This is a genomic window from Pseudomonas sp. Bc-h, assembly GCF_002080045.1.
Taxonomy (GTDB): Bacteria; Pseudomonadota; Gammaproteobacteria; order Pseudomonadales; family Pseudomonadaceae; genus Aquipseudomonas.
On sequence record NZ_MUIN01000011.1, the window covers coordinates 57,033 to 113,942 of the forward strand.

General features: G+C 60.5%; 52 protein-coding genes and 4 tRNA genes (1 of these 56 cut by a window edge). 33 read left to right on the forward strand and 23 right to left on the reverse strand.

Annotated elements, in window-relative coordinates:
- The 4 genes from BWR59_RS20560 to BWR59_RS20575 all read left to right on the forward strand — a co-directional run.
- Positions 1-433, forward strand: partial view of a cysteine dioxygenase gene (locus BWR59_RS20560; protein WP_081567479.1) — the 3' portion only. 176 nt of this gene lie to the left of the window's left edge; the window shows 433 of its 609 coding nt (coding positions 177-609); the start codon falls outside the window, past its left edge; its stop codon occupies positions 431-433.
- Positions 430-2,010: a rhodanese-related sulfurtransferase gene (locus BWR59_RS20565; protein ID WP_081567480.1), complete on the forward strand. Its 1,581-nt coding sequence runs from the start codon at positions 430-432 to the stop codon at positions 2,008-2,010. The genes BWR59_RS20560 and BWR59_RS20565 overlap by 4 nt, the downstream gene beginning before the upstream one ends.
- Positions 2,011-2,174: 164 nt before the next feature.
- Positions 2,175-3,185, forward strand: coding sequence for an ABC transporter substrate-binding protein (locus tag BWR59_RS20570; RefSeq protein WP_081567481.1), 1,011 nt, complete (start codon positions 2,175-2,177; stop codon positions 3,183-3,185).
- 142 nt (positions 3,186-3,327) lie between these two features.
- Complete coding sequence (locus BWR59_RS20575; protein WP_081567482.1) at positions 3,328-7,419, forward strand: DEAD/DEAH box helicase; 4,092 nt, start codon at positions 3,328-3,330, stop codon at positions 7,417-7,419.
- Positions 7,420-7,602: 183 nt separating this feature from the next.
- Here BWR59_RS20575 and BWR59_RS20580 read toward each other — a convergent pair.
- From BWR59_RS20580 to BWR59_RS20595, 4 genes are all read right to left on the reverse strand, one after another.
- Positions 7,603-7,678 (reverse strand) — tRNA-Gly (locus tag BWR59_RS20580).
- 4 nt (positions 7,679-7,682) lie between these two features.
- A tRNA-Glu gene (locus BWR59_RS20585) sits at positions 7,683-7,758 on the reverse strand.
- 113 nt (positions 7,759-7,871) lie between these two features.
- Positions 7,872-7,947: transfer RNA gene (locus BWR59_RS20590), tRNA-Gly, on the reverse strand.
- Positions 7,948-7,949: 2 nt separating this feature from the next.
- Positions 7,950-8,025, reverse strand: a tRNA-Glu gene (locus BWR59_RS20595).
- Between the two features lie 266 nt (positions 8,026-8,291).
- Here BWR59_RS20595 and BWR59_RS20600 point away from each other — a divergent pair.
- Complete coding sequence (locus BWR59_RS20600) at positions 8,292-9,065, forward strand: hypothetical protein (RefSeq protein WP_081567483.1); 774 nt, start codon at positions 8,292-8,294, stop codon at positions 9,063-9,065.
- Between the two features lie 155 nt (positions 9,066-9,220).
- Here the strand turns inward: BWR59_RS20600 and BWR59_RS20605 are convergent, their stop codons facing one another.
- On the reverse strand, positions 9,221-9,703 hold the full coding sequence (locus BWR59_RS20605) for a GAF domain-containing protein (RefSeq protein ID WP_081567484.1): 483 nt from the start codon (positions 9,701-9,703) through the stop codon (positions 9,221-9,223).
- Positions 9,700-10,593 carry an ATP-binding protein gene (locus BWR59_RS20610; protein WP_081567485.1) on the reverse strand — a complete coding sequence of 298 codons (894 nt, stop codon included), beginning with the start codon at positions 10,591-10,593 and terminating at the stop codon, positions 9,700-9,702. The genes BWR59_RS20605 and BWR59_RS20610 overlap by 4 nt, the downstream gene beginning before the upstream one ends.
- 102 nt (positions 10,594-10,695) lie before the next feature.
- On the opposite strand from BWR59_RS20610, the gene BWR59_RS20615 reads away from it, so the two are divergent.
- A complete protein-coding gene (locus tag BWR59_RS20615) occupies positions 10,696-13,020 on the forward strand; it encodes a response regulator (protein WP_081567486.1) in 2,325 nt (774 codons plus the stop codon).
- Positions 13,021-13,106: 86 nt separating this feature from the next.
- Here the strand turns inward: BWR59_RS20615 and BWR59_RS20620 are convergent, their stop codons facing one another.
- Both BWR59_RS20620 and msrB read right to left on the reverse strand, forming a co-directional pair.
- The gene (locus BWR59_RS20620) at positions 13,107-13,592 is read right to left on the reverse strand and encodes a glutathione peroxidase (protein WP_081567487.1); all 486 of its coding nucleotides are present in this window, start codon (positions 13,590-13,592) and stop codon (positions 13,107-13,109) included.
- A 104-nt stretch (positions 13,593-13,696) separates the two neighbouring features.
- On the reverse strand, positions 13,697-14,095 hold the full coding sequence (gene msrB, locus BWR59_RS20625; protein WP_081567488.1) for a peptide-methionine (R)-S-oxide reductase MsrB: 399 nt from the start codon (positions 14,093-14,095) through the stop codon (positions 13,697-13,699).
- A gap of 188 nt (positions 14,096-14,283) precedes the next feature.
- Here msrB and BWR59_RS20630 point away from each other — a divergent pair, with 188 nt between their 5' ends.
- Both BWR59_RS20630 and htpX read left to right on the forward strand, forming a co-directional pair.
- The gene (locus BWR59_RS20630) at positions 14,284-15,495 is read left to right on the forward strand and encodes a pyridoxal phosphate-dependent aminotransferase (RefSeq protein WP_081567489.1); all 1,212 of its coding nucleotides are present in this window, start codon (positions 14,284-14,286) and stop codon (positions 15,493-15,495) included.
- A gap of 261 nt (positions 15,496-15,756) precedes the next feature.
- Entirely contained in the window at positions 15,757-16,644 is an 888-nt protein-coding gene (gene htpX, locus BWR59_RS20635) for a protease HtpX (RefSeq protein ID WP_081567490.1), read from the forward strand.
- Positions 16,645-16,698: 54 nt separating this feature from the next.
- On the opposite strand, the gene BWR59_RS20640 is transcribed toward htpX, so the two are convergent.
- Entirely contained in the window at positions 16,699-17,355 is a 657-nt protein-coding gene (locus tag BWR59_RS20640; RefSeq protein WP_081567491.1) for a thiopurine S-methyltransferase, read from the reverse strand.
- Positions 17,356-17,460: 105 nt separating this feature from the next.
- On the opposite strand from BWR59_RS20640, the gene BWR59_RS20645 reads away from it, so the two are divergent.
- Positions 17,461-18,228: a class III extradiol ring-cleavage dioxygenase gene (locus BWR59_RS20645; protein WP_081567492.1), complete on the forward strand. Its 768-nt coding sequence runs from the start codon at positions 17,461-17,463 to the stop codon at positions 18,226-18,228.
- Positions 18,229-18,405: 177 nt separating this feature from the next.
- Here the strand turns inward: BWR59_RS20645 and BWR59_RS20650 are convergent, their stop codons facing one another.
- Positions 18,406-20,082 (reverse strand): DEAD/DEAH box helicase, encoded by a 1,677-nt coding sequence (locus BWR59_RS20650; protein ID WP_081567493.1) that lies wholly within the window; start codon positions 20,080-20,082, stop codon positions 18,406-18,408.
- Between the two features lie 417 nt (positions 20,083-20,499).
- Here BWR59_RS20650 and BWR59_RS20655 point away from each other — a divergent pair, with 417 nt between their 5' ends.
- Positions 20,500-21,291: a crotonase/enoyl-CoA hydratase family protein gene (locus BWR59_RS20655; protein WP_081567494.1), complete on the forward strand. Its 792-nt coding sequence runs from the start codon at positions 20,500-20,502 to the stop codon at positions 21,289-21,291.
- Between the two features lie 22 nt (positions 21,292-21,313).
- On the opposite strand, the gene BWR59_RS20660 is transcribed toward BWR59_RS20655, so the two are convergent.
- Positions 21,314-22,069, reverse strand: coding sequence for a spermidine synthase (locus BWR59_RS20660; protein WP_081567495.1), 756 nt, complete (start codon positions 22,067-22,069; stop codon positions 21,314-21,316).
- 195 nt (positions 22,070-22,264) lie between these two features.
- Between BWR59_RS20660 and BWR59_RS20665 the strand changes: the two genes are divergently transcribed.
- The gene (locus BWR59_RS20665) at positions 22,265-23,611 is read left to right on the forward strand and encodes a 3-deoxy-7-phosphoheptulonate synthase class II (RefSeq protein WP_081567496.1); all 1,347 of its coding nucleotides are present in this window, start codon (positions 22,265-22,267) and stop codon (positions 23,609-23,611) included.
- On the opposite strand, the gene BWR59_RS20670 is transcribed toward BWR59_RS20665, so the two are convergent.
- Both BWR59_RS20670 and BWR59_RS20675 read right to left on the reverse strand, forming a co-directional pair.
- A complete protein-coding gene (locus tag BWR59_RS20670) occupies positions 23,601-24,842 on the reverse strand; it encodes a winged helix-turn-helix domain-containing protein (RefSeq protein ID WP_081567497.1) in 1,242 nt (413 codons plus the stop codon). The genes BWR59_RS20665 and BWR59_RS20670 overlap by 11 nt on opposite strands.
- Positions 24,843-24,994: 152 nt before the next feature.
- Positions 24,995-25,228 (reverse strand): DUF1127 domain-containing protein, encoded by a 234-nt coding sequence (locus BWR59_RS20675; protein ID WP_081567938.1) that lies wholly within the window; start codon positions 25,226-25,228, stop codon positions 24,995-24,997.
- Positions 25,229-25,326: 98 nt separating this feature from the next.
- On the opposite strand from BWR59_RS20675, the gene BWR59_RS20680 reads away from it, so the two are divergent.
- Positions 25,327-26,181: a LysR substrate-binding domain-containing protein gene (locus BWR59_RS20680; protein WP_218191254.1), complete on the forward strand. Its 855-nt coding sequence runs from the start codon at positions 25,327-25,329 to the stop codon at positions 26,179-26,181.
- A 6-nt stretch (positions 26,182-26,187) separates the two neighbouring features.
- Here BWR59_RS20680 and BWR59_RS20685 read toward each other — a convergent pair whose 3' ends face one another.
- Positions 26,188-26,934 carry a sulfite exporter TauE/SafE family protein gene (locus BWR59_RS20685; RefSeq protein WP_081567939.1) on the reverse strand — a complete coding sequence of 249 codons (747 nt, stop codon included), beginning with the start codon at positions 26,932-26,934 and terminating at the stop codon, positions 26,188-26,190.
- Between the two features lie 239 nt (positions 26,935-27,173).
- On the opposite strand from BWR59_RS20685, the gene BWR59_RS20690 reads away from it, so the two are divergent.
- The 3 genes from BWR59_RS20690 (at position 27,174) to BWR59_RS20700 (ending at position 29,477) form a co-directional block, all read left to right on the forward strand.
- Positions 27,174-27,647, forward strand: a complete 474-nt coding sequence (locus BWR59_RS20690; protein WP_143490898.1) for a MarR family transcriptional regulator — start codon at positions 27,174-27,176, stop codon at positions 27,645-27,647.
- Positions 27,648-28,011: 364 nt separating this feature from the next.
- Positions 28,012-28,431 carry an organic hydroperoxide resistance protein gene (locus tag BWR59_RS20695; RefSeq protein WP_081567500.1) on the forward strand — a complete coding sequence of 140 codons (420 nt, stop codon included), beginning with the start codon at positions 28,012-28,014 and terminating at the stop codon, positions 28,429-28,431.
- A 26-nt stretch (positions 28,432-28,457) separates the two neighbouring features.
- Entirely contained in the window at positions 28,458-29,477 is a 1,020-nt protein-coding gene (locus tag BWR59_RS20700) for an alpha/beta hydrolase (RefSeq protein ID WP_081567501.1), read from the forward strand.
- 117 nt (positions 29,478-29,594) lie between these two features.
- Here BWR59_RS20700 and BWR59_RS20705 read toward each other — a convergent pair whose 3' ends face one another.
- Entirely contained in the window at positions 29,595-30,164 is a 570-nt protein-coding gene (locus BWR59_RS20705; RefSeq protein ID WP_081567502.1) for an elongation factor P, read from the reverse strand.
- Positions 30,165-30,251: 87 nt separating this feature from the next.
- On the reverse strand, positions 30,252-31,400 hold the full coding sequence (earP, locus tag BWR59_RS20710) for an elongation factor P maturation arginine rhamnosyltransferase EarP (RefSeq protein WP_081567503.1): 1,149 nt from the start codon (positions 31,398-31,400) through the stop codon (positions 30,252-30,254).
- 113 nt (positions 31,401-31,513) lie between these two features.
- On the opposite strand from earP, the gene BWR59_RS20715 reads away from it, so the two are divergent.
- From BWR59_RS20715 to BWR59_RS20775, 13 genes are all read left to right on the forward strand, one after another.
- A complete protein-coding gene (locus tag BWR59_RS20715) occupies positions 31,514-31,909 on the forward strand; it encodes a hypothetical protein (RefSeq protein WP_081567504.1) in 396 nt (131 codons plus the stop codon).
- 26 nt (positions 31,910-31,935) lie between these two features.
- Positions 31,936-32,418, forward strand: coding sequence for a GreA/GreB family elongation factor (locus BWR59_RS20720; protein WP_081567505.1), 483 nt, complete (start codon positions 31,936-31,938; stop codon positions 32,416-32,418).
- 122 nt (positions 32,419-32,540) lie between these two features.
- Positions 32,541-32,747: a hypothetical protein gene (locus BWR59_RS20725; protein ID WP_081567506.1), complete on the forward strand. Its 207-nt coding sequence runs from the start codon at positions 32,541-32,543 to the stop codon at positions 32,745-32,747.
- Positions 32,748-32,928: 181 nt separating this feature from the next.
- Positions 32,929-33,486, forward strand: a complete 558-nt coding sequence (locus tag BWR59_RS20730; protein ID WP_081567507.1) for a DUF1003 domain-containing protein — start codon at positions 32,929-32,931, stop codon at positions 33,484-33,486.
- A 295-nt stretch (positions 33,487-33,781) separates the two neighbouring features.
- Positions 33,782-34,321 (forward strand): PaaI family thioesterase, encoded by a 540-nt coding sequence (locus BWR59_RS20735; protein ID WP_081567508.1) that lies wholly within the window; start codon positions 33,782-33,784, stop codon positions 34,319-34,321.
- A gap of 222 nt (positions 34,322-34,543) precedes the next feature.
- Positions 34,544-35,347, forward strand: coding sequence for a 2,5-didehydrogluconate reductase DkgB (gene dkgB / locus BWR59_RS20740; RefSeq protein ID WP_081567509.1), 804 nt, complete (start codon positions 34,544-34,546; stop codon positions 35,345-35,347).
- 439 nt (positions 35,348-35,786) lie between these two features.
- Positions 35,787-36,524, forward strand: coding sequence for an FCD domain-containing protein (locus BWR59_RS20745; protein ID WP_081567940.1), 738 nt, complete (start codon positions 35,787-35,789; stop codon positions 36,522-36,524).
- A complete protein-coding gene (locus BWR59_RS20750) occupies positions 36,521-37,528 on the forward strand; it encodes an ABC transporter ATP-binding protein (protein ID WP_081567510.1) in 1,008 nt (335 codons plus the stop codon). The genes BWR59_RS20745 and BWR59_RS20750 overlap by 4 nt, the downstream gene beginning before the upstream one ends.
- Complete coding sequence (locus BWR59_RS20755; RefSeq protein ID WP_081567511.1) at positions 37,525-38,646, forward strand: oligopeptide/dipeptide ABC transporter ATP-binding protein; 1,122 nt, start codon at positions 37,525-37,527, stop codon at positions 38,644-38,646. The genes BWR59_RS20750 and BWR59_RS20755 overlap by 4 nt, the downstream gene beginning before the upstream one ends.
- Positions 38,643-40,142 (forward strand): ABC transporter substrate-binding protein, encoded by a 1,500-nt coding sequence (locus BWR59_RS20760; RefSeq protein WP_081567512.1) that lies wholly within the window; start codon positions 38,643-38,645, stop codon positions 40,140-40,142. The genes BWR59_RS20755 and BWR59_RS20760 overlap by 4 nt, the downstream gene beginning before the upstream one ends.
- Positions 40,143-40,185: 43 nt before the next feature.
- Positions 40,186-41,130: an ABC transporter permease gene (locus tag BWR59_RS20765; RefSeq protein ID WP_081567513.1), complete on the forward strand. Its 945-nt coding sequence runs from the start codon at positions 40,186-40,188 to the stop codon at positions 41,128-41,130.
- Positions 41,130-42,014, forward strand: coding sequence for an ABC transporter permease (locus BWR59_RS20770; RefSeq protein ID WP_081567514.1), 885 nt, complete (start codon positions 41,130-41,132; stop codon positions 42,012-42,014). The genes BWR59_RS20765 and BWR59_RS20770 overlap by 1 nt, the downstream gene beginning before the upstream one ends.
- A gap of 45 nt (positions 42,015-42,059) precedes the next feature.
- Positions 42,060-43,655 (forward strand): gamma-glutamyltransferase family protein, encoded by a 1,596-nt coding sequence (locus tag BWR59_RS20775; RefSeq protein WP_081567515.1) that lies wholly within the window; start codon positions 42,060-42,062, stop codon positions 43,653-43,655.
- Here the strand turns inward: BWR59_RS20775 and BWR59_RS20780 are convergent, their stop codons facing one another.
- From BWR59_RS20780 to BWR59_RS20790, 3 genes are all read right to left on the reverse strand, one after another.
- Positions 43,656-44,243 (reverse strand): TetR/AcrR family transcriptional regulator, encoded by a 588-nt coding sequence (locus BWR59_RS20780; RefSeq protein WP_081567516.1) that lies wholly within the window; start codon positions 44,241-44,243, stop codon positions 43,656-43,658.
- 39 nt (positions 44,244-44,282) lie between these two features.
- The gene (locus BWR59_RS20785; RefSeq protein WP_081567517.1) at positions 44,283-45,035 is read right to left on the reverse strand and encodes a 3-oxoacyl-ACP reductase family protein; all 753 of its coding nucleotides are present in this window, start codon (positions 45,033-45,035) and stop codon (positions 44,283-44,285) included.
- Between the two features lie 155 nt (positions 45,036-45,190).
- Positions 45,191-46,396: an NAD(P)/FAD-dependent oxidoreductase gene (locus tag BWR59_RS20790; protein WP_081567518.1), complete on the reverse strand. Its 1,206-nt coding sequence runs from the start codon at positions 46,394-46,396 to the stop codon at positions 45,191-45,193.
- Positions 46,397-46,749: 353 nt separating this feature from the next.
- On the opposite strand from BWR59_RS20790, the gene BWR59_RS20795 reads away from it, so the two are divergent.
- Positions 46,750-47,304 (forward strand): Rrf2 family transcriptional regulator, encoded by a 555-nt coding sequence (locus tag BWR59_RS20795; protein WP_081567519.1) that lies wholly within the window; start codon positions 46,750-46,752, stop codon positions 47,302-47,304.
- A 155-nt stretch (positions 47,305-47,459) separates the two neighbouring features.
- On the opposite strand, the gene BWR59_RS32450 is transcribed toward BWR59_RS20795, so the two are convergent.
- The 3 genes from BWR59_RS32450 to BWR59_RS20810 form a co-directional block, all read right to left on the reverse strand.
- Positions 47,460-47,828 (reverse strand): DUF202 domain-containing protein, encoded by a 369-nt coding sequence (locus BWR59_RS32450; protein ID WP_168184515.1) that lies wholly within the window; start codon positions 47,826-47,828, stop codon positions 47,460-47,462.
- On the reverse strand, positions 47,825-48,244 hold the full coding sequence (locus BWR59_RS20805) for a DUF202 domain-containing protein (RefSeq protein WP_081567520.1): 420 nt from the start codon (positions 48,242-48,244) through the stop codon (positions 47,825-47,827). Before BWR59_RS20805 ends, BWR59_RS32450 begins: the two co-directional genes overlap by 4 nt.
- A gap of 205 nt (positions 48,245-48,449) precedes the next feature.
- Positions 48,450-49,763 (reverse strand): L-fuconate dehydratase, encoded by a 1,314-nt coding sequence (locus BWR59_RS20810; protein WP_081567942.1) that lies wholly within the window; start codon positions 49,761-49,763, stop codon positions 48,450-48,452.
- A gap of 210 nt (positions 49,764-49,973) precedes the next feature.
- Here BWR59_RS20810 and BWR59_RS20815 point away from each other — a divergent pair, with 210 nt between their 5' ends.
- The 4 genes from BWR59_RS20815 (at position 49,974) to BWR59_RS20830 (ending at position 55,955) form a co-directional block, all read left to right on the forward strand.
- Positions 49,974-50,909: a LysR family transcriptional regulator gene (locus tag BWR59_RS20815; RefSeq protein WP_081567521.1), complete on the forward strand. Its 936-nt coding sequence runs from the start codon at positions 49,974-49,976 to the stop codon at positions 50,907-50,909.
- Between the two features lie 210 nt (positions 50,910-51,119).
- Positions 51,120-52,673 (forward strand): altronate dehydratase family protein, encoded by a 1,554-nt coding sequence (locus BWR59_RS20820; RefSeq protein WP_081567522.1) that lies wholly within the window; start codon positions 51,120-51,122, stop codon positions 52,671-52,673.
- Between the two features lie 88 nt (positions 52,674-52,761).
- Positions 52,762-54,096, forward strand: coding sequence for an MFS transporter (locus BWR59_RS20825; protein ID WP_081567523.1), 1,335 nt, complete (start codon positions 52,762-52,764; stop codon positions 54,094-54,096).
- Between the two features lie 365 nt (positions 54,097-54,461).
- Positions 54,462-55,955 (forward strand): diguanylate cyclase, encoded by a 1,494-nt coding sequence (locus tag BWR59_RS20830; RefSeq protein WP_081567524.1) that lies wholly within the window; start codon positions 54,462-54,464, stop codon positions 55,953-55,955.
- Here the strand turns inward: BWR59_RS20830 and BWR59_RS20835 are convergent.
- On the reverse strand, positions 55,952-56,734 hold the full coding sequence (locus BWR59_RS20835) for a DeoR/GlpR family DNA-binding transcription regulator (RefSeq protein ID WP_081567525.1): 783 nt from the start codon (positions 56,732-56,734) through the stop codon (positions 55,952-55,954). The genes BWR59_RS20830 and BWR59_RS20835 overlap by 4 nt on opposite strands.
- Positions 56,735-56,910: the final 176 nt, after the last annotated feature.

Here is a 56,910-nt window from a genome sequence, read left to right on the forward strand (position 1 = left end):
TTACCAGCAATTTCTGCTGCATGCCGATTCACGGCAGCGCTTTTCGGTTGTCAGTTTTGTCTGGGGGCCGGGTCAGAGCACGCCGATTCACGACCACCGAGTCTGGGGTCTGATCGGCATGTTGCGCGGCGCCGAATACTCGCAAGGCTTTGCACGCACCGAACAAGGTCGACTGGAAAAGGAAGGCTCCGCGATTCGCCTCGAACCCGGTCATGTCGAAGCCCTGTCACCACGCAGCAACGATATTCACCAGGTCAGCAATGCCTTCAGTGACCAGGTGTCAATCAGCATTCATGTCTACGGCGCCAACATCGGCGCGGTGAAGCGCGCCGTCTACCAACCCGACGGCAGCGAGAAACTGTTTATTTCCGGCTATTCGAACGCCTATCTCCCGAACATCTGGGACCTGTCCAAAGAGAACCAAGCCCAATGACCACACGCACACGATCGTTTGCCGACATTCGCACTGCCCTGCTCGCCCGCGAGGAAGTGGCGCTGGTAGACGTGCGCGAAGAAGCGCCCTTCGCCGAAGCTCACCCTTTGTTCGCTGCCAACATCCCCCTGTCGAAACTGGAACTGGAGGTGTTTTCACGGATCCCGCGCCGCGACACCGCGATCACCCTCTATGACAATGGCGAGGGGTTGGCGCACATCGCTTTCGAGCGCCTGTCGTCTCTGGGCTACAGCGACGTGAAGCTGCTCGAAGGTGGCTTGCAGGGTTGGCGCGACGCTGGGGGCGAGTTGTTCATCGACGTCAACGTCCCGAGCAAGGCCTTTGGCGAACTGGTCGAGCATCACCGCCATACTCCGTCGCTGGCAGCGGAGGACGTGAAGCAACTGCTCGACAGCAAGGCCGACGTGGTGGTGCTCGATGCCCGCCGTTTCGACGAATACCAGACCATGAGCATTCCCACCGGCGTCAGCGTGCCGGGCGCCGAACTGGTGTTGCGTGCGCGGGAACTGGCGCCTGACCCCAAGACCCGAATCATCGTCAATTGCGCCGGGCGCACGCGCAGCATCATCGGCACCCAATCACTGGTCAACGCCGGTCTGCCGAACCCGATTTCCGCGCTGCGCAACGGCACGATCGGCTGGCTGCTCGCCGGGCAGACGCTGGACCACGGCCAGGCACGACGCTTCCCCGTTGTCAGCGACAAAACCCTGGAAACTGCCCGCGCGGACGCACGCAAGGTCGCCGACAGCGCCAGGGTCAAGCGCGCCACTCGCGCGGACTTGCAAGCCTGGCAGACGGACAGCAAACGCACGACTTATCTGTTCGATGTGCGCACACCTGAAGAATTTGAAGCCGGTCATTTGCCGGGGGCGCGGTCAACACCGGGCGGGCAATTGGTCCAGGAAACCGATCACTACGCCAGCGTGCGCGGTGCACGGATCGCCTTGGTGGATGACGACGGCGTGCGCGCCAACATGTCAGCGTCCTGGCTCGCCCAACTCGGCTGGGAAGTGTTCGTGATCGACGATCTCAAGCCGCGAGACTTCACCGAAACCGGGCCCTGGAATGCCCCTGCGCCGACACCCTGGCAAGTGGAGGAAATCAGCGCCGAGACCCTGCGCCAATGGCAGCAGCATGGCGGCGTGGCCGTGCTGGATTTCACCGCCAGCGCCAACTATGTAAAGCAGCATATTCCGGGAGCCTGGTGGACGTTGCGCGCGGACCTGTCCAACGCGCTGCGCAAAATCCCCGCCGCCGAGCGCTACGTGCTGACCTGTGGCAGCAGCAAACTGGCGCGTCTGGCGGCGCCCGAAGTCGAGGCCCTGACCGGCAAACCGGTTTTCCTGCTCAACGACGGCACCGCCAGTTGGGTAGCCGCAGGGTTTGAACTGGAAACCGGCGAAACCCACCTCGCCTCTCCGCGCATCGACCGCTATCGGCGCCCTTACGAGGGCACCGATGCGCCAAGGGAAGCGATGCAGGCCTATCTCGATTGGGAGTTTGGTCTGGTCGAACAACTTGGGCGCGACGGGACCCACGGGTTTTACGTGATCTGAATGGATGCACCCGGTAGCCGCACGGCTTGCCGGTGGCAGCGATCTTGAGCACGCCACCGCCGGCAAACCGGACTGCTACCGATTGAGACACCCTGCCATTGATTGCCGACCCCTTCTCCAGGCGGAGGCCTTGCCCCTTTTCCTTTGCCTGGAGACATATCTGCATGCCCGCACTTTATTCGAATCTTTCACGTACAAAACGCCTGCTGCTCGGCACGCTGTTCTTCCTTTCGCTCGGCCAATACAGCCTGGCAGCAGAACCACTGCAACCCTTGCTCGTCGCCAACCAGAAATCTGCGCTGAAGGTGCTGCTGGACGTCTCCGGCGAACTGAAAGACGTGCCCTACGAAATCAAATTCTCGGAGTTCCCGTCCGCCTCACCCTTGGGTGAAGCGCTCAACGCAGGCGCGGTCGATGTCGGCGCGCTGGGCGATGCGCCTTACGTGTTTGCGCTGGGCGCTGGCGCTTCGTTGAAGGTGATCAGCATCACGCACGTAAACGGCCGTTACACCACAGCGCTGATCGTCCATGATGACTCACCGGTCAAATCCGTGGCCGACCTCAAGGGCAAACGCATCGTCACCGGTCGCGGTTCTATCGGACATTACCTGGCGATTCGTGCCCTCAACGAAGCCGGCCTGAAAACCAGTGACGTCCATTTCGTCTACCTGTTGCCGAGCGAATCGCGGCTGATCCTCGATAATGGCGATGCCGATGCCTGGGCCACCTGGGCGCCGTACACCACGGTCGCCACCCAGAGCGGCGCGCGTATTCTGCCAAACGGCCCGGACCTGTTGACCAACCACTCCTACGTCGCCGCCACCAGCAAAGCCATCGCTGAAAAACGCGTACAACTGGATGACTTCGTCGTGCGCCTGGATCGCGCCTATCGCTGGGTCAACGCCCATCCCAATGAATATGCAGCCGCTCAGACCAAAGTCACCGGCCTGTCGCTGGACGTGCATCTGGCGATCAACAAGGACACGAAAATGGAGCGCGTGAGCATCGATGACAGCGTGATCAAAGGCCTGCAGAACACCGCCGACATCTATGAGCGCGAAGGCATCCTGAATAAACACGTTGATGTTTCGTACGGCTTCGATCCGGATTTCAATGCTATTCGCCTGGCCGCCGAACAAGCCGCAGAGCATGGCGCGTCCCAGGCATCGCGCTGAGCGAGGCTCGTTGATCGGCTCAGGACGAAGGGCCGAAGCACGAGGGAAGGTCGACAAGCCAGGCAGTCTCGTGAAAAATGCGGCCTTCGCCGCGCGATGAGATTCCCTTGTCTTGTGCTGGCGCCCCGTGAAGAGGTCCCGAATGCCCGTCCAGCCCCCTATTTTCGACTCCCTGCCGGATAACTGTCTGGGGGTCTTGTATGGGTTGGTGACATCGTTCCCAGGCAAAGGCAAAACGTCGCTGCTCAAACTCCTGCGCACGATGGGCGTGCCTGACTCGCACGGTGAAACGGTCGACAACGAGACGCTGACCGAGATGCTCGAGTGGTTGAAGCAGGCGGATTGGGTGGTGCTTGAAAAGCGCCCCGAGGCGCAGTATCTCAGCGTCGCGCCGGCGCGGCGAAATCAGGTCTTGCTGAGTCTGTTGAGATCGTCTGACCGTGAGCAATGGCTGCACGAAATAAAAGATGGGTTGCCCCCCCTCAGCGCGTGGCAGACACCTGCCCGATCACGAATATTGCAAGACCTGTGGCTGTACCTGCTCAGTGACGATACGGGTGCAGTGGCGTACTCGCTGCAACAGGCATCGTACATTTTCATCCACTCGGACTCCCCCGCCTCGCATCCCATGCAGCAACTGCAAAGTGACCACGAGGGCCGGGAGTTTCTCGCAGCGCTTAATGACGAACTGCGAGTGCTATTGGTAGAGGACCACCTGAACCTGGTCAATACCCTGCTGGGGCCTGCCACCCACAGTTACGAACTGGCATTGCGCGAGATGCAGCGCCAGCCGAGCCGTGCACTGGCCGTGGAGCTATCGCTTCAAGCGCTGTGGCGCGGTGACTGGGTCACGCTTCAGTATCTGGGTTCAGACGACCTTGAGTTCCTGCAACAGCCCATCCATTTGCTGGTGCGTGGTCAGGTGAACGACACGCTGTTGTTCGTGCGCAAGTGGATGAGCGACATGCGCCGGCTGACCAAGAAGCGCAAGATCGACCTGCCGCCAGTGCTCAACGCGCTTTACTGTCTGGCGCTGATTGCGGAGAACGATCCCAAACAACATGCGCAGTTGAAGCAGGCCATTACGCTGGGCATCAAGGAGGGCTACGGCCCCGCTTACAACCTGCTGCCCCATCTGCTCGAACAATTGCAGGGAGCGAAGTCTTCGCTGTCACCGTCTCATTTGCCCGGCACTGTGAATGGTCTGGATGGCTTGCTGACCGCCCTCACCCTGTACTGGCTGGATGCACCACAGGCGCGCCAGGAAAAATGGCACACCACGCTCGAAGATTACCGCGAACAACTCGACCGCGATGGCTACGCCTGGCTGGCAGCGGAATTCGACGCACTGATTGCCACCCAATTCGGCGTGCCCCGGAAGTTCGCCGACGTGCATCTGAGCGCCGACCTGCAACCGCTGGTCGCACTCTGTCACCGCCAGGAGGCGTGGGAACACGCGCTCAATGCGCTGACGCAACTGCGGCCCGGCAAGGTAGTGGCGGCCCCTGCCGTCGACGAGAAAAACACCCGTCTGGCCTGGCTGATTTCCATCGGCAGATATACGCGAAAGGCCGAACCCCGCGAGCAGAAGCGCAACTCCAAAGGCCAATGGAGCAAAGGGCGGGCAGTAGCGCTCAAACGCCTGGTTGAAGACAGCACGCTCATGGACTTTCTCTGCGAACAGGATCGCCAGACAATCGCCTCCATTGTGGCCAGCCACTATCACTACGGCAGTGTTGATTACGAACTGCCGTTCGGCCTGGCGATGCCGCGACTGGTCGGACATCCGGCGCTGTATTGGGATGACGCGCCGGATGTGCGAATCGATTTGCAGGCGGGTCAGGCATCTTTGAACCTTCAGTCGTCAGCCGGGCAGATTCGTCTGCAACTGGAGCCTGAAGGCGTTCACGGCGCGGATGATGTGTTCGTGCAAAAAGAAACGCCGACCCGCCTGCTGGTTTATTCGATCAGTCGGGAACTGCGCAAAATAGCCAATATTGTCGGTAAGGGCCTGAGCGTCCCTGCATCGGCCAAGGATCAGTTGATCGAAGCGGTGAGCGCCATCGCCCCGCTTCTGCCGATCCACTCGGACATTCCCGAACTCACAGGCCACCTCGACCGAGAGCCTGCGGACACCCGCCTGTATGCTCACCTGCTTCCGCTGGCCGAAGGCGTGCGTCTGCAATTGCTGGTACGTCCGCTGGCCGATGGCAGCTGGTTCCGACCAGGCCAGGGCGCGGAAAACCTGCTCGGCGAGCGCGATGGCAAGCCACTGCAGATCACTCGCGATCTGGACGGCGAACGACACTCGCTGCAGCAAGTGCTGCACAGTTGCCCGGGCCTCGCTTACGCCGAACATGACGGCCACGAATGGCAACTGGACGAACCCCAACACGCCTTGCAATTGCTCAGTGAGCTGCACGCGCTGGACGGTGAACAGCTTCATTGCGTGTGGCCGGAAGGCGAACGCATGCGGATTCAGGGGCGCCGCGGCCTGACGCAGCTCAAACTGGGGCTTCGCCAACAGGGGGACTGGTTCGTCCTGCAAGGCAATCTCACCCTTGATAACGGCAAGGTCCTGGAAATGCGGCAATTGATGGAGCTGCTCAAGGCCAGTCCCGGTCGCTTCCTCAAGCTCAACGAGCGCGACTGGCTGGCGCTCGACGACAACCTGCGCAAACGACTCGATGAGCTGGCGCACCTGGCTGACCGAGTCAACGAGCAGGGGCTGCGCCTGAGCCACCTCACGTCACCGCTGCTGTCGAGCCTTCAGCAGGAGGTCGGCGAATTCGAGGCAGACGCGGGTTGGCAGGCCCACCTTGAAAAGCTGGAATCCCTGCGGACCTACCAGCCCCAGGTTCCACGCGCCCTGCAAGCCGAGCTGCGCGATTACCAGCACGACGGTTTCGTCTGGCTGGCGCGCCTTGCGCAATGGGGTGTCGGCGCCTGCCTGGCGGATGACATGGGCCTGGGCAAGACCGTACAGACGCTGGCCCTGCTGTTGCAGCGCGCCGCTTCTGGCCCGCAACTGGTGGTGGCTCCGACATCGGTCACGCTCAACTGGCAGGCCGAAAGCGCGCGTTTCGCACCGGGGCTCAAGTTGCGGCTTTACCAGCAACAGCGCAGCCTGGAGGACCTCGGTCCGGGCGATCTGGTCGTTGTCAGCTATGGCCTCCTGCAACAGGACACGGCAGCCTTCACCGCCCATCGCTGGACCAGCGTGGTACTGGACGAAGCCCAGGCGATCAAGAACGCCCAGACCAAACGTTCGCAAACGGTCATGGCACTGGAGGCGGATTTCCGCATGGTCGCCACGGGCACGCCACTGGAGAACCACTTGGGTGAGTTGTGGAACCTGTTCCGCTTCATCAATCCCGGCCTGCTCGGCAGTCAGGACAGCTTCGCCAACCGCTTCGCGACGCCCATCGAGCAAGGTGACGTGCCAGCACGACGGGCACTCAAGGCGCTGATCCAGCCGTTCATCCTTCGCCGCCTGAAAAGCCAGGTACTGGAAGAGCTGCCGGCGCGGACCGAGATCACCTACAAGATCCCGTTGTCGGCCGAGGAAGCCCACCAGTACGAAGCCCTGCGTCAGCAGGCCGTCGACAACCTTTCCCGCGTCGATCCACAGGCGGTCAAATCCATGCAGGTGCTGGCGGAGATTACGCGGTTGCGACGCTTCTGCTGTCACCCCTCGTTGGTCCTGCCGGGATCGACGCTACAAAGCAGCAAGTTGCAGGCGTTCACCGAAATCGTTGGCGAATTGCTGGAGAACCGTCACAAGGCGTTGGTGTTCAGCCAGTTCGTCGACCACTTGAGCATCGTGCGCGCATGGCTCGATCAGCAGGGCATCGCCTATCAGTACCTTGACGGCTCGACACCACCCAAGGAGCGGCAAAAGCGGGTGGAGGCCTTCCAGGCCGGCGTCGGCGATATATTCCTGATCAGCCTCAAGGCTGGCGGCAGCGGCCTCAATCTGACCGCAGCGGACTATGTGATCCACCTCGACCCTTGGTGGAACCCGGCCGTGGAAGACCAGGCGAGCGACCGTGCTCACCGCATGGGCCAGCAACGACCCGTGACCATCTATCGGTTGGTGACGGAAAACAGCATCGAAGAACAGATCGTCGCGCTGCATGGGCGCAAGCGCGACCTGGCTGACAGCCTGCTGGACGGCGGAGAGATCAGCGCGAAGCTGGATGCTGATGCGCTGTTGAAGCTGCTCAAGGGATAGTTGAAGTTGCTCAGGGGGTAGTTGAAGCTGCTCATGGGATAACAGGTGGGCCCGATTCTGTGGCAGTACGGCTTGCCGTGCTGCTACTGGGCAATTTGGTGCACGTAACGCTTGACGCCCACAGCGCCAATAAAACGCGCACAAACAAAAACGCCGCTCTGGTGAGCGGCGTTTTCGTAAATTTGGAGCGGGAAACGAGACTCGAACTCGCGACCCCGACCTTGGCAAGGTCGTGCTCTACCAACTGAGCTATTCCCGCAATATGGCGTCCCCTAGGGGACTCGAACCCCTGTTACCGCCGTGAAAGGGCGGTGTCCTAGGCCACTAGACGAAGGGGACACTGCCTGAAACACCATGGTGTTGTGTTTCAGTTCCAGAAACACATCCGAAGATGCTTCCTGGTTTCACTCAGCCTCGCTTCAGGTTGAACCCGGAGCGAAACTGCTTAAAATTGGAGCGGGAAACGAGACTCGAACTCGCGACCCCGACCTTGGCAAGGTCGTGCTCTACCAACTGAGCTATTCCCGCATTGGCGTCCCCTAGGGGACTCGAACCCCTGTTACCGCCGTGAAAGGGCGGTGTCCTAGGCCACTAGACGAAGGGGACACGCTACAACATTCACTCCCTGCTGCGCTTCGCTGTGTGCTTTACGCTGCAAGTGGCGCGCATTCTATGGATGGTTGGAGAGGTCGTCAACCCCCCAATGAAAATTTATTCAAATCAATGACTTCGCCCTCTATTTAGGTAATGAACGGCCGATACAGAGTTGTGAGAGGACATAGCTATTAAAGGACGTGCCGACCACTACCCTTCCCGTGCTAGTGCTTAGCCACTACACTCGGCGCAAAATTAACCTGATTGAGGCTCGTGCGGTGACACCACTCTTTATCACCCTGTTGGTAGTAGCAGGCATCGTACTCCTGATTGCTGTTGGCTATTTGAACCATGTCGCCGAAGCCAAGAAGGTCGAGCGCGCCCGCACGCTGGTTGAACTCAATGATCGCCTTCGCCGCTGCAGCGAGCTGTCCGAGACCTTCCCCGGTCAATTGATGAGCCCGGCGCTCAAGCTTCTATTGGTGCGTCTGGAGCTGAACGTGATCAAGCGCCTGATCGCACTGGAAAGAAGAAACAACCCCGGCATTCAAGAGCGTGAGACCGAACTGGAAGCGCTGCTGGCTCAGGGCGATAACATCAAGGTCAGCAACCCGGTCAGCCCGATTCAGACCGAAGCCAAGGCCAAGGACGTGCGCTTTCTGCTGGAAGCCATGCACGGTCAGGTCACTCGCGCCGCCCACGACGGCGCCTTGCAGACCGCCGAAGCCAAGCACTGGATTCGCGAAATCCGCAACATGCTGGTGCTGCTGCACATCGAGTTCTTCAATAACCTGGGGCAGCAAGCGTTGAACCAGGAGCAGCCGGGTCAGGCGCGCCTCGCCTTTGAACGCGGCGTGCAATATCTGAAGAATCAGGCGGAACCTGCGCCGTGGAAAACGCACTTGCAGGCGATGGAGCGTCAGCTGGCGCGGGCCAACGCCATGGTGCTCGACACCATCGCGCCAACCGAAGACGACCATAACGAACTGACCGAAGGCCTGAAGGCCGACGACGCCGATGCCGAATGGAAGAAGAAAGCCATCTACGATTGATGGCTTGCCCCATCGACAATGTAAATGGCGCTTATGAATAGCGCTCCGTAGCCACCCGGCCGGGAGGTGTTCCGTTTGCCGGTGGTAGCGCGATCCAGATGACGCCACCGCCGGCAAGCCGTGCTGCTACAGGTATCACTTATCAGCGCCTCAACTCAGCAATCAGTGGCCTTGAGAAAGATCGCCGCCAGTTGCTCGACTCCCGCCTGATCCGCTTCGCTGAAACGCGCCAGACTCGGACTGTCCAGGTCCAGAACGCCAATCAGACGCCCTTCCTTGACCAACGGCACGACCAGTTCGCTGTTCGACGCGCTGTCGCAGGCGATGTGCCCCGGGAACTCATGCACATCCAGCACGCGCTGGGTCTCGCGGCGCTGTGCCGCAGTCCCGCAAACGCCCTTGCCGAACGGAATTCGCACGCAGGCAATCTGCCCCTGGAACGGACCAAGGACCAGCTCTTCGTTACGATTGAGGTAGAAGCCAGCCCAGTTCAAATCATCGAGCTGGGTATAAAGGAACGCGGAAAACTGCGCGGCGTTGGCGATGAAGTCGCGCTCATCCGCCAACAACGACTCCAGTTGCGCGGCCAACAGGCGGTAGCCGTCGAGCCCCTCGCCTGCTGCATTCAAATCGATCATGGGTGTTGCTCCAGCATTTTCAAACCAACCCAGTAACGGGCGAACTGATAGGCGCAGCGGCCGTTGCGGTTGCCGCGACCTGTTGCCCAGCGCACGGCCAGAATGTCGAGTTCCTGATTGCGCTGCCATTGCAGCCCGGCCTTGGTCGCCAGTTCGCCAACCCAGTGCTCCACCACGTCCAGGAAGTGCTCCTGTGTGAATGGATAGAAGGACAGCCACAGGCCAAAGCGGTCGGACAAGGCAATCTTGTCTTCCACGGCCTCGCTCGGGTGAATCTCGCCGTCGTCGCCGCGCTGCCAGTGAGCGTTGTCGCTCTCTTTTTCAGGCACCAGATGACGGCGGTTGGAGGTGGCGTACAGCAGCACGTTGTCCGGAGCCTGCTCCAGCGAGCCATCGAGCACGCTCTTGAGCACGCGGTAGTCGCCCTCGCCCGACTCAAACGACAGGTCGTCACAGAACAGCACGAAACGTTGCGGCAGCTTCTGCAGCTGTTCAACGACACGCGGCAGATCGCCCAGATGGTCGCGCTCGATCTCGATCAGGCGCAGACCGGCCTTGGCGTGCTCGGCCAGCAGTGCGCGGACCAGCGATGACTTGCCGGTGCCGCGCGAGCCCCAGAGCAACGCGTGGTTGGCGGGCAAGCCGTCGATGAACTGCTGCGTGTTGCGCCCCAGTTGCTCGCGCTGATGGTCGACACCGATCAGGTCCGACAGGCGCATGTCCAGGGTCACTTCCAGCGGCATCAGGTAGCCGACGCGCCCTTCACGTACCCAGCGCGCAGCGAGGGATTTGTCCCAGTCCACCGGCTCGCGAATAGCCGGCAACAAAGGCTCCAGTCGCGCCAGAACCGATTCGGCGCGCTCCAGAAATGCGTTCAACCGAGAATCCACAATGTCTCCTTGATTTAACAGGTTAAAGCCGGTGTGCGATCAGCTATGCTTGGGCCGCGACGGACACGAGACGTGCAAGTCCCTCATGGATCAAGCGCCCTTATGGATATACCGATCACTCACCGACTGTCGTTCAAACAGGCCCGTTTGACCGTTCTGATCGGCTTCCTTTTGGGGACGCTGCTCAGCCTTGTTCAAATTGCAATCGATTATGCCAGCGAAGACGCATCCATCGATCGTGAAATTCGCTCTTTGCTGCAAATCAGTCACAACCCCGCTTCACGCATTGCCTACAACATCGATTCCGAACTGGCTCAGGAACTGACCTCGGGCCTGCTTCATTCACCCGCCGTCATCAGCGCGCGCCTGACCGACAACAACAATGTCCTGCTGGCCGCCGTGTCGCGCCCCGTAGTGGAAAGCCGCTACCGGATGCTCAGCGACTTCCTGTTTGGCAAAAGCCGGCAGTTCGAAGACGTGCTGCATCTGGACCACATGCCCAATGAAGCCATTGGCACCCTGCATCTGGACGTCGACACCTTTGCCTTCGGCAGCCATTTTTTGCAACGGGCCGAAATCACCCTGCTCAATGGCTTCGTCCGCAGCCTGGTGCTGGCGGGCATTCTCATGGCCTTGTTCTACCTGACCCTGACCAAACCGTTGACCGGGATCATCCGTGCGCTCGCCAGTCGCGACTCGCGCAGCCCAAGCCAGATCGCATTGCCCTGCCCTCCCGGCCACGAAAACGATGAAATCGGCGTATTGGTACAGGTCGCCAATCAACAGTTCGAGAACGTCGCGTCCGAATTCCGCCGCCGTCGCGACGCGGAAAACCGGCTCACCGATCATTTGAATGAACTGGAAGACATCGTCTCGGCTCGAACCGTTGAACTCAAAGCCAGCAACGCACGCCTGAGCCAGTCAAACGAAGAATTGCAGATCGCCCGCAGCACGGCGCTGGACATGGCCCACGCCCGCTCGGCATTTCTGGCGCACATGAGTCACGAGATCCGCACGCCGCTCAACGGCCTGCTGGGCATGCTCGCGCTTTCGCTGGATGGCCCACTGAGCGCCGAACAACGCCAGCAACTGTCGATCGCCCACGACTCGGGCAAGGTGTTGGTGGAGCTGCTCAACGACATTCTCGACCTGTCGAAATTCGACGCCGGTCAGCTTGAACTCGAACGCATCCCGTTCGACCTTGCCACGCTGATCGAAGACACCGCCAACCTGCTGTCGCAGAACGCTGCATCGAGCGTGGAGCTGACGTGCCTGATCGACCCGCGCTTTCCAGCGCTGGTGCTGGGCGATCCGACGCGAGTGCGGCAGATCGTCAGCAATCTGTTGTCCAACGCTCTCAAGTTCACCCGCGTCGGGCGCGTTGACATTCGCCTGAGGGAGTATCAGGACAAGGTCCGCATTGAGGTCTGCGACACCGGCATCGGTATCGCGCAGGACGCCCAGGCGAAAATCTTCCAGCCATTCACTCAGGCGGAAGCGGCAATCACGCGACAGTACGGCGGCACAGGTCTGGGTCTGACCCTGACACACAATCTGTGCGAGGCCATGAATGGTCAGTTGCATATCGAATCCACTGCCGGGGTCGGCAGCCGTTTCTATGCCGATCTGCCGCTGCCCGCCCACACGCCCGCGCCTGTATGGCCGCCCCTGAAAGGCCGGGTCGTGGTGGTCAGTACGGCGGGCAGCGGGCTGGTGGAGTTGTTGAGCGGGTTACTCCCGGACTGGGGCATCGACTACCGGCACTTCTCGGCCAACGATCCGCAGCCGGATGTACAGCCAGACCTGTTGATCACCGACTGCCCCGAATGCCTGATCGGCATCCGCCCGGCGACGCGGATTCCCGTTTTGCTGGTAACGGCCTACGGCAACTTCATGCCCGCAGAACAAGTCGTCGCCCTCGCGCCGCTGCAGCAACACGCCCGCCCTTTGTCACGCGTCGTTTTGCATCAGGCGCTGAGCCGCATTCTCCTCAGTGAAGGGCAGCGGCCAGGCGTTCGCCAGACTGTTGAGCAGCCTCTGGCCCATCGTGCGCGTATTCTTCTGGTGGAAGACAATCCGGTGAACCAACTGGTGGCCAAGGGCATGCTCAGCAAGCTGGGTTGCGAGGTGGTGGTCACCAGCCACGGTGGCGAAGCGTTGCAACAGCTTGAGCGCGGGCAGTTCGATCTGGTGTTGATGGACTGCAACATGCCAGTGATGGACGGCTATGAAGCCACCCGGCTGATCCGCCAGAGCGGCAAATGGCCCGGCCTGCCGATCATCGCCTTGACTGCCAACGCGATGCCGGAAGAGCGCGAACACTGCAAGAACGCAGGCATGAACGACTATCTGGCGAAGCCGTTTCATCGGGAGGAATTGAATTACCTGCTGGAACAGTGGATTGCGGTAGTGCAGGTAAATGAGTGATGACCATGTAGCAGCACGGCTTTGCTGCGGTAGCGACTCTGAGAACGCCACCGCCGGCAAGCCGGACTGCTACGGATGGCTTGCCGTCATTTCAACAACGCTTCGATATCGGACTTCAGTTCTTCCGGCTTGGTCAGCGGGGCATAACGCTTGATCAGTGTGCCGTCCCTGCCGATCAGGAATTTGGTGAAATTCCACTTGATGCCTTCGGAGCCGAGAAGGCCCGGTGCGCGTTTCTTCAGCTGTACGAACAACGGATGGGCGTCGCTGCCGTTGACGTCGATCTTCTTGAACAACGGAAAGCTCACGCCATAGTTCAGCTCACAGAACTCGGAGATCGCGCCTTCATTGCCCGGCTCCTGCTTGCCAAACTGGTTACATGGAAAACCCAGCACCACCAGACCGCGATCCTTGTAGCTCTGCCATAGTTCTTCGAGGCCCTTGTACTGAGGCGTGAAGCCGCACTTGCTCGCCGTGTTCACCACCAGCACCGCCTTGCCGGCGTAATCGGCCAGGGTTTTCTGCTCGCCTTTGATGGTCTGCACCGGAATGTTCAGCAAATTGTCGCTCATGGCGATGCCTCGAAAAGGGTCGAACCGCCAAATTAGCGCGCCATTGGTTGGCGCGCCATTCAATTCTTGGCGGTGATGTCGCCGTATCAGCCCGCGCAGGACATTCAGGCCTCGCGCGGCACCAGGTCCAGGCACACCGAATTGATGCAATACCGCAGGCCGGTTGGCGGCGGGCCGTCCGGAAACACATGGCCCAAGTGAGCATCGCATTTGGAGCAGACCACTTCGGTACGAATCATGCCGTGGCTCACATCGCGCACCTCCACAACCGCACTGCCTTCCAGCGGCGCATAGAAGCTCGGCCAGCCGCAGCCCGAGTCGAACTTGGTGGTGGAGTCGAACAGCGGCTCATTGCAGCACACGCAATGGTAGACGCCGTCGGTCTTGGTGCTGTTGTACTTGCCGGTGAAAGGACGCTCGGTGGCTTTCAGGCGACAGACGTTGTACTGCTCCGGATCGAGCATCTGTTTCCATTCTTCGAGGGTTTTTTCCAGCTTTTCCACGGGTACACCTCCACAACTGAAAAAGCCCGATCTGTGTCTTTTCCACGGATCGGGTGGCACGTATGATTGCGCCTTCGTTAGACGCCAGTCTGTCACCCGCGTTTCTTGCGTACAAATTCATTTTGATGGCGCTCAGCGGTCCTCGTTCTTCGTCTACAGCGGACCGTCCATTTTCGGGATCAATCACCATGCAGTTCAGCAAATCGAACAAGCTCGCCAACGTCTGCTACGACATTCGCGGGCCAGTGCTCAAGCACGCCAAGCGCCTGGAAGAGGAAGGCCATCGCATCCTCAAGCTGAACATCGGCAACCCGGCGCCGTTTGGTTTCGAGGCGCCGGACGAGATCCTGCAGGACGTGATCCGCAACCTGCCGACCGCCCAAGGCTACAGCGACTCAAAAGGCCTGTTCAGCGCGCGCAAGGCGGTGATGCAGTACTACCAGCAGAAGCAGGTCGAAGGTGTCGGCATCGAAGACATCTACCTGGGCAACGGCGTGTCCGAGCTGATCGTGATGTCGATGCAGGCGTTGCTCAACAACGGCGATGAAGTGCTGGTCCCGGCGCCGGACTATCCGCTGTGGACCGCTGCCGTGGCGCTGTCCGGCGGCAACCCGGTGCATTACCTGTGCGACGAGCAGGCCAACTGGTGGCCTGATCTGGACGACATCAAGGCCAAGATCACGCCGAACACCAAGGCCATGGTGATCATCAACCCGAACAACCCCACTGGCGCCGTGTACTCGAAAGAAGTGCTGCTGGGCATGCTGGAAATCGCTCGCCAGCACAACCTCGTGGTGTTCTCCGACGAAATCTACGACAAGATCCTGTACGACGACGCCGTGCACATCTGCACCGCTTCGCTGGCGCCGGACCTGCTGTGCCTGACCTTCAATGGCCTGTCCAAGTCCTACCGCGTGGCGGGTTTCCGTTCCGGCTGGATCGCCATCTCCGGCCCGAAACACAACGCTCAGAGCTACATCGAGGGCATCGACATCCTCGCCAACATGCGTCTGTGTGCCAACGTGCCGAGCCAGCACGCGATCCAGACAGCGCTGGGCGGCTATCAGAGCATCAATGACCTGATCCTGCCGCCAGGCCGTCTGCTGGAACAGCGCAACCGCACCTGGGAATTGCTCAACGATATTCCGGGCGTCAGCTGCGTGAAGCCAATGGGCGCGCTGTACGCGTTCCCGCGGATCGACCCGAAAGTCTGCCCGATCCACAACGACGAGAAATTCGCGCTGGACCTGCTGCTCTCGGAAAAACTGCTGATCGTTCAGGGTACGGCGTTCAACTGGCCATGGCCGGATCACTTCCGCGTGGTCACGTTGCCACGGGTGGACGACCTGGAAGCGGCCATTGGCCGGATCGGTAACTTCCTGAAGTCGTACCGCCAATAATGCTGGCCGTGTAGCGGCACGGCTTGCCGGCGGGGGCGTTCTCGAAAACGTCACCGCCAGCAAGCCCGGCTGCTAAACGCGCCGTTTTCCGTGCTCTCCCTTGCAATCGCTCTACCCCCACCCTTTCGCCAATGGTCCATAATTGCCTTGGCGGCGCAAAACGACACAGTTTGAAATAGTCGCCCGGTTGAATAGCCACCAACATCACCTTATATACCCCGCAACACGTTACACATTCTTCACGAGGAGAAATTCCAGATCATGATGCGCATCTTGCTGTTTTTGGCCACTAACCTTGCGGTCGTGCTGATTGCCAGCATTACCCTGAGCCTTTTTGGCTTCAATGGGTTCATGGCGGCCAACGGGGTTGATCTCAACCTCAATCAGCTGCTGATCTTCTGCGCCGTATTCGGTTTTGCCGGCTCGCTGTTCTCGCTGTTCATCTCCAAATGGATGGCGAAGATGAGCACGGGGACCCAAATCATTACCCAGCCTCGCACCCGCCACGAACAATGGCTGCTGCAAACCGTAGAACAGCTGTCCCGCGACGCTGGCATCAAGATGCCGGAAGTCGGGATTTTCCCGGCATACGAAGCCAACGCCTTCGCTACCGGCTGGAACAAGAACGATGCGCTGGTCGCGGTCAGCCAAGGCTTGCTGGAGCGTTTTTCGCCTGATGAGGTGAAAGCGGTGCTGGCCCACGAAATCGGCCACGTTTCCAACGGCGACATGGTCACCCTGGCGCTGGTTCAGGGCGTGGTGAACACCTTCGTGATGTTCTTCGCCCGCATCATCGGCAACTTCGTCGACAAGGTGATCTTCAAGAACGAGGAAGGCCGTGGCATCGCGTTCTACATCGCGACCATCTTCGCTGAAATCGTGCTGGGCTTCCTGGCCAGCGCCATCGTCATGTGGTTCTCGCGCAAGCGTGAATACCGCGCCGACGATGCCGGTGCCCGCCTGGCAGGTACAGGGGCAATGATCAGTGCCTTGCAGCGTTTGCGCTCCGAACAGGGCGTTCCGGTGCAGATGCCTGAGAGCATGACCGCTTTCGGCATCAACGGTGGCCTGAAACACGGTCTGGCGGGCTTGTTCATGAGCCACCCGGCACTGGAAGACCGTATCGAGGCTTTGCGCCGCCGCGGTTGATCAGGCAGCAGTAATGAAAAAGGGCGACTGAGTCGCCCTTTTTTTTCGACTGGATTAACGCCGAAACATCCGATATGCCGTCTCGATCAAACGGCTCGCACCCGCATCCAGAAACTTGCGGCTCTTGTGTAACACGTCCTCATCGGCGATCAGCTTTACGCGCCACTCAGGTGAAAGCAGTTGCATGACCTCCTCCTCAGGCACCGAAAATGGCGGCCCGGCGATTTCCGACTGTTCGTAATCCAGTGAAATCAGGAGCCCTCGGCAGTCGGCCGGGAGGATTCGGTTGAGGCACTCGACATAACGCCAGCGCATCTCGGCCGGCAATGCGATCAGGGCCGCGCGGTCGTACAGAGCCGAGCAATTGCCGATGTCCTTGGCTTTGAGCGCGAAGAAGTCGCCGCACCAGATCTCGCACGCCTCAACGCTGTAGACCTTGAAGTGCCCCCGCACTTCGACTCTGGGCTCCACGCCTCCCTCGCTGAAGAAGTCTTGAACGGCTTTTTCCGACAGCTCGACGCCGACCACATGCAAGCCCTGCTGGTTGAGCCAGCGCATGTCGATGGTCTTGCCGCAAAGAGGCACCAGTACTCTTTCGCCTGGCTTGAGGTTCAGCTCAGGCCAGAACTTCTGCAGGTAGGGATTCACCTCGGACTGATTGAAGCCAATCTGATTGATCGCCCAGCGCTCATGCCAAAACTGCGGCTCCATAAATGCTCCTGATAATTCGATCAAACGGCACTAAAACTTATATTAGATTTAGATCAATGATCTGCCTGATCATGCTGCGTATCTTATACGCTCAGGACGCCCGACATGTTCCCCAGCCTGTTCATTTCTCACGGCTCACCAATGCTCGCGCTGGAACCCGGCGAGAGCGGCCCGGCGTTACAGCGTCTGGCCGCAGAGTTGCCGCGACCAAAGGCGATCGTCATCGTCTCGGCACATTGGGAGAGCAACGAACTATTGGTCAATGGCAATCCACAACCAGAGACCTGGCACGACTTCGGCGGCTTCCCGGCTGCGTTGTTTGCGGTGCAATACCCTGCGCCCGGCCTTCCGGAAATGACTCGCCACGTCACGGAGCTGCTGGCGGCCGCCGACTTGCCAGCGCGCATCGACAGCCGTCGGCCCTTTGACCATGGCGTCTGGGTACCCCTGTCTTTGATGTATCCGCAGGCCGACATTCCGGTGGTTCAGGTTTCCCTGCCGACACGCATGGGCCCCGCCCTGCAGACTCGCGTCGGTCAGGCGCTGAGCCGCCTGCGTGAGGAAGACGTGCTGGTGATCGGCTCCGGCAGCATCACCCATAACCTGCGCGAACTGGACTGGCACGCAGGACCGGAGAGTATTGAGCCTTGGGCACTGTCCTTCCGCGACTGGATGGTCGAGAAGCTGGCAGCCAACGACGAAGAGGCCCTCCATGATTACCGACGTCAGGCGCCGAATGCCGTGCGCAACCACCCTTCTGACGAGCACCTGCTTCCGCTGTATTTCGCCCGGGGTGCGGGCGGTGATTTCGGCATCGCCCACCAAGGTTTCACCATGGGTGCGTTGGGGATGGATATTTACCGCTTCGGCTGATTCAGCTTTGCCACTTCCCCGTAGCAACACGGCTTGCCGACGGTAGCGATTTCAAGAACGCCTCCGCCGGCAAGCCGGAGTGCCACAGGGACCGCGCCATCCCATCAAATCTCAGGCAAAAAAAATCCCCGAACCAGTCGGGGATTTTTTTTGTTCAGACAATCAGCTCAATGCCAATCAGTCTTCGCGATAGCGACGCAGCTTCAGCTGCTTGCCCGCAACGCGGGTGTCTTTCAGCTTAGCCAGCAGACGCTCGAGGCCGTCTTCCGGCAGCTCGACGAGGCTGAAGCTGTCACGCACCTGGATGCGACCGATCGCTTCGCGAGCCAGACCGCCTTCGTTGAGAATGGCGCCCAGCAGGTTCTTGGCAGCGATACCGTCACGCGCACCCAGCGCGGTACGGCAACGAGCACGACCTTCAGCCAGAGGCATCGGAGCGCGACGCTCGCGGTCGCCACGATCAGGACGGTCACTCGACGAACGATCAGGACGATCGCCACGCGGAGCATTGTTCGGAACCAGTGGACGCTCTTTCTCGATGGCAGCCAGAGTCAGAGCCTGACCGTTGGTGGCCTTGCGCAGCAGAGCAGCGGCCAGTGCACGCGGGGTGCAACCGATGTCGGCAGTCAGACGGTCCAGCAGTTCGCCGTGGCTGGCTTCAGCATCGGCAACCAGCGGCGCGAGGCTGTTGGTCAGTTTCTTGATGCGGGCATCGAGAACGGCTTGCGAGTCCGGCAGGCGAACTTCAGCGACTTTCTGACCGGTCACACGCTCGATCACTTGCAGCATGCGGCGCTCACGTGGAGTCACCAGCAGCAACGCACGACCTTCGCGACCGGCACGGCCGGTACGGCCGATACGGTGAACGTAGGACTCTGGATCGTAAGGCATGTCGACGTTGAAAACGTGAGTGATGCGCGGAACGTCCAGACCACGGGCAGCAACGTCGGTCGCGACAACGATGTCGAGACGGCCATCCTTGAGCGAGTCGATCACGCGTTCACGCTGGTTCTGGGCGATGTCGCCGTTCAGCGCAGCAGCCTTGTAGCCTTTGGCTTCCAGAGCGCTTGCCAGATCCAGGGTTGCCTGCTTGGTACGTACGAACATGATCAGGGCGTCGAAATCTTCGACTTCCAGCAGGCTCAGAACGGCAGAGGTCTTCTGATCAGCGTGAACCAACAGGTGAGCCTGTTCGATCGCGGTAACGGTCTGAGTCTTGGTCTGGATCTTCACGTGCTGCGGATCACGCAGGTGACGTTCGGCAATGGCGCGGATCGACTGCGGCAGGGTTGCCGAGAACAATACGGTCTGACGGGTTGCAGGCATGGCCTTGAAGATGACTTCCAGGTCATCCATGAAGCCCAGCTTGAGCATTTCGTCAGCTTCGTCGAGAACCAGGTGGTTCACGGTCGCCAGGACTTTCTCGTCGCGACGCAAGTGGTCGCACAGACGGCCCGGGGTCGCCACGACGATTTGTGCGCCATTACGGATGGCTTTCAGCTGTGGGCCCATCGGTGCACCGCCGTAGACGGCCACAACGGTCACGCCAGGCATTTGCTTGGAGTAGGTTTCGAAAGCGGTTGCTACTTGCAGCGCCAACTCACGGGTGGGCGCCAGGATCAGGGCTTGCGGCTCGCGCTTGGCAGGATCGATGCGATGCAGGATAGGCAGGGCGAACGCGGCGGTTTTACCGGTGCCGGTCTGCGCCTGGCCAATCATGTCGTGGCCGGCCATGATGATCGGGATCGATTGCTGCTGAATAGCCGAAGGCTCTTCGTAGCCAGTAGCGATAATGGCTGCAAGAATATTCGGATTGAGATTAAAAGCGGCGAAGCCGCCGGTTTCCTGGGTCATGGGTCTGCCTCTGAGTGCATCCGCAAAGACCCATGCTTCAAAGCTGCGCGTGCCGTGTAAGACCCTAGAGTCGCCCTGGCTGCTTTGTCGGCGGGGATTTGCGAAAACGTATTGATGAATGGATCGTCAAGGATAGTTCGTAACCGAACCGGCCTGCAGAGAAAGGCTCTGCATACCCATACCGTGACGAGGGCCCTATGAAAGGCCGGCGCGCACTATACCGGAATTGCCAAAAAATGTGAGGATTTTTTTCAGTTAAAGAAGACCTTGCGTCCAACTGTCACAGGCTTTGCGCAAACCTGTGTCAGTGTCTATTTTTCTAAAGCCCGGTATTACTGGCGGCGGGGGCTTAAACGATTCACCTCATCAGTCAGGCAGCCCACCCTCCACTCCTCCTCAGCACGCAGGAATATCGACATGACCTCTTCGATCAAAGGCCACGTCAGCCGGGAACAGCGCGGTTCCATCATGCTCATCGGGCTGGATCGCGTGGCCAAGCGCAATGCCTTCGACATGGAAATGCTCAACCAGCTCAGCCTGGCCTACGGCGAGTTCGAGCGTAACGAACAGGCCCGGGTCGCGGTGGTGTTCGCCCATGGCGAGCATTTCACCGCAGGGCTGGATCTGGCCGAGACCGGCGACACACTGGTCAACGGCTGGCAACTGCCGGAAGGCGGCTACGATCCCTGGGGCGTTTTCGCAGGCCCCAGAGTCAGCAAACCAGTCATCGTTGCGGCGCAGGGTTACTGCCTGACACTGGGCATCGAGCTGATGCTGGCCGCCGACATCAACCTGTGCGCCAGTAACGCGCGCTTTTCCCAGATCGAAGTGCAGCGAGGTCTGTTCGCCTTTGGCGGCGCGACGCTACGCATGCATCAGATCGCCGGCTGGGGCAATGCCATGCGCTGGCTGCTGACCGGCGACGAGTTCGACGCCCACGAAGCGCTGCGCATGGGGCTGGTGCAGGAGGTCATGGCCCATGAAGATCTGCTGCCGAGCGCGTTGCATCTGGCCGGTCGCATTGCCGATCGCGCCCCGCTCGGCGTCAGGGCCACGCTGGCCTCGGCACGTCAGGCGGTGCGTGACGGTGAAGAGGTTGCCGCAGGTCAACTCGCCGCACAGGTGCGGCAGGTGATGTCCAGCGACGACGCAAAGGAAGGTCTGCGTGCGCTGATCGAACGCAGACAGGGGCATTTCACTGGGCATTGAAGCTGTCGTGCCTTGATCAGGATCAGGTCGCTGGCCGTACTGTCTTGATCAAGGAAAGCAGCGAATAGCCCAGTTGAGGCGCAAGCGCCTCGGCGCGCGCAGTCAGTGCATCCATGTCCAGGGTCTGGTCGAGGTCGGAGGGCACGATGAGAATCACGTTGCCCTCCTTGACCGGCAGCTCCCAGTAATGGCGGTGATACAGCCCGCGCAATAACGCAGCGCCCAAGGGTTTGCCGTCGTCCGACGCCCACTGATTGATGATCAGCCAGCCACCGGGGTTCAGGCGTTGCTGGCATTTTTCCAGAAACCCCCACGCCAGATGGCCCACTGCAGGGCCGGTGTCGGTATATAGATCGACGAAGATCAGGTCGGCGTTTTCGGCGGTTGGTAGCAACTCCAGCGCGTCGCCGATGCGGATATACAAACGCGGATCGTCGTCCAGGCCCATGTACTCCATGGCCAGACGCGGCACGTCCGGGCGCAGTTCGATGGCCTCGACGTCGTCCAGCGGCAAAAACTTCAGACAAGCCTGAGTCAGCGTGCCCGCGCCAAGCCCCATGAACAGCGCGCTTTCCGGGGCTTCGTGACACAGCGCACCGATCAGCATCGCGCGGGTGTAGTCATATTCCAGCCACGCGGGATCGGCTGTGAAGGTGCAGCTTTGCTCAATGGCATCGCCGAACTCCAGGAAGCGATAATCCTCCACTTCCAGCACGCGAATCATGCCGAAGTCATCGTGGACTTCAGCCAATACGCGCTCTACACGCTCCTCGGTCATTGCTGCTCTCTTGCCAATAGTTATCTGGAGTGGGTAACCCTGTGGGATCGCCTTCGCCGAACGCCGCAGGTTGACGAGCTGAGTCGCCAGCCTCGGGAAGCGCGGATTGTCGGCGAAGCAGGCCCGGCAGGTCACGCAAATTATCGGGACTAACTGCTACCATGGCCCTCCGACTGCCTTGATTTCGAGTAGAAGATGAGCCAACCCTGGAGCCCCGACAGCTGGCGGACCCTGCCTATCCAGCAACAACCCCAGTATCCCGACGCAGATCACGTGCTGCGTGTCGAGCAGACGCTGGCCAGTTATCCGCCACTGGTGTTCGCCGGTGAAGCCCGCGAGTTGCGCCGTCAGTTCGCCGAAGTCACCGAGGGTCGCGCCTTTCTGTTGCAGGGTGGCGATTGCGCCGAGAGTTTCTTCGAGTTTTCCGCTGCGAAAATCCGCGACACCTTCAAGGTTTTGCTGCAGATGGCGATTGTCATGACCTTCGCCGCCGGTTGCCCGGTGGTCAAGGTCGGGCGAATGGCCGGCCAGTTCGCCAAGCCGCGCTCCGCCAATGACGAAACCATTGATGGCGTCACCCTGCCGGCCTATCGCGGCGATATCGTCAACGGCATCGGTTTCGACGAAAAGAGCCGCGTGCCGGACCCTGATCGTCTGTTGCAGGCCTATCACCAGTCCACCGCCACCCTGAACCTGTTGCGCGCCTTCGCTCAGGGCGGTTTTGCCGATCTGCATCAAGTGCATCAGTGGAACCTGGATTTCATCGCAGGCTCCGCGCTTTCGGAAAAGTACAGCCATCTGGCCGACCGAATCGACGAAACGCTGGCCTTCATGCGCGCCTGTGGCATGGACACCTCGCCGCAGTTGCGTGAAACCAGCTTCTTCACCGCCCACGAAGCGCTGCTGCTCAACTACGAAGAAGCCTTTGTGCGCCGCGACAGCCTGACCAACGATTTCTACGATTGCTCGGCGCACATACTGTGGATCGGCGACCGTACGCGCCAACTGGACGGCGCGCATGTCGAGTTTCTGCGTGGGGTGAAGAACCCGATCGGGGTGAAAGTCGGCCCGAGCATGAACACTGACGATCTGATTCGCCTGATCGACATCCTCAACCCAGACAACGACCCGGGCCGCCTGAACCTGATCGCACGGATGGGCGCCAACAAGGTCGGCGATCATCTGCCGGGCCTGATCCGTGCAGTCGAGCGTGAGGGCAAGAAGGTGCTGTGGAGCTCCGATCCGATGCATGGCAACACCATCAAGGCCAGCAGCGGCTACAAGACCCGCGACTTCGCGCAGATCCTGGGCGAGGTTAAGCAGTTCTTCCAGGTGCATCAGGCTGAGGGGACCTACGCGGGCGGTATCCACATCGAGATGACCGGCCAGAACGTCACCGAATGCATCGGCGGCGCGCGTCCGATTACCGAAGATGGCCTGTCAGACCGTTACCACACTCACTGTGATCCACGGATGAACGCCGACCAGTCGCTGGAACTGGCGTTCTTGATTGCCGAGACGTTGAAAGCCGTCAAACGTTAATTGCCAGATTCACGAACGCCACCCGCAAGCGCGCTGCACTGGCGCGCTTGCAATTGATCAGCACTTGCGGCAAACCCAACCAGTCTGCCAGTTGCCGCAGATTGGCCGCCAACGCAAGCATCCCCTCCTCGTCCAGCCCTGGCTCTTCCTCATGAACGGCATGCACAGCCAGCCTTCCCGCTGCTCGTTCGGCGCGCAGGTCGATGCGTGCGGCGATGCGCTCCTGGTGCAGAAACGGCAGCACGTAATAGCCGTAAACGCGCTTGTGCGCCGGGGTGTAGATCTCCAGCCGGTAATGGAAGTCGAACAACCGCTCGGTGCGCGCACGCTCCCAGATCAGTGAGTCGAAGGGCGAAAGCAGCGCGCTGGCAGTGACTTTTCTCGGCACCTTGAACTCCGGCAGCGCATACCCCGGCTGCTTCCAGCCCTGCACCTGTATCGCCTGAATCGCGCCCTCTTCCACCAACTCGGCAAGGCCCGCCTTTGCAGGCGCAGGGTCCTGACGAAAATAGTCTCGAATGTCTTTTTCAGTACCGACACCCAGCGCCTTTACTGCGTGCAGCAGCAAGCCGCGCTGGGCATCGGCTTCGGCCAATTCGGTGTGATTGATGATCGAGGCAGGCAAAACACGTTCAGGCAAATCGTAGAGTCGCTCGAAACCACGGCGCCCGGCGACCGTCACTTCACCCGCCGCGAACAACCATTCCAGCGCATGTTTTTCAGCGCTCCAGTCCCACCACTGGCCAGCTTTTTCCTGACGGGTACTCAGACTGCCTGCCCCCAGAGCCCCTTGATCGCGCACGGCTTGCAGCACGCGGGCGATGGTCGGCTGCTGTTCACGGCCAAACCTGGATAACTGCTGATAGATGCCTTCGCCCCGAGATGCACGCTGCATGCGCCAGCGCATCAACGGGTACAACTCGACCGGCAACAGCGAGGCCTCATGCCCCCAGTACTCGAAGAGTTTGCGCTGTCGGCCCTGACTCCACGCTGCCTGATCCAGCAGCTTCTGGGGGTAGTTACCAAGGCGCGAATAAAGCGGCAGGTAATGCGAACGCACCAACGCGTTCACCGAGTCAATCTGCAGCACCCCAAGGCGCTCGATCAACTGCGTGACATGGCTGGCCTTGAAGGTGGCAGGCGGCTGGCGGCCATTGAAACCTTGGGCCGTCAGCGCCAGACGGCGAGCTTGTTTGATGGACAGTTGCTGATTCGGCAGTTCTGCGGGCATTCAGGACCTCCTGATCGATCCGCAAAACTACCTGATCTCGTCCTGTGTTGCACATGCCTGCAGCAATCCGGCTTGCGGGCGGTGGCTATCTCACGATCGTCACCGCCGGCAAGCCGGACTGCTTAGATCGAACCGCGGTACCGACTTGCATATCAGTGCTTCATCGGGTCGTCCCAGAACGGGCGATCAATTTCCTCGTACACATCGGCGCGACTGAGGCCAATGTCCTTGAGCGCATCGTCGCTCAGGCTGGCCAGCACAATACGTTCACGGTGCAGCTTGCGCCAGCGGGCGATCTGCGCCGTCATGGCGTGCCAGGCACGTTCAATTGCCGAATCGTGGGACAGGGTTTTCAGTACCAGTACATAACCTTTTTGACCTTTCATCATCTCGCCCTCCAAGTGGGGATGGCTAGATCTTCTCTCCGGGCTTAAGATCAATCCAACAAATGTTTCTGATGCACTGCATCTGGGAGATTGATGTAATGGCCACCTATCCAAGCATCGACAGTGAACTGCTACGCACCTTCGTTGCCATCGCCGATCAAGGCGGGTTCACCAAGGCGGGCGAGGTGGTCAATCGCACGCAATCGGCGGTCAGCATGCAGATGAAGCGCCTGGAAGACGATGTGGTTCAGCGCCCGCTGTTTCAAAAGGACGGTCGGGTGTTGAACCTGACGGCGGAAGGCCAAGTGCTGCTGGGTTATGCGCGGCGCATCCTCAAGCTGCACAGCGAGGTGTTCAACACGCTGCGCGAGCCGCACATGGTCGGCACAGTGAAAATCGGCACGCCGGACGATTACGTGATGCGCTTTCTGCCGGGCATTCTTTCGCGGTTCGCGCAGGCGTATCCGCTGATTCAAGTCGAGGTGCATTGCGAATCTTCCGCTCAGTTGCTGCAACGCCAGGATCTGGACCTGAGCATCGTCACCCGCGAGCCAGGCAAGGAAATCGGGCAGATTCTGCGTCAGGAGCGTTTCGTCTGGGCCGAGGCTGCGGGTTTCTGCCCCCATGAACAGACGCCGATTCCGCTGGCGATGTTCAACAGTGACTGCTTCTGTCGTCTTTGGGCGAGCAATGCGCTGGATGCGGCGGGTCGTGAGTATCGCGTGGCGTACACCAGCGCGAGCCTGTCGGCGATCATGGCGGTGGTCAGCGCTGGGTTGGCAGTGACGGCTCAGTTGCAGAGCCTGATCACCTCGGATCTGCGCGTGTTGGGTGAAGAGGAAGGACTGCCACAGTTGCCGTCGGCGAGCATCGTTCTGCTGCGCAATCCGAACAATCCTTCACCGATCACCGAATGCCTGGCCGATCACATCGCCGAGGGTTTCAAGCTGTAGGGGTCGTCAAACCCTGAAGCACAACATGATCGCGCAGACCACCAGGAACACACAGAACAGCGAGCGCAGCAAACGCTCGGGCAAGCTGTGCGCCAGAGCCACGCCCCAACTGATGCTCGCCAGACCGCCAATGGCCAATGGAATGCCCATCAGCCAGTCAACGTGACCATGCAGCGCATAAGTGGTCATGGTGATCGTCGTACTGGGCGCTGCCAGTGCCAGCGCAAGGCCTTGTGCAGCCACCTGGGTCGCGCCGAAAACGCCGGTGAGAATGGGCGTGGCGATCACACCGCCACCCACGCCGAACAGCCCCGCCGTGACCCCGGAGCCCAGCCCCAGAACCCACAGCCACTTGGCATGCCGCAACTCGGTGCCAGCATTGCCTTTGCGCCAGTACATCTGGATCAGGTTGAACAGGGTCAGCACGATCAGAAACGCCACGAAGCCGATGCGCATGCTCTGGGCGTCGACTCGCACGGCCCACAAGGACGTGAGCCACGAGACAGTGAAACTCGGAACAATGAGCATCATCGCGTTACGCACGGAAATCCGGTTGCGCTGGTTATAGCGCCACAACGCCAGCAACACGTTCGGCAGCACCATCAGCAACGACGTGCCTTGTGCCAGTTGCTGATCCAGCCCGAACAACACACCCAACGCAGGAATCGCTACCAGCCCGCCACCAATTCCGAACAAGCCGCCCAACGTGCCCATGGCAGCGCCCAGCAGCAGGTACATCACAACATCGACAATCACAACCGGTCCTCAATATGATCTTGCGCGCATGCTACGCAGTCAGAGGGATCGAGGAAATCCACAGCTGCGGATAACCCTCTACGAATCGTGATTAGTTGATTCACGATACGTGTTCCATAGGTCTCAATGCGTGGGCGATAGAAAATCACCTCGCAGCCCATTATCGAAATTATCTGGTGCAATAAAGATCATGGCACTAAATTAGCGATCACTACCGATTAACCGAGGACATGTTCATGAACGCCGACGATAGCTCGACGACGGCTGGCGCTGGCAGTTGCGAAAACCTTCTGCTGGATAATCAGCTGTGTTTTGCCCTGTATTCCACGTCGCTGATGATGACCAAGGTGTACAAACCCTTGCTGCAGGAACTGAATCTCACCTACCCGCAGTACCTGGCAATGCTGGTGCTGTGGGAACGCGATGGTCTGACGGTCGGAGAAGTCAGCACGAAGCTGTTGACCGACCCTGGATCGCTCACTCCGCTGCTCAAGCGCCTGGAGGCGGAAGGCCTGATCAGCCGCACTCGCAGCAAGGAAGACGAACGCGTGGTGCTGCTGACCCTGACCGAACAGGGCAAGGCGCTGCACAAGAAGGCTCAAAGCATTCCGCAATGCATCCTCGCTGCCAGCGGGATCAGCGTGGAGCAGCTCAAGGCATTGCAACACGACCTACTGGGCCTGCGCGGGAACCTGCACGACAACATCTGAGCCCCACCGCTTCCCTCGTTTACCTCATAGGCCAGCCATTCGTGCTGGCCTTTTTGTTCCCGCTGCAAAAAGCACAATCCGCTTGGCCCTGCGGTGGCGATTTAAAGGGCGCCGCGGCCGAACCGAGCTGCTACGGATTGAGATCACCCGTAAAACCCTTCGATGCTCCTATCTTTATTTTTCATAAAAATCAATTAGTTGTATAGGAAAGCGACCTCTTGGCCAACAGAATCCGAGATTTTCTGAAAATTTGTCTTGCGCACTAAACATTAGCGAAGTACATTTCATCTCACTTGCTTAGCGCACAAAACTTTAGCGCAAAGTACAACAGCTTCTAACCAACATCATCTAGTGAGGAAATACCATGCAAACTCTCTATACCGCAGTCGCAACCGCAACCGGTGGCCGTGATGGCCGTGCTGTTTCCAGCGACAAGATCCTGGACGTGAAACTGGCGACCCCGAAAGAACTGGGCGGCGCTGGCGGTGAAGCCACCAACCCTGAGCAACTGTTCGCTGCCGGCTACTCGGCCTGCTTCATCGGCGCACTGAAATTCGTCGCTGGCCAGAGCAAGCGCAGCATCCCTGCCGACGCCTCGATCACTGCCCACGTCGGCATCGGCCAGATCCCTGGCGGTTTCGGTCTGGACATCGACCTGAACATCAACCTGCCGGGTCTGGAACAGGCCGACGCTCAGGCACTGGTCGACGCAGCCCACCAGGTCTGCCCTTACTCCAACGCCACTCGCGGCAACGTTGACGTACGTCTGCACGTAACCGTCTGACTCACCCGCCAACGAAGGAGATGAACATGAACACTTTCGGCAAGATTCTGGCTGGCTCCCTCCTCGCCCTGTCGATCGGCAACGCTTTCGCGGCGACCGACACCGGCGTCGAGCACAACACCCAGGCGTTCCTCGATGCACTGAACGCCGGAGGGGGCAAGCCGATCGAGCAGCTCTCGCCCAAGGATGCACGCGCCGTACTGACCGGCGCTCAGGCGGGGGTCAAGCTGACCCTGCCCAAAGCCGATGTCAGCCAGAAGACCATTTCGGTGGATGGCCAGAACATCAGCCTGACCATCGTGCGTCCGGCGGGCGTCAAAGGCACCTTGCCAGTGTTCATGTACTTCCACGGCGGCGGCTGGGTGTTGGGCGACTACCCGACTCACGAACGTCTGGTGCGGGATCTGGTGGAGGGCTCGGGTGCGGTGGCGGTCTTCGTCAACTACACACCTTCGCCTGAGGCGCACTACCCGACGGCGATCAACCAGGCCTACGCGGCGACCAAATGGGTGGCCGAGCACGGCAAGGAAATCAACGTCGACGGCAAGCGTCTGGCGGTTGCGGGCAATAGCGTCGGCGGCAACATGGCGGCAGTCGTCAGCCTGATGGCCAAAGACAAAGGCACTCCTGCGATCAAATATCAGGTGCTGCTGTGGCCTGTTACCGACGCCAACTTCGAAACCGGCTCGTATGAGCAGTTCGCCGAGGGGCACTTCCTCACTCGCAACATGATGAAGTGGTTCTGGGACAACTACACCACCGATCCGAAGCAACGCGCAGAGATCTATGCCTCACCGCTGCGCGCCACACTGGATCAGTTGAAGGGTCTGCCACCTGCGCTGGTGCAGACCGCCGGTGCCGATGTGTTGCGTGACGAAGGCGAAGCCTACGCCCGCAAGCTGGATCAAGCCGGTGTGCCGGTCACGGCTGTGCGCTACAACGGCATGATCCACGACTACGGGTTGCTCAACGTGGTCAGCCAGGTGCCGGAGGTTCGCTCGGCCATGTTGCAGGCGTCTCAGGAACTGAAGGTTCATCTGAAGTAACCCGCCTCGTTATTTCAGGATGAACATCATGAACTGGTAATCGCACGAAACGTCGCCCACAAAAAAGCCCGACTCAATGGTCGGGCTTTTTCGTATCCGGCGTTACGCAAGCAGTGCTTATTTAGCACGGCCTTTGTAGGAACCGCCTTCACGGGTGTCGATCTCGATCTTGTCACCGATTTCGATGAAGTCGGCAACTTGCAGCTCGGTACCGTTGGCCAGCTTGGCAGGCTTCATGACCTTGCCCGAAGTGTCGCCGCGAGCGGAACCTTCGGTGTAGTCAACGACGCGCACGATGGTGGTCGGCAGCTCTACGGAAACCAGACGGTCTTCGAAGAATACAGCTTCACAGACGTCGGTCATGCCTTCTTCAACGAAAGGCAGAACGGCTTCGATGTCTTCGGCGTTCAGTTCGTACATGGTGTAGTCAGTGGTGTCCATGAACGTGTAGGAGTCACCGCTGATGAAAGACAGGGTGGCTTCTTTGCGGTCCAGGATCACGTCGTCCAGCTTGTCGTCGGCGCTGTAGACGGTTTCAGTCTTGTAGCCGGTCAGCAGGTTCTTCAGCTTGGTCTTCATGATCGCGCTGTTACGACCAGACTTGGTGAATTCAGCTTTCTGAACCAGCCAAGGATCGTTGTCGATACGGATCACGGTGCCGGGTTTAAGCTCTTTACCAGTTTTCATTACGAGTATCCGAATTTGGATTGAAGTACTTTCTAAGCCCTGTACGAAAAGCCACTTTTCGTACAGGGCTTAATACAAGGCCGCGTATCATATCCAATTTCGGTAAAAGTGTACTAGCGCAGTCGTCAGATCGTCCTGCAAGGCCTGTTCCAGACACCACCGCTCGGCATGGGCCGCCAGCTCACCCTGGTGATTTTCCAGGGTTTCCCAGCTTTGCGTCATGTCCTGCACCGCATTCCAGTTGCGCCAGACTTGGGTCAGCGCCTCCCCGGCCGCAGCCGATAATCCCGCCAGATACAACTCCAGGAAGGCATCCAGCTTGGCCCAATGGGCGTCGTCGTCCTGCTCGTAGATGTGCCAGATCAGCGGCCGCCCGGCCCATTGCGCGCGGACGAAAGAGTCTTCGCCACGTACCACGTTGAACTCGCAGCACCACAGCAGACGGTCGTAATCTTCCTGGCGCACGAAGGGCAGAACCTGAACGGTCAGGTTGCCGCGCACCTGCACGGCGCCCGCTTTGAGGCTTTCGATGCCCAGCCATCGTTCGACATCGCCGATGACCCGCCCTTCCGGCACCAGGAGGTGGGTGAGCCGGGAAGCGCCGGCCAAGCAGTCCAGCCACGAGCCCAATCCTGCATGCTCGTAGGCGAACAGGGAGATCAGCCGTGTCGGGCCGTTTGAATCAACAGCCTGTGGATAAATCCCGAGATCAGCCAGGAATGCCTGTTTAGCGGCAGGATTCTGCTCGAAGGCATGGCGTCGCTCGATCAGCCCGGTTTCGCGCAGCAACCCGCCGGTGGTGGTCCTGAAGCCCGGGAAGAAAAAGAATTTCTGAATGCCGCTCGATTGCAGCGAGGGCAAACCGTGGCACCCGGTGACCCACTCCTCAGCACTGAGGTATTCGAGGTTCAACCACAACGGGCGCGGGTTGCGCGCTTTCATGGCCTCTATATAGGCGGCGGGAAGATGGCAGGCGAAGGCCTCGATGACCACATCCGCAGGCTCGGCAGGCTGCCAGTCTTTGGCCCAGAAACACACGTTGACGCCGGCATGCCACTGCTGCTCGGCCGTCGCGTCAGCCCCGGGGCACAAGCGTGCGAACGCCGAGAGATCGTCTACCCACAGACGCACGTCCATCCCATGTTCGGCGACCAGCTGTCGGGCCAGACGAAAGGTCACGCCCACATCGCCGAAGTTATCCACAACGGTACAGAAAATATCCCAAGAGGCTTTCATCCGGGCTCCCTGAGGATGTTCAAAAAAGCGGATTGTCCGTCATAACGACGCAGAATCACCAGCCCCGGTCGTGCGACAATCGGCGCCAACGTCATACAAGTCGGGAGTCTGTCATGTACGTCAATCATCGCGAATTGTCCGTCACGCTCCACCCATTGAAGCTGGTTCTGTCCATCGCCGCCGGGATCTGGCTCGGATTTCTGGCGGTCGCGCTGACGGCCTGGTTGATCTACAAGGTCTTGCCCGCCGAGCAGACTCAAGCACTGAATAACGCAGCGGCCCAGCTGACCAACCCTCCCGGCGCCAAACCCAGGCCTGAAAGCGACAACCCGATGTTCGACCAGTACCGGCAGATGCTGCGCGACAGTGAGGCGCGTCAGGCGCAGGAGGCCGAACAGGTCGAACGTCAGCGCAGCTTCAACGGGCCCAAGTGCCAGTTCTGGATGCAGCAGAACCAGACCGCCCCCAGCGAGAAAAGCCGCGCGGCGATTTATCAGTTCTGCGGTTGACCCCCTCCACGAGAAAAGCAGCATTCATGAACAAGCAGCAGGTCCTGCAACGGATCATCGAAAGACTCGAAATTGATCTGGACGTCGCCATTCGTGCCGCGCAAACCGCGTACGAAACCGCGACCCACGAAGAGAACATCGCCGAAAACAAGTACGACACGCTGGGCCTGGAGGCTTCGTATCTGGCCGCCGGGCAGGCGCGTCGAGTCGAGGAAATTCGCCAGTCGCTGACGCTCTACAAGACTCTGGTGCTCAAGCCGTTCGACGAGGCGCGCGGCATTCAGCCGGGGGATCTGATCGTGCTGGAGTCGGTCAGTGGCGTCGAACAGCACCTGTTTCTGGGACCAGATGCCGCAGGCTTGAAAATCACTGTCGATGAGACGCTGATCACCGTGATCACTGCCAAGGCGCCGCTGGGGCAGAACCTGCTGGGCAAGTTCGACGGCGATGAAGTCGAGATAAGCGTCAATGGCAGCCGACAGTCGTTCGAGGTCATGCGCGTGGTGTGATCCGTTGATCATTTGCAGGGTTGAAGGGTCTGACTTTTTGTGGGTATGGTGCGCAGTCGCACGACAAACGGTGAACCCGGAATATGGAGCCGGACCCACGGATTTAACCAAGGAGATATTTCATGACGAACGTCATCACTTTCCCTGACGCCCATGAACGTGATCGCCTCAAGTCCAGTGACCACCAAGGGTTGAGATACCTGAACAAGAAAGAGCGACAACTGATCGACCGCCTGCGCATGACCAGTCACGCGGGCCGCCAATATGTGTACGACTACGCCAATATCATGTCGCGGTCCAAGCCCATGTATCCCGATCCGGTGGATTGACGATGCAATCAAGTGGCAGCACGGCTTGTCGGCGGTGACATCCTTCAGATCCACCCTGCCGACCCGCCGTGCAGCTGCAGATACGCGACTCTGGTCATGAAGCGTTCAGCTCAGGTTCAGTACAAAGCCGCAGGACACGGGCCTATAGTGGGCAGATGTTTTCTGCCTTCAGGTACCTGTCATGTCCGCTGCGCCCGAGTCCGTCACGCCCGACACCACTGCCCCAGTTGAGCCTGCGAAACCCGATCACCTGCGCTTTCACAAAGGCCATGCGCATCTGGCTCCGACCTTCGGCAATGATGCTTTTGCCCTCAAGGCCGAGGCCTTTGCGCGGTTCTTCGGCACGCCGACTTTCCTGGGCGCACAAACAGTGCTCGTGCTGTTGTGGGTCGGCGCCAACCTGAGCGGTCTGGTGAAGTTTGACGTCTATCCGTTCATCCTGCTCAACCTGGCGTTCAGCCTGCAGTCGGCTTATGCCGCGCCCTTGATTCTGCTGGCCCAGACCCGCCAGGCCGCGCGCGACAAAGCCAGCTCCGACGCCGACGCTCAACACCGCGAAGCCCTGGCCGTTGCCAACGAAGAACGCATGGCCCGCGCGGCGCAGAACACCGCACAGATGCTCGAACTGCTGGAACAGAACACCCGCCTGACAGAAATGACCAAGGTGCTGACCGAACGTGTGGAAGCGCTGACGGCAGACATGCACAAGCATTTCGTGAAAAAGGATGGACATGTCTGAGCACCTTGTCCTTCAAGGAACAGATAACTGATCCTGCGCGACTCCCTCCCACAAAAATCAGTGCCCCCGAATCACCTGACTCACCGGTTACCGCCCTGCAGGTCCTTGAACGCATCGCGGCAAATCGACAGGGCTATTTCAATATCACCGAGACATCGCATTTCGCCGAGTCATCCCTGTCCGGGCACTTTGGGCAGTGTGTGGACACTTATGATATTGCGGTCGTAATGGAAGAGCGGGATTATGCCTGTAATTTTTCCGGCACACCGCCGGATGTCTCCCGGAGCGCACGCCCATGCAAAGCACCTCTCGCGAAGAAACCCTGGCCCTCTGGCAAGCCCAGGAACAAGAAATGCGCGCCCGTCTCGGCAAGGCCGGGAGCATGAGCCTGTTAGACGTTGCCCAACTGACGCCGCAGGAATTTTTCGACGGCATCGGCAGCGGTCTTTACCCGCACCCGCCGATCGGTGAGTTGATGGATTTCGTGCCCATCGAATGGACGCCGGGGCGCTTCGTCTTTCAGGGCACGCCTGGCCCACAACATTACAACCCGCTGGGGACAGTGCATGGCGGATACGCTGCAACGCTGCTGGATTCGTGCATGGGTTGTTCGATTCACACCCAATTGAAGAAGGGCCAGGGCTACACCACCCTCGACCTGCGCATCAGTTACATCCGCGCCCTCAACAACAAGACCGGCCCGATTCGCGCCGAAGGGACGGTGGTGCACGTCGGGCGCTCCACGGCACTGGCCGAGGGCAGAATCTACGACGCCGATGGCCGCCTGTATGCCATCGGCACCACCACCTGCATGATTCTCGACATGAACCGCTGACCGGGCGCGACGTGATCGAACACCACCGCCTGTAGCAACACGGCTTTCCGGCGGTGGCGACATCAGAAACATCACCGCCGGCAAGCCGGACGGCTACAGCCCCGGGTACTCCTCATTCGTGATTTGCAGTCAAAAGTCCCTTTCCGATTGCCCGGTTTTTCCGCTGCGATCGAACCGGGATACTGGGCTTCAGATTTCCCACCGACGCAATGGAGTATCCACATGACTGTTCCTGCATTTGGCCTGGGCACGTTTCGCTTGAAGGACCAGGTTGTAATCGACTCGGTCACGACCGGCTTTGAACTGGGCTACCGCGTCGTCGACACCGCGCAGATTTACGGCAACGAAGCCGAAGTCGGTCAGGCCATCGCGCAAAGCGGCGTCCCCCGTGAAGACCTCTTCATCACCACCAAGATATGGACCGACCACTATGCCGCCGACAAGCTGATCCCTAGCCTCAAGGAAAGCCTGGCGAAGCTGAGAACCGACTATGTCGACCTGACCCTGATCCACTGGCCGTCACCGGGCGGCAAGGTTTCGGTCGCTGAATTCATGGGCGCGCTGCTGGAAGCGAAGCAGCAGGGCCTGACCCGCGAGATCGGTGTGTCCAACTTCACCATCGCGTTGATGAAAGAAGCCATCGCAGCGGTGGGCGCCGAGAACATCGCCACCAATCAGATCGAACTGCATCCGTATCTGCAGAACCGCGCCGTCGTGGGTTTCGCTCAGCAGCAGCGCATCCAGATCACGTCGTACATGACCCTGGCCTACGGCGAAGTCATCAAGGACCCGGTAATCCAGCAGATCGCCCAGCGTCACAACGCGACACCTGCGCAAGTCACCCTGGCCTGGGCCATGCAACTGGGCTACGCGGTGATTCCGTCGTCGACCAAACGCGAGAACCTGGAAAGCAATCTCAAGGCGGTCGACCTCAAGCTCAGCAACGAAGACATGGCCCAGATCGCCCGACTGGATCGCGGCCATCGCCTGACCAGCCCGGCAAGCCTGGCGCCGCAGTGGGATTGATCGCCTCGATTCAACAGCAGATCAAATTCCTGTAGCAGTCCGGCTTGCCGGCGGCAGCGACGTCAAAAACGCCAGCGCCGGCAAGCCGTGCTGCTACAGAGGTTCGCTGCTGTTCATTACCCAGTGAAAGAATCTGGAAGGACTCGAACCGCGCCCCGTAACAATGCACCCGAACCATAATCAGGCACCTACGTAACACCTGCGAAAAATTGGTTCACTTATTCCCCGAACCAATCGCACCTCCTCCCGCGAACCAAGCTTGTGAACCTTTGGCGATTGGCCCAAGGGGCCTCAAGTGCTGGCTTCGACACGTCTGAACCGCGCATTTTCCAGCCGAACCAATTTCCATTGGCATCGCTATTGCACTCGCCCTTCCATCGCTACTCGCAGCCTTGCGCTGCAACTGGCCCCTGATTTCATCCTGTCACGAGAGACCATGATGGAAAGGTTCGAGACTGACGCCCCTCACGACAACTCGTCGAAAATGGCCCTTGATGCGCTGCGCCAGATGGTGGCGCAACAGGCGGCGTTCCCCCAGCGGGCATTGCCTACCGAACGCGAACTGGCGGTGGATTTCGGTGTGAGTCGCCGTGCGATTCGACGCGCCCTTGCGGTGCTTGAAGCCGAAGGCCAGATCTGGCGCCGCCAGGGCAAAGGCACCTTCGTCGGCCCTACCCCGCCCAGTGCCGCGATGAGTTTTGCCAAGTTGTCGAGCCGGACCAATTTCAGCGAGGTCATGGAAGCGCGCCTGTATCTGGAGCCCGCGCTCGCCTCACTCGCCGCGCTACGGGCCAACGGAGAACAGATGGCGATCCTGCGCCGCCTCGCCGAACGCACTGAGCGCCAGCAGCACGCGACCGAGATCGACGCCGAGGGCATTGAGCTGTGGGACAGCGCGCTGCATCGCGGCATCGCCGAAGCCGCCGGCAACCGCTTGATGCTGGATATCTTCGAAATGCTCGACGCCATCCGCCTCGACCCTGCCTGGCGCGACCTGCGCCAACGCGCCCGCAACGCCGACCGGCTGGACACCTACAGCCACGATCACGACGACATCGTCAGTGCCATCGAAACCCGCGATCCGGTCAAGGCCGCCACTGCCATGCGCGGTCATCTGCGCGCGTTGCAGCAAGCCCTCGACCACGTCATTCAACAAGACCTTGAGGCCAGCGTATGAGCGACACCCCTCGCGATCAGCAACGCGCAGTACTGAGCGTCAGCGACCTCACCGTGCGCTTCAAGGATGCGCCGGCCAACGTGGTCGACGGCGTGTCCTTTTCCATCAAGGCGGGTAAAACCCTGGCGATTGTCGGTGAGTCCGGCTGCGGCAAAAGTGTGACATCGATGGCTCTGATGGGCCTGCTGCCCGACACTGCGAACGTCGAGGCCCGCGCCTCCAACCTGCTCGACGAGGCTCTGCTGGGCATGTCCGATGAGCGCCTGCTGGACGTACGCGGCAATCGCATGGCGATGATCTTTCAGGAGCCGATGACCTCGCTCAATCCGGTCTTCACCATTGGCGAGCAGATCGCCGAAAGTGTGATGCGCCATCAGGGCGTGTCTGCCAGCGCTGCCCGAAAACGCGCACTGGAAATGCTTGAAAAAGTCCGCGTGCCCGACGCACAACAGCGTCTGGACGCTTACCCCCACGAACTCTCCGGTGGCATGCGTCAGCGCGCGATGATCGCCATGGCCCTGGCCAACGACCCGGCATTGATCATCGCTGACGAGCCGACCACCGCGCTGGACGTAACCATTCAGGCGCAGATCCTGTCGCTGGTCGCCAGCCTTCAGGCAGAGACCGGCACCTCGATGATCCTCATCACCCACGACCTCGGGGTCGTCGCGGAAGTCGCCGACGAGGTGATGGTGATGTACGCCGGTCGCGTGGTGGAAGGCGGTTCGGTGAAGACCCTGTTCGACGACCCGCAGCATCCCTACACCATCGGCCTGATGGGTTCGATGCCTTCGGTAGGCCCGCGCGAAGGACGACTGGCGACGATCAATGGTCGTGTGCCGACACCTGCGGAAATGCCCAGCGGTTGCCGCTTTGCCAGCCGTTGCCCGTTCGTCATCAGCGCCTGTCACGAAGCTCGCCCGCCCCTGCTGGAACTCTCCGACGGCCACTTCGCCGCCTGCATTCGAGCGCCACTGGAACAGCATCTGGGAGTCAGCGCATGAACCTGTCACAGAAAAAAACCGCCGATGCCGATGCGCTGGAACAGCCGATTCTGGAAAGCATCGCTGTGAGTAAACATTTCCACAGCGAAACGGGTTTGTTCCAGCGCAAGAAGCCACCGGTGCAGGCGGTGAATGAAGTGTCTCTGGCGGTGCGTCGAGGTGAGACGCTGGCGTTGGTAGGCGAGTCGGGTTCCGGCAAATCGACTCTGGGCCGCGTGCTGCTGAACCTGCTCAAACCCACCGCAGGCGATGTGATTTACGAAGGACGCAATCTGGGTAATTTGCCTGCCGACAAGCTGCGTCAGGTACGTCGCGATCTGCAGATCATCTTTCAGGACCCGTTCGCGTCGCTGAACCCGCGCATGAGTGTGGAATCGATCATTGGCGAGCCGATCTGGCTGCACCGAGACGACAGCCGCAGCGCGCGTCAGGACAAAGTCGCCGAACTGCTGCGCACGGTTGGCCTGGCGCCGGAGCATGGCAGTCGCTTCCCCCATGAGTTCTCCGGTGGTCAGCGTCAGCGCATCGGCATCGCTCGTGCTCTGGCCTCCGAGCCAAGGCTGATCCTCGGCGACGAACCGGTGTCGGCGCTGGACGTGTCGGTGCAGGCGCAGGTGGTCAACCTGCTGGAAGACCTCAAGCATCAGTTCGGCCTGACCCTGTTGATCGTCGCCCACGGCCTGGCCGTGATCCGCCACATGAGCGACCGAGTGGCAGTGATGTACCTCGGCGAAATCGTCGAACTGGCACCGGTCAACGCGCTGTTCGAGACGCCGTTCCATCCCTACACCCAGGCGCTGATGGCGGCTGTACCGGTCAGCCATCCGGATTTGCGCCGCCCTCGGCCGCTGCTCGGGGGCGACATGCCAAGCCCGAGCAAGCCGCCGTCAGGCTGCCGCTTTCATACCCGTTGTCCGCACGCCAGGCCGCTGTGCCGCGAACTCAAGCCGACCTTCGAGACCGTCGAGCCGGGACGTCAGGTCGCCTGCCATTACTGGCGCGAAATCGCCAACGCCGGCGCCGGTTCGCTGATCGTGCCAACGCCCAGCGCCGCCTACAGCCAACGCCTGAATCTGTTCAAAAGCCATCAAGCCCTTTCTCTGGAGAGTCAGCCATGAAGTTCGCCCACCTGATGACAACCACCTTGTTGCTGCTCGCTGCGAATGCTGCTGTCGCCGAAACCACCCTGCGCATTGGCATCCAGGACGATCCTGACGTGCTTGACCCGCATCGCTCGCGCACCTACTCGGGGCGTCTGGTGTACACCGCCCTGTGCGACAAGCTGGTGGACATCAGCCCGGACCTCACCTACGTCCCGCAACTGGCCACGGCCTGGAACTGGAGCGAAGATGGCAAGACGCTGACCATGACCCTGCGCGACGGCGTGACGTTTCACGATGGCGAAGCGTTCGACGCCGCCGCCGTGAAGTTCAACCTGGACCGCGCCCGCACCCTGCCCGACTCGCTACGCAAGAGCGAGCTGTCGTCGGTGGAAAGCGTGGATGTGATCGACGCGAAAACCGTGGCGATCAAGGTCAAGCAGCCAGACGCCACGCTGATTTCCCAGCTCTCCGACCGCGCCGGAATGATGCTCGCGCCCAAAGCCTCGGCCACCGATGTCGGCTCGAAACCGGTGTGCTCCGGCCCGTACAAATTCGTCCAGCGTGTACAGCAGGATCGCATCGTGCTGGAGCGTTTCGACAACTACTGGAACAAGCAGGCCTACCATTTCGACAAGGTGATTTTCCTGCCGATTCCGGACACCTCGGTGCGTCTGGCGAACCTGCGTTCCGGAGATCTGGACATCATCGAGCGCGTGGCGCCGACTGACGTGAAGACCGCCAAGGCCGACAGCCATGTGCAGGTCTTCAGCACGCCGGGCTTGGGCTACATGCAGCTGATGTACAACACCAACAACGGCGACAAGGCCAATAATCCCATGGGCCAGGACAAGCGCGTGCGCAAGGCGTTCGAGCTGGCCATCGATCGCGACGCGATCAATCAGGTGGTGTTCGAAGGCCTGTACGCACCGAGCGCGCAGCCGTTCCCGAAAAACAGCCCGTACTACGACAAGTCCCTGCCGCTGCCAGCGCGAGACGTTGAAGCGAGCAAGAAGCTGCTGGCCGAAGCAGGCGTGAAGACGCCGGTCAATGTCGAGCTGAAGGTCGCCAACAACCCCATCGCGCAACAGGTTGGGCAGATCATTCAGGCCATGGCCGAAGAAGCCGGTTTCAAGGTCAACCTGATCGCCACCGAATACGCCACGCTGCTCAGCGAACAACAGGCGGGCAACTTTCAGATCGGCATGAGCGCCTGGTCTGGCCGGCCTGATCCGGATGGCGACATCCATCAGTTCGTGACCTGCAAGGGCGGTCAGAACGACGCCCATTTCTGCGACCCGAAACTCGACGAACTGCTGAACAAGGCCCGCACCGTTAACGATCAGGCACAGCGTCAGGCGCTGTATTTCGAAGCCCTGCGCCTGCTCGCCGACGACGTGCCGACCAGCTACCTGTATTTCGATCCGCGAATCATCGCCATGCGCAGCAACCTGACCGGTTTCGTGCCCAATCCCGATGGTTTGATTCGCCTGAACAACGTCGCCTTCAAATGATCATGGCCCCTGTGGATAACCGCTGCGGCCGCGAGGAATCGCCATGCTGATTTTCATTCTGCGACGTCTGCTCAGTGCCCTTCCGACGTTGATCCTGGTCTCGCTGTTCGTCTTCACCCTGCAAAAGCTGTTGCCGGGCGATCCGGTGCAAGCCATGGCCGGCGAAGAGCGCGACCCGGCGGTGATGGAATACCTGCGCGAGAAATACCGGCTCAACGATCCGGTGCCGCTGCAGTACGTCCACTGGGTGGGCAATGTGCTGCAAGGTGACTTCGGCACCTCGCTGCGCACGGAGCAACCGGTGACCACGCTGCTGGCGTCCAAGCTGCCGGTGACCCTCGAACTGGCGGTGCTGGCGCTGATCATCGCGTTGCTGATCGGCATTCCGACCGGGGTGATTTCCGCCGTGCGCAAAGGCACGGCGACCGATTACGCGGCCAACGTCTTTGCGTTGTCGGGGATTTCCATTCCGCATTTCTGGCTGGGAATTCTGCTGATCATGATCTTCGCCGTGAAGTTGCAATGGCTGCCAGCGTCGGGCTTCGTGCCATTGGGTGAGGACGTCGGGCAGAACCTGAAAACCCTGATTCTCCCGGCGTTCGTGCTCGGCGCGGGGCTGTCCGGCGTGCTGATGCGTCACACCCGCAGCGCCATGCTCGAAGTGTTGAGGGCCGACTATGTGCGCACGGCGCGAGCCAAGGGTCTGTTCCCGCGCACGGTGATTCTCAAGCACGCCTTGCGCAATGCGCTGATGCCCATCGTAACCCTGACCACACTGCTGTTCGGCGAGTTGCTGGGGGGTGCGGTGCTCACCGAGCAAGTGTTCAGCATTCCGGGCTTCGGCAAGATGATCGTCGATGCCGTGTTCAATCGCGATTACGCCGTGGTGCAAGGCGTGGTGCTGTGCGTGGCCATCGGCTTTCTACTGCTGAACCTGCTGGCCGACGTGCTCTATCGCCTGATCAATCCACGCCTGAGGACTGCCTGATGACCTCGATTGCCGTCAATCCTGCAGTGCCCGTCAAAGAGTCGTTGAAGCCGCGTACTCGCTCCCCGTTCGTGAAGAAATTCCTCGCCAATAAGGGCGCGGTGATCGGCGCGGTGGTATTGATCGTGTTCATCCTCGCAGCGCTGCTGGCGCCCTGGATCGCACCTTACGATCCGCTGAAAGCCAACTTCCTCGCAGTGCGCAAAGCGCCGTCGATGATGTATTGGCTGGGCACCGATGAACTGGGGCGCGACCTGTTCTCCCGACTGCTGTGGGGCGCGCGCAGTTCGCTGTTGGCGGGAGGCGTTTCGGTTGCCATTGCCATGATCATCGGCGTGCCCCTGGGCCTGCTGGCCGGGTACTTCGGCGGCAAACTGGACGCTGTTATTTCGCGAATCATGGAAGCGTTGCTGTCCTGTCCGTTTCTGGTGCTGGCGATTGCACTGGGTGCGTTTCTCGGCCCAAGCCTGACCAACGCGATGATCGCCATCGGCCTGTCGGCGATGCCGATTTTCTCCCGCCTGACTCGCGGCCAGGTGCTGGCGATCCGTCACGAGGATTATCTGGAAGGCGCACGCGCCATCGGTCTGCCGGACCGCTGGATCATCCTTCGCTACGTGCTGCCCAACGTGCTCTCGCCACTGGTGGTGCAGGCGACGCTGACCATCGCTTCGGCGATTCTGGCCGAGGCCAGCCTGTCGTTCCTCGGCCTGGGCCAGCAACCGCCCTCGCCATCCTGGGGCTCGATGCTCAACACCGCAAAAAACTTCATGGAGCAGGCGCCGTGGATGTCCATCGCGCCGGGCGTGGCGATCTACATCACCGTGCTGTGCTTCAACCTGCTGGGCGACGGGCTGCGTGACGCACTCGACCCGAAAAGCTGACTCGCCATCCGACCTAAAGCTATCAACTGCCAAAGAGATGAATTCATGTTCGATGATCTGGATTACAGCCAACCTTATGCGTCCGCCCGCTCGCCGGTGATGGGCAACAACATGGTCGCCTGCTCGCAGCCACTGGCCGCTCAGGCAGGCCTGGACATGCTGCGTCGCGGCGGCAATGCCGTAGACGCCGCGATTGCCGCCGCCATGGTGCTGACTGTGGTCGAGCCGACCGGCTGTGGCATCGGCAGCGATGCGTTTGCCATCGTCTGGGACGGCAAGACACTGCAAGGCCTCAACGCTTCCGGCCGCTCGCCGCAAAAGTGGACGCCGGAGCACTTCGCCCAAGAAACAGAAATGCCGCAGCGCGGCTGGAATTCGGTGACCGTGCCAGGCGCGGTGTCGGCCTGGGTCGCGCTGTCCGAGCGCTACGGCAAACTGCCTTTCGCGACCCTCGCGGCACCCGCAATCGGCTATGCCCGCAACGGCTATCAGGTCACCCCGATCATTGCCGAATTGTGGCGTCGTGGCGGCGCGCTGTTGAAGGATCAGCCAGGTTTCGCCGAGTGTTTCCTGCCGGACGGCAAGGCACCTGCAGCCGGGGAAAAGATCACCCTGAAGGACCACGCCAACACGCTGGAGCTGATCGCCGAAACCAAGGGCGAGTCGTTCTACCGCGGCGAGCTGGCCCAGGCGATCATCGCCCATGCCAACGCCAACGGCAGCGTGATGAGCCTGGAAGACCTGGCCAATCACAGCGTCGACTGGATCGACACGATTTCGGTGCCCTACGCCGGTGCCGTGGTTCACGAACTGCCGCCCAATGGCCAGGGCATCGCCACCCTCGCCGGCCTGACCATGCTCGAAGCCCTCGGGGTCGGCGAACACGCCGTGGACAGCGTCGAGACCGTGCACCCGGTGCTGGAAGCCATGAAACTGGCGCTGGCCGACCTCAACCACCACGTGGCCGACAACGACCACATGCGCCTGAAGTCCGAGCACCTGTTGGACCCGGCCTACCTGATGGAGCGCGCCTCGCTGGTCACCGAACAGGCCGCCGACCCTCAGCACGGCGCGCCCAAGGCTGGCGGAACGGTATACCTCTCTGCCGCCGACGAGAGCGGCATGATGGTCTCGTTCATCCAGTCCAACTACATGGGCTTCGGCTCCGGCGTCGTCGTGCCAGGCACCGGCATCAGCCTGCAGAACCGTGGTGCCGGTTTCAGCCTCGACCCCGAGCACGTCAACGTCGTCGCGCCGGGCAAACGCCCTTTCCATACCATCATTCCGGGCTTCGTAATGAACGCCGACGGCACGCCATTGATGTCGTTCGGCCTGATGGGTGGCCCGATGCAGGCCCAAGGGCATCTGCAAATGATGATGCGCATCCTGCGCTACAAACAGAACCCGCAAGCCGCCGCCGATGCGCCGCGCTGGAGGATCGAGGAAGGCTTGAAAGTCGCCGTGGAGCGTTCGTTCGATCGCCTGGTGGTTGAAGAACTGCGCGCCAAAGGGCACGAAGTGGAGATCGAAGACCCAAGCGGCGTGTTCGCCTTCGGCGGCGCGCAGATCATTCAGCGCACCGCCCACGGGTATGTGGGTGGGACCGATCCGCGCAAGGATGGGTTGGTGGCGGCGTATTGATTAGATTGCTGGCCCCAAGGCCCGAACCGCAAACTCGGCAATCGCCTGCAACTGCTCGCGGCTGGCCCCGCCCTTGGCGCTGACCTTCATGCCATTGAGGGTCGACAGCAGGAAATCACAGGCCCCGGCGATGTCGATAGTCGCCGGGATCTGTTGCTGTTCGACGGCCAGTTTCAAGGTCCGCTCCATCGCCGCCCGCAGGGTTTTTCCCGAACTGGCGCAGAGCTGATTGAGCTCTTCGTCACTCATCCCGAACTCGCAGATCGCATTGACCCCCATGCAGCCTGAAGTCCCTTCCCTTTCGGCGCGGGAGGCGAACGACAACAGCGTGTTACGCAGCGATTCCAACGGCGTGGCGTCCTTGCTCAGGCGCCAGATCAGGTCGCTGATACTGTTGGCCTGATACTGCTGCATCGCCTCGATGTACAACTGGCGCTTGTCGCCGAACGCGTTGTACATGCTTTGTCGGCTCAGGTTCATCGCTGCCATCAGCGCTTCGGTCGAAGCCGCCGCGAAACCTTTGTCGCAGAACACTCTTATCGCCTGAAGCAGCGCCTCGTCACGGTCGAATTGTCTCGGTCTTGCCATGGGCTGCCTCAGGGTTGAAGGTGCGACGTTTGCCTGAAATCAGGCGAGATACCCGCCGTCCACGGTCAGGCTCGCGCCGGTCACGAACGATGCATCGTCGCTGGCCAGGTACGCGGCCATGCTGGCGATTTCGTCCGCCCTGCCCAATCGTCCCAGAGGCACCAGTGCGATGGCGTGATCAAGATAGGGCGCGTCGGGCGGATTCATGTCGGTGGCGGTCGGACCCGGCTGGATGTTATTGACAGTGATCCCGCGTGGGGCGAAGTCCAATGCCAGGCCGCGAATCATACCGGTGATCGCTGACTTGGTCATGGAATACGCGCTCGACCCGGGGAATCCCGAACGCTGCCCTGCCACGCTGCCGACCGTGATGATGCGGTCGCCACGGTTCATGACTTTCGACGCTGCCTTGGCGGCGATGTAGGTTGCTCGGACATTGATCGCGTACATCTCGTCCAGCGCTTCGACACTGAAATCATCGACCGACCCCAGGCCGAGGATCCCCGCGTTGTTGACCAGGATGTTCAGCCCGCCGAACTGCTCGACAGTGGTTGTGACCGCGCGCTCGATATCTACTGCTGCTCTGCTGTCGGCCTTGATCGCCAAGGCTTTGCCACCTTGGTCGCGAATGCTGGCGACCAGCTCATTGGCCTTGTCGGCAGAAGCGGAATAGGTGAAGGCAACGGCGGCGCCCTCTTCTGCCAGACGACGCACGATGGCCTCACCGATACCACGGGAGCCCCCTGTAACGAGGGCCGTCTTGCTGGTGAAGCGTTGGGATGGGACGGTCATTTCATGACACCTTTAGTGGATTAATTTATCTATAACAGACCTATTAGCGCCCAGGCAGCTATTAAAAATCAACCTATAAAAGATAATTTAATCCATAATTTTCTCTATCAGATGCAAAAAAGGCGCCCGTAGGCGCCTTCGTGTTTACCACTTGTTTACGCGACGACAGGGATCATCGGATCCGCTGCAGCCAGCGCCGCTTCGCGCTCGGCCACGGGAGGGTAGATCCATACCGAGTTGATCTGCTGCTTGAGTTCTTTGGCTTCCTGCTTGATCAGCTTGACCTGACGGTCCCAGCCTTCGGTGTACACCGCGCCCCAGGCGCCGAGGTCCAGGCAAGTCACGTATTTGACCTGGCTGTAGGGAATCGGCGCTTCGCCCAACAGGTCGGCAGCGACGTTGTTGCCGGCCGAACGGCCCAGTGCGATCGCGTGCTGGCAGGTCATGAGGGCGAAGTTGCCCTCCTCGTCGGTGGCAGCGTAGGCGGTATCACCCGTGGCGAAGATGTCCTGTTGGCCAATGACTTTCAGGTTACGGTCCACATGCAGACGGCCAGATGCGTCGCGCTCACCGGGGATTTGTTCGGTCAGGGAGCTGGCGCGCACACCGACGGTCCAGACCACGGTCTTGGCGTCGATGCGGCGACCATCGGCCAGGGTCACCCCATTGCTGTCCACCGACGCCACCGATGCATTGATCACCCATTCCACGCCCAGAGTTTCGGTGGCTTCGATAATCGACGGGCTGATGTTCGCGCCCAGCGCAGCGCCGACCTTCTCGCCACGGTCGACGATGATCACCCGAACCTTTGCATCGGCGCCGAGTGCGGCACGCAGCCGGGCTGGCATTTCGGTTGCGGTTTCGATCCCGGTGAAGCCACCGCCCGCGACCACGACGGTATTGCGCGGTGCGGACTCAGGTTGCTGGGCCAATGCCTTGATGTGCTGTTCGAGGCGGGTGGCTTCGGCCATCAGGTCGACGTCGAACGCGTGCTCGACGCCCGGCACAGACGCAGGACGAACCACTCGGCTGCCGGTGGCCAGAACCAGTTTGTCGTAGTTGATGGAGGTCTTTGCACCACTGGCATCGGTGTAACTGACTTTCCTGGCCGCCACGTCGATGGTGTCGGCCATGCCTTTGATGAAGTTGACGCCGACTGCATCGAACAGTGGGCCCAACGGCGACTGCATCTGATGCACTTCCTGCTCGTAGTAACGAGGACGGACGCCCAGCACGGCTTCTGGCGCCAGCACAGTGACTTCGACGTCGCTGCGATCGTGTTTGTCCAGCAGACGCATGGAGCTCAGCGCGCTCCACATTCCGCCAAAACCCGCGCCGACAATCAGGATTTGCTTTTTCATTGTGTGCTCCAAAGAAGAAATAGGTCGTTTTCAGCAGCGGCCTGATGAGCTGAAAGCTGCATGGGCCAGCGCTGGTTCGTTCCGGTCGGAGTTGGCGACCGCCTCAGGACAACTACGACTCTATTGATCGGAGTTAATTTCAGCAAGCTATTTTTTGTCACCTCAGCAATGGAGCGCGAGTAATCATCAAATAAATTATTTTTAAATCAGATAGTTGAACCACATTACCGTCTATCGGCACTTCTCACTTAGCTGGGCTAAGGCTTCACCGCCCGTCATTCAACCTCTGCATACCTTGCGATGGCCCCGTCAAATTGTTAGCTTTTGCACGATCAATTCAGTCGGAGATTCAAATGTCTCTTTATAGCGCGGGTGTCGAGTACGGCATTCACTGCCTGCTTTATCTGGTGGATGAGCGTGGCGACAGTCGCGAGGCCAGCGTCCGGGATCTGGCCGACCTGCAGGGCGTACCACAGGAATACCTGGCGAAGGTGTTCACCAAGCTGGCGAAAGCGAAACTGGTGGTCGCGACCGAAGGCGTGCGTGGGGGTTTCAGGCTCGGGCGGCCGTCGGACGAAATCACCCTGCTGGACATCGTCACCGCCATTGACGGGCGCAAGCTTATTTTCGATTGCCGGGACATTCGCGGGCGCTGCGCGGTGTTCGACGGTTGTGCGCCGCAATGGGCGACCGAAGGCATCTGCGGCATCAACGCCGCGATGCTGACCGCGCAAAAGCGTATGGAAGAAGCGCTGGATCAGCAGACCATTCTTGACCTGGCCCGCCGCACAGGGCGCAAGGCGCCGGCCGAGTTCGCCGGTCAGATCAGCGGCTGGCTGAGTGAGCGCAAGGAGAGTCGTGCAGGCGCAGCGGGTGACAGCATCGCGGTGGTGCAGGTGGATGATTAACCAGCGGGTGCGCCACTAATCCGTGGCAGAGAGCTTGCTCGCGAACGCGGTGTGTCAGTCACCATTGCGAACCTGAAATATGCCCATGCCCCTGTAGCAGCCTGGCTTGCCGGCGGTAGCGATTTTGAGTCCGCCTCCGCCGGCAAGCCGGAATGCTACAGAGGCCGTGTCAGCTCAACAAACAGCACCGCATAAATCCCCACCACGCTCAGCACCACCACGGTTGCGCCCAGCACCACCACTTCTCGCAGCGGCGCAGGAATGCGTTCGTTCTTGAGGCCGCGGGCGCTTTTTCGGTAGCGGGAGTTGAGGGCGATCTGGATCATCAGGCTGGCAGCCAGCGAGACGATGATCGGCAGCAAGGCGATCAGGCCGAAGTGCGGAATCCAGCGCAGGAAGAGGGTGCAGACCACGATCAGCGTCAGCAGCGTACGCCGCCAGGCCAGCAGCGTGCGCTCCGGTTGCAACCCCGGATCGTCATGCCCCAGCGTGATCGGGGTAACGGGCAGACTGCGCCGGCTCACGAGGCGCCATATATAAGGAAGACGATCAGCCCTGCGGCAACCAGTGCGCCGCCCAGCGACAGAATCGGCACCAATACCGGTAAAGGCAGCGGCTTGCGATGACGCATCGCGCGCTCCACTTTCAACCAGCGAATACAGGCACTGGCGCTGACCAGCATTGCCAGCAGCAGCAACGATAACGCCACAGCACGCCGAAGCCCTGGGCTGAACACATCGCCAGTGAACGCTTCCACGGCGATGCCGCCCGCCAGAAACGCCAGTGCGGTGCGAATCCACGCCAGAAAAGTACGCTCGTTGGCCAGTGTGAAACGCGGGTCAGGCTCGCAACCGCCGCCCAGCAGCGACGTGGACAGACGATCACGATCAGGAGGGGCTGTGACAGAAGGAGGGACTTTGGCTGGATCCGGAGAATTCATGTCGCACCGAGGTCGGGTAGATGTCCGCGATCATACCGATGATGCTCGCCAAAGGCCCGCCTCGGCAGCGACATTGGTGTGCCAGTGGCCGCAACATCCAGCTCACGGGAGCCGGAGCCGTACATCTGCGACAGTGGACATTGGTTGCGGCACGGCTTGCCGGCGGTAACGATCATTCATACGCCACCGCCGGCAAGCCGGACTGCTACAGCTTATTAGCCAGATCCACCCACACCGGCCCGTTCGGATACTGGTAGCGCTCCAGCGTTTCGGCTGTCATCTCGATGCTGTAGCCCGGGCGCTTCGGCGGCATGTAGCGACCGCGACGGATCACCACCGGATCGAGGAAGTGCTCGTGCAGATGATCCACGTATTCCAGCACGCGGTTTTCCAGAGAACCGGAAACGGCGATGTAGTCGAACAGCGAGATGTTCTGCACGTACTCGCACAGGCCCACGCCACCGCCATGGGGGCAGACCGGCACGTTGAACTTGGCCGCCATCAGCAATACGATCAGCACCTCGTTAAGCCCACCCAGCCGTGCGGCGTCGACCTGGCAGAAGTCCAGCGAGCCGGCCTGGAACATCTGCTTGAACATGACGCGGTTGTGGCAATGCTCGCCAGTCGCCACACCAATTGGCGCAATGCGTTGGCGGATGGTGGCGTGGCCCAGGATGTCGTCCGGGTTGGTCGGTTCCTCGATCCACCAAGGCTCGTACGCCGCCAGCCTGCGCATGTTGCTGATCGACTCTTCGACGCCCCAGACCTGATTGGCGTCCATCATCAGGGTGCGTTCCCAACCCAGTTCATCACGCAAAATGGCCGCGCGACGCAGGTCCTCTTCGATGTCCGAACCGATTTTCTGCTTGATGTGGGTCCAGCCTTCAGCCACGGCCTCACGAGCCAGACGGCGCATCTTCTCTTCCGTATAGCCCAGCCAGCCTGGCGCTGTGGTGTAGCCCGGATACCCCTCGGCCAGCATGTGCGCTTCGCGCTTGGCCTTGCCCGGGGCCTGACGACGCAACAAGGCAATGGCCTCTTGCGGGGTGATGGCGTCGGTGACGTAGCTGAAGTCCAGACACTTCACCAACTGCTCGGGGGTCATGTCGGCGAGCAGCTTCCACACCGGCTTGCCCTCGACCTTGGCCCACAGGTCCCAGACCGCGTTGACCAGCGCTGCGGTCGCCAGATGAATCACGCCCTTTTCCGGCCCGAGCCAACGCAACTGGCTATCGCCAGCGGTGACGTCGTGCCAGAACGCGCCCATGTCGGCGGTAATCGCTTCAAGGCTCAGGCCCACGATGCGCGGCGCCAGCGATTCAATGGCGGCGACGCAAATCTCGTTACCTCGACCGATGGTGAACGTCAGGCCATGGCCTTCGAGGCCTTCGGAGGAATCGGTGTGCAGTACGACGTAGGCGGCGGAATAATCCGGCGCGCTGTTCATTGCATCGGAGCCATCTAAAGACAGTGAGGTCGGGAAGCGGATGTCGCGGATGGAGACGGAGGTGATTTGCATGGGTGCACTCTTGTTGTTTTCAGCCATTTCCTGATACCCCGCCTGGAGCAGCACGGCTTGCCGGCGCTAGCGGAATCGAGATCGCCACCGCTGGCAAGCCGTGCTGCTGCGACCGAGTCCATGTCATGGCAGGGCTATTGATTTCGACTGTAGGCCGATTACCGATACAGGCATAATCGCTAAATCCTAACGATCAATATCAAATCCGATATGTCTGAGCTACCCGAGAAATTTGCCACGCTGAAAATCTCCAGCCGCCAGATCGCCCTGCTTAACGCCTTGGGCGCACTGGGCAATCTGCGCAAGGCTGCCGCTGCGATCCACACCACCCAGCCCGCCGCCAGCCTGCTGTTGCAGCAACTGGAGGAGCGTCTCGGGGTGCAACTGTTCGAGCGTTTGCCCCGAGGCATGCAACCGACGCTGTTCGGCGAAGTGATGATTCGTTACGCCCAGGGCGCGCTGCATGAGTTCGAATACGCCGAGGCGCAGATCGCCGAACTGTCGCGCGGCGCAGCGGGCATGGTGCGTATCGGTACAGTGATGGGCCCGGTGCCGACCTTGCTGACGCGTGGCGTTCTGGCGTTCAAGGCCCGGCACCCCAAAGTGCGCGTGGCGATTGAAGTCGGCACCAGTGACACGCTGCTGCCGGCGCTGATTCGGGGGGATTTCGATGTCGTGCTGGGGCGCCTGCCGGATCAGCTCGACAGCCAGGGGCTGGACATTCAGCTGTTCGAACAGGGCGAGCAAATGCGCATCATCGCCCGCCCCGGCCATCCGCTGAGCGCGAAGAAAAAACCGGCGCTGGCCGATCTCGCACCCCTGACCTGGATCCTCCACCCCATCGACAGCCCGATGCGTCGTCAGGTGGAAAACGCGCTCAAGGCCGCACAACTGATTCAGCCACTGGACATCGTCGAAACCAGCTCGATCCTCGCCACCACGGCCATGCTCGAGTCCTCGGACATGATTGCGGTGGTGCCCAATGACGTCGCTGAGCACTATGCTCGCTACGGCATGATCGCGGTGCTGCCGGTCGAGTTGCCACTGGCGATGGCCAATCTGGGTTTGCTCACTTCCAGGGCCAGGCCGACGTCGGCGGCAGTTCGAAGTCTGCTGGCGTTTCTCAATCGACAAATAGCGACCTGATTCGATAACCAACCGTTATCGATCAATCGAAACCTTTCATTGGGAAATTATCGAAACGCTTCATAGAGTGATTCACAACCGGGCAGCACGAACTGCCCTTTAACAAGAAAAATTTCGCCGCCTGTAACGGTGTTGTCCCCTCCCCGGGAGCCGTTGTGCTCTTGATGCGTCGCAACCTGGACGCAGGTGGTAACCGTCCTGAGAGGCTGCATGGAACTCATCGCCAAAACTCCAGCGTTCGACAGCAGCGCCCTGGTCATCCGGCTCAATCCCCTCGACAACGTACTGGTTGCCCGGCAGGCGCTGAGCGAAGGCACGCTACTGGAAGAGGAAGGCATTACCGTACTGCAGGACATTCCGTCCGGGCACAAGGTGGCGACGGTGCGCGTCGAGCAAGGCCAGCCGTTGCGCCGCTACGGGCAGATCATCGGCTTTGCCTCGCAACCCATCGACGCCGGCCAGCACGTGCATGTGCAAAACGTCGAGATGTCAGACTTTTCCCGCGATTACGCCTTTGGCGTCGACGCCCATGAAATCCCCGCAACCGAGGCGTTCTTTCAAGGCATCGTGCGCGCTGACGGCCGGGTTGCCACCCGCAACTACATCGGCATTCTGACGTCGGTGAACTGCTCGGCCACCGTGGCGCGGGCGATTGCCGATCAGTTTCGTCGCGACATACATCCCGAAGCCCTGGCCGATTACCCGAACGTCGACGGCGTCGTGGCATTGACCCACTCCTCCGGCTGCGCCATCGACTCCAAGGGCGAAGCCATAGATTTGCTGCGCCGGACACTGGCAGGCTATGCCGTACACCCCAATTTCGCCGCAGTGCTGGTGGTGGGGCTGGGTTGCGAGACCAATCAGATTCAGGACCTGCTGGATAGCCAGGGCCTCAAGGCCTCTGACCAACTGCGTGCGTTCACCATTCAGGGCACCGGCGGCACGTCGAAAACCATCACCAGCGGCATCGAGCAGGTGAAGTCGTTGCTGCCCCAGGCCAATCAGATCAAACGCGAAACCGTCAGCGCCCGGCATTTGATCGTCGGCCTGCAATGCGGCGGCTCTGACGGCTACTCCGGGATCACCGCCAACCCGGCGCTGGGCAATGCGGTGGATCGCCTCGTCGCAGCAGGCGGCACGGCGATTCTGTCGGAGACCCCGGAAATCTATGGCGCCGAACACTTGCTGACCCGTCGCGCAGTGAGCCGCGAGGTCGGCGAAAAACTCGTCCAGCGCATTCACTGGTGGGAAGACTACTGCCGCCGCATGAATGCCGAACTGAACAACAACCCTTCTGCCGGTAACAAGGCAGGCGGCTTGACGACGATCCTGGAGAAGTCCCTCGGTGCCGTGGCCAAGGCCGGCTCCACCAACCTGATGGGCGTTTACGAATACGCCGAAGCGGTCCGCGCGCAGGGCCTGGTGTTCATGGACACCCCAGGTTACGACCCGGTGTCGGCCACCGGCCAGGTCGCGGGCGGCGCCAACCTCATCGCGTTTACCACTGGCCGCGGTTCGGCGTACGGCTGCGCGCCCACGCCATCGATCAAGCTGGCGACCAACAACCGCGTGTTCGAATTCCAGCAGGAGGACATGGACGTCAATTGCGGCGGGATCGCCGATGGCAGCACCACGATTGAAGAACGCGGCGCATACATCTTCCAGATGATGCTGGACATCGCCTCAGGAGCACGCAGCAAGAGCGAGCAACACGGCTATGGGCAGAACGAGTTCGTGCCTTGGCAAATCGGCGCGATCACCTGATGGCCTGACACACCCGGGTCAAAAATTCACTGCCGGGCCGTGATCCGGAACGGCAGCCAGCAACATGACAACAATAAAAAAGGTGCCTATGAAAACCCTCAAGACCTACCAGACGATCACCGTCGTCTTTCTGATGCTGTTCGGGATCGTCAATTATCTCGACCGCAGCGCGCTGTCCATCGCCAACACCTCGATCCAGAAAGACATGCTGATCAGCCCTTCGGAGATGGGCATTCTGTTGTCGGCGTTCTCCCTCGCCTACGCCTTCGCGCAGTTGCCGATGGGCATGGTGATCGACAAACTCGGCAGCAAGATCGCGCTGGGTGGCGCGCTGCTGGTGTGGTCGGTGGCACAGACGGCGTCGGGCTTCATCAACAGCTTCAGCGGCTTCTTCGCGCTGCGGGTACTGCTGGGGATCGGCGAGGCACCGATGTTTCCGTCGGCGGCGAAAACCCTCAACGAGTGGTTCGAAGAACACGAGCGTGGCACACCCACCGGGATCGTCTGGTCGGCGACCTGTATCGGGCCTTGCCTGGCTCCGCCGGTTCTGACCCTGTTCATGGTCAACTTCAGCTGGCGCGGCATGTTCGTCATCACCGGCGTGCTGGGGATCGTTCTCGCGCTGTGCTGGCTGATGTTCTATAAGAGCCGCGCGCAATACCTCAAGGAGCTGGAAGCCCGTGGCGAACAACCGGTCAACGCCGCTCGCCAGCCTGTGGTCGTCGATGTGGCACCCAAGGGATCGTTCTTCGCCGGCTGGCTCGACCTGTTCAAGCATCGCAGCACCTGGGGCACCTTCCTGGGCTTCATGGGCGTGATCTATATGCTCTGGCTACACCTGACCTGGCTGCCGGGGTACTTCCAGCGCGAACACGGCCTTGATCCCTATTCGACCGCCTGGGTGGTGTCGTTCGCCTACGTGTTCGGCGCCATCGGCACCATCGCGGCCGGACGTATCTGCGATCGCCTGGTGAAGCGTGGCGTCGGCGTGCTCAACAGCCGCAAATACACGGTGATCGGCGGGCTGGTGTTCGCTGCCGTGTTCACCCTGCCTCTGACATTCGTCACCAGCCTGGGCGGCTGCATCGCCCTGCTCTGCCTGGCGCTGTTCGGCATCAACCTCTCCAGCGCCACGGCGTGGATGGTGGTCAACACCGTGGTCGACACCAAACGTGTGGCGTCGCTGGGCTCGATCCAGAACTTCGGCGGCTATATCGCAGGCTCCGTGGCACCGATCGTCACCGGCTTCAGCGTCCAGTATTCCGGGACCTTCGCCACAGCCTTTGCGGTCAGCGCCATCGTCGCCCTGCTCTCGGCGGTCGCGTACTTCGTCCTGCTCAAGGCGCCGATTCCGGTCCACACCAGTGCGGCGGAGAAAAATTGGCAGCCGCAGGTGGATGACGTGCAGGGGCGGCAGGTTTGATAGGCCGCAATTTTCGGGACGCCGAATAACCTGTGAGAGGAAGCCTGCTCGCGAATGCGTTTTTTTAGTCAGCAATCTGTCAGCTGACATCCCGCCTTCGCGAGCAAGCTCCCTCCCGCAGCAGGCACTTTGCTTGAATCCGCGTTAATCCACCTGCACCCGAAACATCAACAACGACTTTTCCCTTCAAAATCCCATACTTGTCCTACTATCTCTGTCAGACGGTCGCTGTTGCGGTACCGTGTGCCCGAACCATGGAGCGTTCGGCCGCGCGGTGGGTCTGAAATCGTGGGCGTCAGTGAGGGCGGGGCTTGAGACAAGTAGAAGGGACAGACTTCGGCGCCAGGAGCAGGCGGCTGAAGCGTATGCCTGTGTTGTGGCTGGCGGGATTCTTCACCGTGCTGGTGTGTTTCTCCATTACCAGCATCACGCTCTGGCAATTGCGCCAGACCCGCGCCCATGAACTGGAAATCGCCAATACCAACGCAGCCAACCTCTCACGATCGATGGCGCAGCAGGCCGACGACACGTTCGATCAGGCCGATATTCCCGTCGCCGGAATTGTCGAGCGCCTCTCCTACGACGGCTTCGGTGCCGCCACCAGCTCACGCATGCACGAATACCTGCGCGCTACCGCCGCCAGCGTCGAGCAGATCCAGGGCCTGTTCATCTACGACAAGGACGGCAATTGGGCGGCCACCTCGCTCAGTCACATGCCGGTCGGCGCCAATAACGCCGACCGCGAGTATTTCCAGTTCCACAAGACCATGGACAGCAGCCTGCCGCACATCGGCCAGGCGATTCGCAGCCGCACCACGGGCGACTGGATAATTCCCATTTCGCGACGGGTCAACGACTCGGTCGGCAACTTCGCAGGCGTAGTGCTGGCGACCATCGAGCTCGCGTATTTCGACCGTTTCTTCGACCGCTTCGACATCGGTACCAAGGGCGTCATCACCCTGGCGATGGCTGACGGTACGGTTCTGGCCCGACGACCGACGATGGAAAACGTGCGGGGGGCGTCAATCGCCGATGGTGAACTGTTCCGCAAGTACCTGAAGGAGCGCTACGAAGGCACCGCGACCGTGCAATCGGTCCTCGACCACGAAATACGGCTGTACGGTTACAAGCGGCTGGACCGATATCCGCTGGTGGTGCTGGCGGGATTGTCGGAACACGAAGTGCTCGACGAATGGCGGCAATACGCCTGGCGCTCACTGGCGATCATCGTCTGCGTGGTGGTCGCCAATCTGCTGTTCGGGGTGTTGCTGTTCCAGCAGATTCGCTTCGGTCTGAACGCCGAATCACAGCTGCGCATCGCCAGTCATTCCCTGGAAAAACTGGCGCTGCAGGACAGCCTGACCGGGCTCGCCAACCGTCGACACTTTCAGGAGATCCTCGGGCTGGAATTCGCCAATGGCCAGGCGAATCTGCACCCGCTGAGCCTGATCATGATCGATATCGATTTCTTCAAGAGCTACAACGACAATTACGGGCACGTGGCGGGTGACAAATGCATCATCGCCGTCGCCGAGTGCATTCGCAGCAACCTCAACCGGACCGGCGATCTGGCGGTGCGTTATGGCGGCGAGGAGATGGCCGTGTTCCTGCCCTACAGCGAAGCCCAGGGTGCGTTCCAGTTGGCAGAAAAGATTCGTCAGTCCGTGCTCGCCCGCGCCATCGAACACCAGGGCAATCCCAGCGGCATTGTCAGCATCAGTCTTGGGGTTTATGGCTGTCAGACCCAGGAATGCCCGACGATGGAAGCCTTCGTCGAACGTGCCGATGCGGCCCTGTACATCGCCAAGCACGAGGGACGAAACCGCACGGAGATCTGGCAGGGCGGTGGCTCTCTTTAAACGCTCGCCTGGGCCATGACGATCTGCGCGACCCTGCCGCGAAACAGCTCCAGCCGATCGGTTGGCGCATCGTGCTCAACCACCAGCGCACCCACTTCCTCACAGGGAGCGACGTGGTAATGGGCGATGCTCGCCAGCTTCTCGTTGAGCACCGCCACCACCACCTGCCCGCTGCGCGCCACGACGGCACGCTTGAACTCGGCCACATCCATGTCGAACGCGGTCAGCCCCTTCACCGCATCCAGCGCACAGGCACCCATGAAGCACAGGTCGAAATTGAAATGGGTCAGTTGCTGGATAGTGGTGAAGCCGTAGGTGCTGCCAGCGATGGGGCTCAATCGACCGCCCAAGAGAATCACCTCCACCAGCGGCAACTTCATCAGCTCCACGGCAAGAACAGGGGAGTTGGTGGTGACGGTCAGCGCCAATTGCGGATTGATCGCCCGCACGATCGCAAGGTTGGTCGAGCCGCCATCGATGAACACATGCTGCCCGGCCCCCATCAGCCCCGCGGCCGCCACGCCTAACGCGCGCTTGCGATTGGGCTCGTGCTCGATGCGCGCGGTCAGCGGCCCATCGGACGCCAGCGAAATCGCGCCGCCATACACCCGTTTGCACAACCCGGCCGACGCCAGTGCGCCCAGATCTCGACGGATCGAATGCTCGGAGACATTGAACTCCGCCGCCAGATCGGCCGCAATCACCCTGCCCTGCACGGCCAGGCGTTCGGTGATCAGGCGCTGACGCTCGCCGGGAAAAGCTTCAGGATTGGCAGACATAAGAGGCCTCGACATCAAGCTGAATCGATCATAAACGAGCAGGAGCATGCGGGGGTGTGGGCGGCAATGTCAAACGCCGGTTGGGGCGCGCAGCATCCGACCAGCGCACGTGTGCACGCACAAACCTGCCCATCAGACCTCATCGATAATTCACCCAGTTTTCGCAGAGAAACGCG

Bases quoted from the DNA above. Each gene is read 5' to 3' on its own strand.
- BWR59_RS20565 (WP_081567480.1), top strand. From the start codon at position 430: ATGACCACACGCACACGATCGTTTGCCGACATTCGCACTGCCCTGCTC.
- BWR59_RS20570 (WP_081567481.1), top strand. From the start codon at position 2,175: ATGCCCGCACTTTATTCGAATCTTTCACGTACAAAACGCCTGCTGCTC.
- BWR59_RS20575 (WP_081567482.1), top strand. From the start codon at position 3,328: ATGCCCGTCCAGCCCCCTATTTTCGACTCCCTGCCGGATAACTGTCTG.
- BWR59_RS20605 (WP_081567484.1), bottom strand. From the start codon at position 9,703: ATGATCGATTTGAATGCAGCAGGCGAGGGGCTCGACGGCTACCGCCTG.
- BWR59_RS20615 (WP_081567486.1), top strand. From the start codon at position 10,696: ATGGATATACCGATCACTCACCGACTGTCGTTCAAACAGGCCCGTTTG.
- BWR59_RS20620 (WP_081567487.1), bottom strand. From the start codon at position 13,592: ATGAGCGACAATTTGCTGAACATTCCGGTGCAGACCATCAAAGGCGAG.
- BWR59_RS20630 (WP_081567489.1), top strand. From the start codon at position 14,284: ATGCAGTTCAGCAAATCGAACAAGCTCGCCAACGTCTGCTACGACATT.
- htpX (WP_081567490.1), top strand. From the start codon at position 15,757: ATGATGCGCATCTTGCTGTTTTTGGCCACTAACCTTGCGGTCGTGCTG.
- BWR59_RS20640 (WP_081567491.1), bottom strand. From the start codon at position 17,355: ATGGAGCCGCAGTTTTGGCATGAGCGCTGGGCGATCAATCAGATTGGC.
- BWR59_RS20645 (WP_081567492.1), top strand. From the start codon at position 17,461: ATGTTCCCCAGCCTGTTCATTTCTCACGGCTCACCAATGCTCGCGCTG.
- BWR59_RS20650 (WP_081567493.1), bottom strand. From the start codon at position 20,082: ATGACCCAGGAAACCGGCGGCTTCGCCGCTTTTAATCTCAATCCGAAT.
- BWR59_RS20655 (WP_081567494.1), top strand. From the start codon at position 20,500: ATGACCTCTTCGATCAAAGGCCACGTCAGCCGGGAACAGCGCGGTTCC.
- BWR59_RS20660 (WP_081567495.1), bottom strand. From the start codon at position 22,069: ATGACCGAGGAGCGTGTAGAGCGCGTATTGGCTGAAGTCCACGATGAC.
- BWR59_RS20665 (WP_081567496.1), top strand. From the start codon at position 22,265: ATGAGCCAACCCTGGAGCCCCGACAGCTGGCGGACCCTGCCTATCCAG.
- BWR59_RS20670 (WP_081567497.1), bottom strand. From the start codon at position 24,842: ATGCCCGCAGAACTGCCGAATCAGCAACTGTCCATCAAACAAGCTCGC.
- BWR59_RS20675 (WP_081567938.1), bottom strand. From the start codon at position 25,228: ATGAAAGGTCAAAAAGGTTATGTACTGGTACTGAAAACCCTGTCCCAC.
- BWR59_RS20680 (WP_218191254.1), top strand. From the start codon at position 25,327: ATGGCCACCTATCCAAGCATCGACAGTGAACTGCTACGCACCTTCGTT.
- BWR59_RS20690 (WP_143490898.1), top strand. From the start codon at position 27,174: ATGAACGCCGACGATAGCTCGACGACGGCTGGCGCTGGCAGTTGCGAA.
- BWR59_RS20695 (WP_081567500.1), top strand. From the start codon at position 28,012: ATGCAAACTCTCTATACCGCAGTCGCAACCGCAACCGGTGGCCGTGAT.
- BWR59_RS20700 (WP_081567501.1), top strand. From the start codon at position 28,458: ATGAACACTTTCGGCAAGATTCTGGCTGGCTCCCTCCTCGCCCTGTCG.
- BWR59_RS20705 (WP_081567502.1), bottom strand. From the start codon at position 30,164: ATGAAAACTGGTAAAGAGCTTAAACCCGGCACCGTGATCCGTATCGAC.
- earP (WP_081567503.1), bottom strand. From the start codon at position 31,400: ATGAAAGCCTCTTGGGATATTTTCTGTACCGTTGTGGATAACTTCGGC.
- BWR59_RS20715 (WP_081567504.1), top strand. From the start codon at position 31,514: ATGTACGTCAATCATCGCGAATTGTCCGTCACGCTCCACCCATTGAAG.
- BWR59_RS20720 (WP_081567505.1), top strand. From the start codon at position 31,936: ATGAACAAGCAGCAGGTCCTGCAACGGATCATCGAAAGACTCGAAATT.
- BWR59_RS20725 (WP_081567506.1), top strand. From the start codon at position 32,541: ATGACGAACGTCATCACTTTCCCTGACGCCCATGAACGTGATCGCCTC.
- BWR59_RS20730 (WP_081567507.1), top strand. From the start codon at position 32,929: ATGTCCGCTGCGCCCGAGTCCGTCACGCCCGACACCACTGCCCCAGTT.
- BWR59_RS20735 (WP_081567508.1), top strand. From the start codon at position 33,782: ATGCAAAGCACCTCTCGCGAAGAAACCCTGGCCCTCTGGCAAGCCCAG.
- dkgB (WP_081567509.1), top strand. From the start codon at position 34,544: ATGACTGTTCCTGCATTTGGCCTGGGCACGTTTCGCTTGAAGGACCAG.
- BWR59_RS20745 (WP_081567940.1), top strand. From the start codon at position 35,787: ATGGAAAGGTTCGAGACTGACGCCCCTCACGACAACTCGTCGAAAATG.
- BWR59_RS20750 (WP_081567510.1), top strand. From the start codon at position 36,521: ATGAGCGACACCCCTCGCGATCAGCAACGCGCAGTACTGAGCGTCAGC.
- BWR59_RS20755 (WP_081567511.1), top strand. From the start codon at position 37,525: ATGAACCTGTCACAGAAAAAAACCGCCGATGCCGATGCGCTGGAACAG.
- BWR59_RS20760 (WP_081567512.1), top strand. From the start codon at position 38,643: ATGAAGTTCGCCCACCTGATGACAACCACCTTGTTGCTGCTCGCTGCG.
- BWR59_RS20765 (WP_081567513.1), top strand. From the start codon at position 40,186: ATGCTGATTTTCATTCTGCGACGTCTGCTCAGTGCCCTTCCGACGTTG.
- BWR59_RS20770 (WP_081567514.1), top strand. From the start codon at position 41,130: ATGACCTCGATTGCCGTCAATCCTGCAGTGCCCGTCAAAGAGTCGTTG.
- BWR59_RS20775 (WP_081567515.1), top strand. From the start codon at position 42,060: ATGTTCGATGATCTGGATTACAGCCAACCTTATGCGTCCGCCCGCTCG.
- BWR59_RS20780 (WP_081567516.1), bottom strand. From the start codon at position 44,243: ATGGCAAGACCGAGACAATTCGACCGTGACGAGGCGCTGCTTCAGGCG.
- BWR59_RS20785 (WP_081567517.1), bottom strand. From the start codon at position 45,035: ATGACCGTCCCATCCCAACGCTTCACCAGCAAGACGGCCCTCGTTACA.
- BWR59_RS20790 (WP_081567518.1), bottom strand. From the start codon at position 46,396: ATGAAAAAGCAAATCCTGATTGTCGGCGCGGGTTTTGGCGGAATGTGG.
- BWR59_RS20795 (WP_081567519.1), top strand. From the start codon at position 46,750: ATGTCTCTTTATAGCGCGGGTGTCGAGTACGGCATTCACTGCCTGCTT.
- BWR59_RS20805 (WP_081567520.1), bottom strand. From the start codon at position 48,244: ATGAATTCTCCGGATCCAGCCAAAGTCCCTCCTTCTGTCACAGCCCCT.
- BWR59_RS20810 (WP_081567942.1), bottom strand. From the start codon at position 49,763: ATGCAAATCACCTCCGTCTCCATCCGCGACATCCGCTTCCCGACCTCA.
- BWR59_RS20815 (WP_081567521.1), top strand. From the start codon at position 49,974: ATGTCTGAGCTACCCGAGAAATTTGCCACGCTGAAAATCTCCAGCCGC.
- BWR59_RS20820 (WP_081567522.1), top strand. From the start codon at position 51,120: ATGGAACTCATCGCCAAAACTCCAGCGTTCGACAGCAGCGCCCTGGTC.
- BWR59_RS20825 (WP_081567523.1), top strand. From the start codon at position 52,762: ATGAAAACCCTCAAGACCTACCAGACGATCACCGTCGTCTTTCTGATG.
- BWR59_RS20830 (WP_081567524.1), top strand. From the start codon at position 54,462: ATGCCTGTGTTGTGGCTGGCGGGATTCTTCACCGTGCTGGTGTGTTTC.
- BWR59_RS20835 (WP_081567525.1), bottom strand. From the start codon at position 56,734: ATGTCTGCCAATCCTGAAGCTTTTCCCGGCGAGCGTCAGCGCCTGATC.